The organism is Candidatus Pelagibacter sp. (genome assembly GCF_052049575.1).
Classification (GTDB): domain Bacteria; phylum Pseudomonadota; class Alphaproteobacteria; order Pelagibacterales; family Pelagibacteraceae; genus Pelagibacter.
On sequence record NZ_JBNGZQ010000002.1, the window covers coordinates 397,538 to 455,208 of the forward strand.

At 31.6% G+C, this 57,671-nt stretch carries 58 protein-coding genes (2 of these 58 running past the window's edge); 20 read left to right on the forward strand and 38 right to left on the reverse strand.

Going from position 1 to position 57,671, the window contains the following annotated elements; genetic code table 11:
* From ACTT9C_RS05705 to ACTT9C_RS05730, 6 genes are all read right to left on the reverse strand, one after another.
* On the reverse strand, positions 1–567 hold the 5' portion of the coding sequence (locus ACTT9C_RS05705; protein ID WP_440923532.1) for an ABC transporter permease. It extends 1,587 nt beyond the left edge of the window; 567 of the gene's 2,154 nt are visible here — the first part of the coding sequence; it begins with the start codon at positions 565–567; its stop codon lies beyond the left edge, outside the window.
* Positions 568–570: 3 nt separating this feature from the next.
* Complete coding sequence (locus tag ACTT9C_RS05710) at positions 571–1,599, reverse strand: quaternary amine ABC transporter ATP-binding protein (protein ID WP_440923533.1); 1,029 nt, start codon at positions 1,597–1,599, stop codon at positions 571–573.
* Positions 1,600–1,662: 63 nt separating this feature from the next.
* Complete coding sequence (locus ACTT9C_RS05715) at positions 1,663–2,214, reverse strand: hypothetical protein (RefSeq protein WP_440923534.1); 552 nt, start codon at positions 2,212–2,214, stop codon at positions 1,663–1,665.
* Positions 2,215–2,592 carry an MORN repeat-containing protein gene (locus ACTT9C_RS05720; RefSeq protein WP_440923535.1) on the reverse strand — a complete coding sequence of 126 codons (378 nt, stop codon included), beginning with the start codon at positions 2,590–2,592 and terminating at the stop codon, positions 2,215–2,217.
* A gap of 34 nt (positions 2,593–2,626) precedes the next feature.
* Positions 2,627–3,088, reverse strand: coding sequence for a hypothetical protein (locus tag ACTT9C_RS05725; RefSeq protein ID WP_440923536.1), 462 nt, complete (start codon positions 3,086–3,088; stop codon positions 2,627–2,629).
* Between the two features lie 70 nt (positions 3,089–3,158).
* Complete coding sequence (locus ACTT9C_RS05730; RefSeq protein WP_440923537.1) at positions 3,159–4,103, reverse strand: ABC transporter substrate-binding protein; 945 nt, start codon at positions 4,101–4,103, stop codon at positions 3,159–3,161.
* 100 nt (positions 4,104–4,203) lie between these two features.
* Here ACTT9C_RS05730 and ACTT9C_RS05735 point away from each other — a divergent pair, with 100 nt between their 5' ends.
* The 14 genes from ACTT9C_RS05735 (at position 4,204) to ACTT9C_RS05800 (ending at position 19,363) form a co-directional block, all read left to right on the forward strand.
* Positions 4,204–6,543, forward strand: coding sequence for a DUF1989 domain-containing protein (locus tag ACTT9C_RS05735; protein WP_440923538.1), 2,340 nt, complete (start codon positions 4,204–4,206; stop codon positions 6,541–6,543).
* Positions 6,543–6,893, forward strand: a complete 351-nt coding sequence (locus tag ACTT9C_RS05740; RefSeq protein ID WP_440923539.1) for a hypothetical protein — start codon at positions 6,543–6,545, stop codon at positions 6,891–6,893. The genes ACTT9C_RS05735 and ACTT9C_RS05740 overlap by 1 nt, the downstream gene beginning before the upstream one ends.
* Positions 6,894–6,973: 80 nt before the next feature.
* On the forward strand, positions 6,974–8,299 hold the full coding sequence (locus ACTT9C_RS05745; protein WP_440923540.1) for an NAD(P)/FAD-dependent oxidoreductase: 1,326 nt from the start codon (positions 6,974–6,976) through the stop codon (positions 8,297–8,299).
* 70 nt (positions 8,300–8,369) lie between these two features.
* Positions 8,370–9,839 (forward strand): glutamine synthetase family protein, encoded by a 1,470-nt coding sequence (locus tag ACTT9C_RS05750; RefSeq protein ID WP_440923541.1) that lies wholly within the window; start codon positions 8,370–8,372, stop codon positions 9,837–9,839.
* Between the two features lie 24 nt (positions 9,840–9,863).
* Entirely contained in the window at positions 9,864–10,808 is a 945-nt protein-coding gene (locus tag ACTT9C_RS05755) for a glutamine amidotransferase (RefSeq protein ID WP_440923542.1), read from the forward strand.
* Positions 10,796–11,650: a GXGXG motif-containing protein gene (locus ACTT9C_RS05760; protein ID WP_440923543.1), complete on the forward strand. Its 855-nt coding sequence runs from the start codon at positions 10,796–10,798 to the stop codon at positions 11,648–11,650. The genes ACTT9C_RS05755 and ACTT9C_RS05760 overlap by 13 nt, the downstream gene beginning before the upstream one ends.
* The gene (locus tag ACTT9C_RS05765) at positions 11,650–13,068 is read left to right on the forward strand and encodes an FMN-binding glutamate synthase family protein (RefSeq protein ID WP_440923544.1); all 1,419 of its coding nucleotides are present in this window, start codon (positions 11,650–11,652) and stop codon (positions 13,066–13,068) included. The genes ACTT9C_RS05760 and ACTT9C_RS05765 overlap by 1 nt, the downstream gene beginning before the upstream one ends.
* An 8-nt stretch (positions 13,069–13,076) precedes the next feature.
* Complete coding sequence (locus ACTT9C_RS05770) at positions 13,077–13,478, forward strand: hypothetical protein (RefSeq protein ID WP_440923545.1); 402 nt, start codon at positions 13,077–13,079, stop codon at positions 13,476–13,478.
* A 124-nt stretch (positions 13,479–13,602) separates the two neighbouring features.
* Positions 13,603–15,003 (forward strand): ammonium transporter, encoded by a 1,401-nt coding sequence (locus ACTT9C_RS05775; protein WP_440923546.1) that lies wholly within the window; start codon positions 13,603–13,605, stop codon positions 15,001–15,003.
* Positions 15,004–15,014: 11 nt separating this feature from the next.
* Positions 15,015–15,245 carry a hypothetical protein gene (locus tag ACTT9C_RS05780; RefSeq protein ID WP_440923547.1) on the forward strand — a complete coding sequence of 77 codons (231 nt, stop codon included), beginning with the start codon at positions 15,015–15,017 and terminating at the stop codon, positions 15,243–15,245.
* Between the two features lie 52 nt (positions 15,246–15,297).
* On the forward strand, positions 15,298–15,456 hold the full coding sequence (locus ACTT9C_RS05785; RefSeq protein ID WP_440923548.1) for a hypothetical protein: 159 nt from the start codon (positions 15,298–15,300) through the stop codon (positions 15,454–15,456).
* Positions 15,457–15,473: 17 nt separating this feature from the next.
* Positions 15,474–16,799 (forward strand): type III glutamate--ammonia ligase, encoded by a 1,326-nt coding sequence (gene glnT, locus ACTT9C_RS05790; protein ID WP_440923549.1) that lies wholly within the window; start codon positions 15,474–15,476, stop codon positions 16,797–16,799.
* A 1-nt stretch (position 16,800) separates the two neighbouring features.
* Complete coding sequence (locus ACTT9C_RS05795; protein WP_440923550.1) at positions 16,801–17,934, forward strand: diaminopropionate ammonia-lyase; 1,134 nt, start codon at positions 16,801–16,803, stop codon at positions 17,932–17,934.
* A gap of 7 nt (positions 17,935–17,941) precedes the next feature.
* Complete coding sequence (locus ACTT9C_RS05800) at positions 17,942–19,363, forward strand: cryptochrome/photolyase family protein (RefSeq protein ID WP_440923551.1); 1,422 nt, start codon at positions 17,942–17,944, stop codon at positions 19,361–19,363.
* Here ACTT9C_RS05800 and ACTT9C_RS05805 read toward each other — a convergent pair.
* The 8 genes from ACTT9C_RS05805 to ACTT9C_RS05840 are packed head-to-tail and all read right to left on the reverse strand — an operon-like array spanning position 19,360 to position 26,816.
* On the reverse strand, positions 19,360–19,782 hold the full coding sequence (locus tag ACTT9C_RS05805; protein WP_440923552.1) for a secondary thiamine-phosphate synthase enzyme YjbQ: 423 nt from the start codon (positions 19,780–19,782) through the stop codon (positions 19,360–19,362). The genes ACTT9C_RS05800 and ACTT9C_RS05805 overlap by 4 nt on opposite strands.
* A complete protein-coding gene (gene zapE / locus ACTT9C_RS05810) occupies positions 19,779–20,837 on the reverse strand; it encodes a cell division protein ZapE (protein ID WP_440923553.1) in 1,059 nt (352 codons plus the stop codon). Before zapE ends, ACTT9C_RS05805 begins: the two co-directional genes overlap by 4 nt.
* Positions 20,837–21,268, reverse strand: coding sequence for a hypothetical protein (locus tag ACTT9C_RS05815; protein WP_440923554.1), 432 nt, complete (start codon positions 21,266–21,268; stop codon positions 20,837–20,839). The genes zapE and ACTT9C_RS05815 overlap by 1 nt, the downstream gene beginning before the upstream one ends.
* On the reverse strand, positions 21,268–22,569 hold the full coding sequence (locus ACTT9C_RS05820; protein ID WP_440923555.1) for a PQQ-binding-like beta-propeller repeat protein: 1,302 nt from the start codon (positions 22,567–22,569) through the stop codon (positions 21,268–21,270). Before ACTT9C_RS05820 ends, ACTT9C_RS05815 begins: the two co-directional genes overlap by 1 nt.
* The gene (locus tag ACTT9C_RS05825; protein ID WP_440923556.1) at positions 22,562–23,206 is read right to left on the reverse strand and encodes a hypothetical protein; all 645 of its coding nucleotides are present in this window, start codon (positions 23,204–23,206) and stop codon (positions 22,562–22,564) included. Before ACTT9C_RS05825 ends, ACTT9C_RS05820 begins: the two co-directional genes overlap by 8 nt.
* A 2-nt stretch (positions 23,207–23,208) precedes the next feature.
* Entirely contained in the window at positions 23,209–25,878 is a 2,670-nt protein-coding gene (gene acnA, locus ACTT9C_RS05830; RefSeq protein ID WP_440923557.1) for an aconitate hydratase AcnA, read from the reverse strand.
* Between the two features lie 3 nt (positions 25,879–25,881).
* Positions 25,882–26,472: a LysE family translocator gene (locus ACTT9C_RS05835; RefSeq protein WP_440923558.1), complete on the reverse strand. Its 591-nt coding sequence runs from the start codon at positions 26,470–26,472 to the stop codon at positions 25,882–25,884.
* Between the two features lie 2 nt (positions 26,473–26,474).
* The gene (locus ACTT9C_RS05840; protein ID WP_440923559.1) at positions 26,475–26,816 is read right to left on the reverse strand and encodes a tRNA-binding protein; all 342 of its coding nucleotides are present in this window, start codon (positions 26,814–26,816) and stop codon (positions 26,475–26,477) included.
* 29 nt (positions 26,817–26,845) lie between these two features.
* On the opposite strand from ACTT9C_RS05840, the gene argE reads away from it, so the two are divergent.
* The gene (gene argE / locus ACTT9C_RS05845; protein WP_440923560.1) at positions 26,846–28,036 is read left to right on the forward strand and encodes an acetylornithine deacetylase; all 1,191 of its coding nucleotides are present in this window, start codon (positions 26,846–26,848) and stop codon (positions 28,034–28,036) included.
* On the opposite strand, the gene ACTT9C_RS05850 is transcribed toward argE, so the two are convergent.
* Complete coding sequence (locus tag ACTT9C_RS05850) at positions 28,033–29,466, reverse strand: aldehyde dehydrogenase family protein (RefSeq protein WP_440923561.1); 1,434 nt, start codon at positions 29,464–29,466, stop codon at positions 28,033–28,035. The two genes, argE and ACTT9C_RS05850, sit on opposite strands and share 4 nt — an antisense overlap.
* Before the next feature lie 20 nt (positions 29,467–29,486).
* Complete coding sequence (speB, locus tag ACTT9C_RS05855; protein WP_440923562.1) at positions 29,487–30,446, reverse strand: agmatinase; 960 nt, start codon at positions 30,444–30,446, stop codon at positions 29,487–29,489.
* 54 nt (positions 30,447–30,500) lie between these two features.
* Between speB and ACTT9C_RS05860 the strand changes: the two genes are divergently transcribed.
* Both ACTT9C_RS05860 and ACTT9C_RS05865 read left to right on the forward strand, forming a co-directional pair.
* The gene (locus tag ACTT9C_RS05860) at positions 30,501–31,223 is read left to right on the forward strand and encodes a putative zinc-binding metallopeptidase (RefSeq protein WP_440923563.1); all 723 of its coding nucleotides are present in this window, start codon (positions 30,501–30,503) and stop codon (positions 31,221–31,223) included.
* Positions 31,220–31,864 carry a peptidylprolyl isomerase gene (locus tag ACTT9C_RS05865; RefSeq protein WP_440923564.1) on the forward strand — a complete coding sequence of 215 codons (645 nt, stop codon included), beginning with the start codon at positions 31,220–31,222 and terminating at the stop codon, positions 31,862–31,864. The genes ACTT9C_RS05860 and ACTT9C_RS05865 overlap by 4 nt, the downstream gene beginning before the upstream one ends.
* Here the strand turns inward: ACTT9C_RS05865 and ACTT9C_RS05870 are convergent.
* The 15 genes from ACTT9C_RS05870 to ACTT9C_RS05940 form a co-directional block, all read right to left on the reverse strand.
* Complete coding sequence (locus ACTT9C_RS05870; protein ID WP_440923565.1) at positions 31,857–34,079, reverse strand: 3-hydroxyacyl-CoA dehydrogenase NAD-binding domain-containing protein; 2,223 nt, start codon at positions 34,077–34,079, stop codon at positions 31,857–31,859. The genes ACTT9C_RS05865 and ACTT9C_RS05870 overlap by 8 nt on opposite strands.
* A gap of 12 nt (positions 34,080–34,091) precedes the next feature.
* Positions 34,092–34,946 carry an ABC transporter permease gene (locus ACTT9C_RS05875; protein ID WP_075535863.1) on the reverse strand — a complete coding sequence of 285 codons (855 nt, stop codon included), beginning with the start codon at positions 34,944–34,946 and terminating at the stop codon, positions 34,092–34,094.
* Between the two features lie 5 nt (positions 34,947–34,951).
* Positions 34,952–36,205 (reverse strand): ABC transporter permease subunit, encoded by a 1,254-nt coding sequence (locus tag ACTT9C_RS05880; RefSeq protein ID WP_440923566.1) that lies wholly within the window; start codon positions 36,203–36,205, stop codon positions 34,952–34,954.
* Between the two features lie 70 nt (positions 36,206–36,275).
* Positions 36,276–37,403 (reverse strand): extracellular solute-binding protein, encoded by a 1,128-nt coding sequence (locus ACTT9C_RS05885; RefSeq protein ID WP_440923567.1) that lies wholly within the window; start codon positions 37,401–37,403, stop codon positions 36,276–36,278.
* Between the two features lie 98 nt (positions 37,404–37,501).
* On the reverse strand, positions 37,502–38,587 hold the full coding sequence (locus ACTT9C_RS05890) for an ABC transporter ATP-binding protein (protein ID WP_085147349.1): 1,086 nt from the start codon (positions 38,585–38,587) through the stop codon (positions 37,502–37,504).
* Positions 38,588–38,638: 51 nt separating this feature from the next.
* Positions 38,639–39,808, reverse strand: a complete 1,170-nt coding sequence (locus ACTT9C_RS05895) for a M24 family metallopeptidase (protein WP_440923568.1) — start codon at positions 39,806–39,808, stop codon at positions 38,639–38,641.
* Positions 39,809–39,811: 3 nt separating this feature from the next.
* A complete protein-coding gene (locus ACTT9C_RS05900; protein WP_440923569.1) occupies positions 39,812–40,555 on the reverse strand; it encodes a maleate cis-trans isomerase family protein in 744 nt (247 codons plus the stop codon).
* Positions 40,552–41,331, reverse strand: a complete 780-nt coding sequence (gene panB / locus ACTT9C_RS05905; protein ID WP_440923570.1) for a 3-methyl-2-oxobutanoate hydroxymethyltransferase — start codon at positions 41,329–41,331, stop codon at positions 40,552–40,554. Before panB ends, ACTT9C_RS05900 begins: the two co-directional genes overlap by 4 nt.
* Positions 41,332–42,894 (reverse strand): glutamine-hydrolyzing GMP synthase, encoded by a 1,563-nt coding sequence (gene guaA / locus ACTT9C_RS05910; protein ID WP_440923571.1) that lies wholly within the window; start codon positions 42,892–42,894, stop codon positions 41,332–41,334.
* Positions 42,884–43,321 carry a tetratricopeptide repeat protein gene (locus tag ACTT9C_RS05915; protein ID WP_440923572.1) on the reverse strand — a complete coding sequence of 146 codons (438 nt, stop codon included), beginning with the start codon at positions 43,319–43,321 and terminating at the stop codon, positions 42,884–42,886. Before ACTT9C_RS05915 ends, guaA begins: the two co-directional genes overlap by 11 nt.
* Positions 43,321–44,397, reverse strand: coding sequence for an IMP dehydrogenase (guaB, locus tag ACTT9C_RS05920; protein ID WP_440923672.1), 1,077 nt, complete (start codon positions 44,395–44,397; stop codon positions 43,321–43,323). Before guaB ends, ACTT9C_RS05915 begins: the two co-directional genes overlap by 1 nt.
* A gap of 37 nt (positions 44,398–44,434) precedes the next feature.
* Positions 44,435–45,046 (reverse strand): RlmE family RNA methyltransferase, encoded by a 612-nt coding sequence (locus ACTT9C_RS05925; RefSeq protein ID WP_440923573.1) that lies wholly within the window; start codon positions 45,044–45,046, stop codon positions 44,435–44,437.
* Positions 45,047–45,958, reverse strand: a complete 912-nt coding sequence (locus ACTT9C_RS05930) for a glycosyltransferase (RefSeq protein WP_440923574.1) — start codon at positions 45,956–45,958, stop codon at positions 45,047–45,049. It lies immediately after the preceding gene.
* On the reverse strand, positions 45,958–46,761 hold the full coding sequence (pssA, locus tag ACTT9C_RS05935) for a CDP-diacylglycerol--serine O-phosphatidyltransferase (protein ID WP_440923575.1): 804 nt from the start codon (positions 46,759–46,761) through the stop codon (positions 45,958–45,960). The genes ACTT9C_RS05930 and pssA overlap by 1 nt, the downstream gene beginning before the upstream one ends.
* Before the next feature lies 1 nt (position 46,762).
* Positions 46,763–47,410, reverse strand: coding sequence for a phosphatidylserine decarboxylase (locus ACTT9C_RS05940; RefSeq protein WP_440923576.1), 648 nt, complete (start codon positions 47,408–47,410; stop codon positions 46,763–46,765).
* A 73-nt stretch (positions 47,411–47,483) separates the two neighbouring features.
* On the opposite strand from ACTT9C_RS05940, the gene ACTT9C_RS05945 reads away from it, so the two are divergent.
* On the forward strand, positions 47,484–48,698 hold the full coding sequence (locus ACTT9C_RS05945; RefSeq protein ID WP_440923577.1) for an NADP-dependent isocitrate dehydrogenase: 1,215 nt from the start codon (positions 47,484–47,486) through the stop codon (positions 48,696–48,698).
* Here the strand turns inward: ACTT9C_RS05945 and alaS are convergent.
* The 7 genes from alaS to ACTT9C_RS05980 all read right to left on the reverse strand — a co-directional run bounded on the left by alaS (position 48,690) and on the right by ACTT9C_RS05980 (position 56,082).
* Positions 48,690–51,356, reverse strand: a complete 2,667-nt coding sequence (alaS, locus tag ACTT9C_RS05950; protein WP_440923578.1) for an alanine--tRNA ligase — start codon at positions 51,354–51,356, stop codon at positions 48,690–48,692. The genes ACTT9C_RS05945 and alaS overlap by 9 nt on opposite strands.
* Before the next feature lie 99 nt (positions 51,357–51,455).
* Positions 51,456–52,604, reverse strand: coding sequence for a recombinase RecA (recA, locus tag ACTT9C_RS05955; RefSeq protein WP_440923579.1), 1,149 nt, complete (start codon positions 52,602–52,604; stop codon positions 51,456–51,458).
* A gap of 107 nt (positions 52,605–52,711) precedes the next feature.
* A complete protein-coding gene (locus ACTT9C_RS05960; RefSeq protein ID WP_440923580.1) occupies positions 52,712–54,007 on the reverse strand; it encodes a TolC family protein in 1,296 nt (431 codons plus the stop codon).
* The gene (locus tag ACTT9C_RS05965) at positions 54,004–54,927 is read right to left on the reverse strand and encodes a uridine kinase (RefSeq protein ID WP_440923581.1); all 924 of its coding nucleotides are present in this window, start codon (positions 54,925–54,927) and stop codon (positions 54,004–54,006) included. Before ACTT9C_RS05965 ends, ACTT9C_RS05960 begins: the two co-directional genes overlap by 4 nt.
* Positions 54,928–54,932: 5 nt before the next feature.
* Positions 54,933–55,295, reverse strand: coding sequence for a GFA family protein (locus ACTT9C_RS05970; RefSeq protein ID WP_440923582.1), 363 nt, complete (start codon positions 55,293–55,295; stop codon positions 54,933–54,935).
* Positions 55,296–55,301: 6 nt separating this feature from the next.
* A complete protein-coding gene (locus tag ACTT9C_RS05975; protein WP_440923583.1) occupies positions 55,302–55,532 on the reverse strand; it encodes a hypothetical protein in 231 nt (76 codons plus the stop codon).
* A 1-nt stretch (position 55,533) separates the two neighbouring features.
* Positions 55,534–56,082, reverse strand: coding sequence for an SOUL family heme-binding protein (locus ACTT9C_RS05980; protein ID WP_440923584.1), 549 nt, complete (start codon positions 56,080–56,082; stop codon positions 55,534–55,536).
* 163 nt (positions 56,083–56,245) lie between these two features.
* On the opposite strand from ACTT9C_RS05980, the gene ACTT9C_RS05985 reads away from it, so the two are divergent.
* Both ACTT9C_RS05985 and ACTT9C_RS05990 read left to right on the forward strand, forming a co-directional pair.
* Positions 56,246–56,641, forward strand: coding sequence for a LexA family protein (locus ACTT9C_RS05985; RefSeq protein WP_085147312.1), 396 nt, complete (start codon positions 56,246–56,248; stop codon positions 56,639–56,641).
* On the forward strand, positions 56,619–57,671 hold the 5' portion of the coding sequence (locus ACTT9C_RS05990; protein WP_440923585.1) for a Y-family DNA polymerase. Its footprint extends 228 nt past the window's final position; the window shows 1,053 of its 1,281 coding nt (coding positions 1–1,053); its start codon is at positions 56,619–56,621; the stop codon falls past the right edge of the window. The genes ACTT9C_RS05985 and ACTT9C_RS05990 overlap by 23 nt, the downstream gene beginning before the upstream one ends.

Consider the following 57,671-nt stretch of genomic DNA (forward strand, 5'->3'; position numbering starts at 1 on the left):
AATCATAGTTAAACCTGCAAACAAAGCTAGACCTTTACCGCTTAATTTATAAGAAAGTAATGCTGCACCTGCTGCAACGATAGTCCAAGGTAATCCTGGTAATTCAGCCCATGGGTTTTTATCTATCCAATCCCAACTGGTGAAGGCAACAATAGTTTCGAGACCTCCCAATAAAATCTCTCTTATTAATTCTATTAAAAAAGTCATAAAAGCAGTCAAATTTCTACTAATTTGTAAAACTATAGGCCGACTTTTAAATTCTTGAGTATCTTCATTCCAAACTTCAATTGGCATCCATTCGTTCATTAAGAAAAATAACGAGTCATTAATCCAGATGGGTAACCATCCAAGCAATGGAGGCAATCTCCAAAAGACATCAAAAGCGTAATATCTTACCTCTTTACCTAAAAATACATAACTACTTTGATTAGGATCTTTAACAAATTCTGCTTGACCCCTAATAAACTTATATGTTTCAGGAACATCAATCGCAAAGCATAAAGCAAAGAATACGATTAATAAAAATAACCACTGAAAAGTTTTCGGATATTTTTTTAAAAATTCCATAATTTAATTATTATTTTTTCTTCCCCCAAAAACTGTATTGATTATTTTTGTTGGATTGATAGAGCCTATAATTTCATTATTGTTATCAACTACGGCGACTATTTTTTCTTGTGTAAGAATTTTTTCTGCAACATTCTCTATGATTTCATTTTGAGAGACTTTTAAATCACCTAAATTATCTTTTGATGTGTCCATAACATCCTTAATCAATAAAACTTTTTCTCTCGGTACTTCTTCAGTAAATTTTCTGACATATTCAGTAGCTGGATTTAAAACAATATTAGCTGGTGTATCTAACTGCTCAATTATTCCATCTTTCATAATTGCAATTCTGTCAGCAAGTTTTAAAGCCTCGTCAAAATCGTGTGTAATAAACATAATTGTTTTTTGTAATTTATCTTGAAGTCTTAAAAACTCATCTTGCATCTCTTTTCTAATTAATGGATCCAAAGCTGAAAAAGGCTCATCTAAAAACCAAATATCTGGCTCAACTGCTAAAGATCTTGCTATACCTACTCTTTGTTGTTGTCCTCCTGAAAGTTCTCTAGGAAAATAATTTTCTCTACCTTCAAGTCCAACTAATTTAACCATATCCATTGCTTTATTTATGCTGTCCTCAGTTTTGATCCCTTTAATCTGAAGGGGAAAAGCAATGTTCTCAACAACAGTTTTATGTGGAAGTAAAGCAAAGCTTTGAAAAACCATTCCCATTTTATTTCTTCTAAGATCAATTAAATCTTTATTATTTAATTGTAATAAGTCCTGGCCCTCTATAAAAATTTTACCACCTGTTGCATCAGTCAATCTTGAGATACATCTTAACAAAGTTGATTTACCTGAGCCAGATAAACCCATAACAACTAACATCTCTCCCTTTGCAACTTCAAAAGAAGCGTTGTTCACACCAACTATACAACCATTTTCTTGAAAAACTTTAGCATCAACATTTCCATTTGAGTCTTGAAGCATCTTCTGAGCATTTGCTCCAAAAATTTTATATACGTTTTCACATTTGATTACTGGCTCAGACATAAATTTCAATTAAGTTATATGAAATTAGGATAAAATTAAATCCATAATATTGTTACTTCCCCCTTAAAAATTTTTAATATAATAAACCCTTGTATCTATTCCGGTACTTAGAAAACTTAATGCTTCACCACTGACAGTAATTGACTCATCAACTCCAACATTATTGCCACTCACTGTAAAGCCTGCAAAACACTTATTTTTCTCCTCATCCCACTTAACGAATGTTTCATCTATTTTATTACCATTAATTGTGTAAATTTCATGCGCTCTAAAATTTAAGAAGTTTGCCCCCATAATCGCACGTTGTGGAATTAATTTTGTAGCTTTACAAACTTGCTCATAAACTTCGTCTGTTAATCTGAAGTGATCTGTGCCATCAAAAGTTACCAGTATTCCTGAGGGTAATTTTGAAATTAATTCACTTAATTTTTTTTCTTGAGCAATCCTCTCCTCCTCTAATTTCATTTTTCTAACAAGTTCATCGCCTCCACCAAACATTATGTTAAGAACAAAAAATGAAAATGATATTATTAGAATTATTAGCACCAAGCCACCAAACTGTTTTGTAGTCTCGGGTAAATATTTTATTTTATTTAAAAAATTTTCTTTTGACATTTATTCTTGTAGCTTTCCATTTTTCCATATCCCTGTTTTTTGAGTGCCATCAGACCAAGTAAAAGTTCCCTTGCCATTCATGAAACCTTTTGCCCATTCACCTTCATAAGTTGAACCATCAGGAAAAGTTAAAACACCAACGCCACTCCATTCGCTATTTTTAAACTCGCCTTTGTAGATATATCCGTTAGGCCAAGTTTCAATTCCTTGTCCGTTTTTCTTAGTACCTACCCACTCACCTTCATAGGTAGTTTTATCTGTGTAAACCCATTTACCAAAACCGTTTTCACAATTTCCTTCTTTGCATCCTGTGCTTCGCGCTATTGCAATCGTACTGATAAATAAACTTAAAATTATTGTTAAAAGATATTTTTTCATAATAATATTTTACACAAAACTATTTAAAAAAAAATTATACTTTTTTGTCATCTTCATTGCATGAGTAAATAGAAATATATTTTTCAGAGTTTTCACTTTTCATATTTTTCGTTATTTCATGAATTAATTCACCTGTTTTCCTTGTAATAATACCTGACTCAGAATAATTTTTTTCTTGATCAATTGATTTAAATAAAACCACATCTTTATTGACTACTTTGACATTAAGTTTTGATGAAACTGAGAGAAATGATGATAATCCTATGATTAAAAGTGTTTCTGGTTTTTTTGATAAAATTTTAAAACTATCTAAACCCTTTTCATTTAAATCTTTAGCTAAAAAAGTTTGATAATTAAATTCTGAATTTTTAATTATTTTTTTCTCTAAATCACAAACAAACTCTAGATCAATATTTTCATTTATACTTACATCTTTTGCTAAGGTTTGATTAAAAAACAATAAACTTATTAGTATAGTAAATAAATATTTGATCATTTTAATTTGTTAAAAAAAAATCTCCCCCAACATAGTTGGGAGAGATTTAAAGATTTGATTGCTATTTACCTTATTTAGTAAAAGCTTTCCAAACTTTCTCGTTATCTTTCAGCCATTTTTTAGCTGCATCTTCGTGAGTCATTTTATCAATGTCCACTAAAGCTGCCATTGCTCCAATTTGACTTGTTGAGAAAGAAAGTTTTTTAAACATCTTAGCTGCATCTGGATGAGTTTTTGGAAAATCAGCGTTAACTGCTTTTTTCAAATAACCATCTGGCGAACCACATTTTCCATCTCCACCATCTTCAGGTCTGCAACCTGCAGTGTACGGAGGAAAGTCGATAAATGTAAAACCAGCACCATCAGTAAAGTTTGGTGTCCAGTTAAAGATAATTGTTCCTCTTCCTTCTTTTTCAGCTGCTGCTAACTCTGCCCAAAGTGCGTCCGCACTTCCAGCAAATTTAACCCACCAAAGATCTCCTAGACCTAAAGCGTCAACCCTTTGAGGGATTAAGTCACCGTGCCAAGTTTGTGGACCTTCTAACATTCTTCCTTTTCCATTCGGAGAGTCAGGTGTTGTAAAGTTTTTAGCACAGTCTGGATTTTTCAAAGCAGTCCAGTCTGGTAGTCCTGGGCATAAACCTTTTTCAGCAACCCAATTAGGATATCCCATATCCTCTAGAGTTCTAGCTTCATGATCACCCCAGTCAAGTAAACCACCTTTATCTAAAGCTGTTGTAAATGATTTACCAAAAGCAGATTCCCATACCTCGTGAGAGATAGTTACGTCACCAATTCTAATTGACTCGTATACTGCTTGTGAGTCAGCATTTACGTATTTAACGTTATTACCCATGCTTTCCATTATTCCACCAATAACGTAAGCCATTACAATTTGACTTGACCAGTTATGAGTTGGGATAACGATGGGTTTTTTGCTATCTGCATTTGATAAACCAGCAAAACTTACTGCTGAGATTATAACTGCAGAAATTAAAGATATTATTTTTCGCATTTATTCCCCTTTCTTAATATTAAGTGCATTCAGTATGTGCCTAAGTAAAATGATAGTCAACTACAAGATTTATATATATTATGTAGAGAGATTTATAAAAATGTCGCAAACTACTTTAGATATTAAAGAGCCTGGTCTGAATGTTTTACCACCTGGAGTTGAAAGACATGTCGTTAACGCTGGTGGTCTTACAGGTTTGCAAATATTTCCTGATGATGAAATAGAAATCATTAATGAGGAAGGAAATCAAATTTGTGAAATTATTTGTTTTGATAAAGATGGAAAATCTGAGCTTGGAATTTTAAATCAAAAAGAAAATTGTAAAAAAAGTTTTATTAAAGAGTTGCTTAAAGGTAAAGATGAAAGCTCTTTAATAACGAACCTACAATTAAAAAAAAGAAATTTAGATATTAATAAATCAAAATCATCAATTTTATTTGATGAACAAACTCCAAGTGGTGAAAAAATTAAGATAAAATCTAAAGATAAATGTTACGTTATTTTTGCAGCACCACAAAACAATATGCTGGTGTCTGAGCAAAATCCTTCAAGCGATTTAACGTTATTCATTAAAAGATATAAAATAGTTAATGACAAAGAATTATCAATAATTCCTGATCCTATTTATGAGCCAAATTATGAGGAAAATATTGAGAAACAAACTGCAATTTCATTCGAAGTTAAAGAAGGAGATTTCATTCAAGTAATAAGTCCGGCAGGCAGACAGTGTTCTGACTTTGTGGCGTTCGATACAAAAAAACTTGATAAGAAAGTTGAAAAAGGTCTTGATTGGCAAACAACGAGGACTTTTATGGGAAATACTTTTCCAGGTCCTGGTTTATTTTCAAAATTTTATGACACCGATCATGAACCATTAGTTGAAGTCATAAGAGATACTGTTGGAAAACATGATACATTTAATCTTGCTTGTACTTCAAAATATTACGAAGACGCTGGCTATTTTGGTCATCCTAATTGCTCAGAAAACTTAAATAATGCAATGGCAAAATATGGTGTTCAAAAACAAAAAGGATGGCAGGCTATCAATTTATTTTTTAATACTTCAGCAACAGGTTTAAATTCGGTAATTTCAGATGAGTCATATGCAAGACCTGGGGATTATGTAATGTTCAGAGCTTTAAAAGATTTAACAATTGGGACAACAGCTTGTCCTAGTGATATCGATGCATGTAATTCATGGAATCCAACAGATATTTTTGTTAGAACATATGACAAAAAAAAAGAATTTTCAAAATCTTTTGCATTTAGAATGAAAACAGACTCTGAAAAAAAACTCACTAGAAACTCTGGCTTTCACGAAAAAACCTCTAAGCTTACTAGAAATTTTATTGATGCTAGAGGTTTTTGGCTACCTAATGATTATACCAAACATGGAGTTGTTGAGGAGTACAATGCTTGTAGAGAAAAAGCAGTCTTAATTGATTTATCTGCTTTAAGAAAATTTGAAATTATAGGTCCTGATGCTGAGGAATTGATGAATTATACATTAACTAGAAATATTAAAAAGCTTGCTGTTGGTCAAGTTATCTACTCTGCGATGTGTTATGAAAACGGAATGATGTTTGATGATGGTACATTATTGAGATTAAGTGAAACTGGTTTTAGATGGATTTGTGGAGACGAATATGGTGGTGAGTGGCTTAAAGAAATAGCTAAAAAGAGAAACTTTAAGGTCAATGTAAAAAATTCAACAGATCAAATTAGTAACGTATCAATACAAGGTCCAAAAAGTAGAGAAATATTAAAAAAAATAATTTTTGCTCCACCAACACAACCGTCTATAGATGAACTGGAATGGTTCAGATTTACTATTTGCAGAATTGAAAACCTTCAAGGTATTCCATTGATTGTTTCAAGAACAGGATATACTGGCGAACTTGGTTATGAAGTATGGTGTCATCCGAGTAATGCCTCTGACGTTTGGGATAAACTTATGGAAGCTGGAAAAAATGAAGGCTTAATTCCTGCTGGATTTGCAGCTTTAGACAAGCTTAGAATTGAAGCTGGTTTAATTTTATTTGGTAATGAATTTGATGGTCAACAAGACCCTTTTGAGGCTGGAATAGGTTTTGCCGTTCCATTAAAAACTAAAGGGGAAGATTTTATTGGTAAAGAGGTTTTGAAAGAAAGAAAAGCAAATCCTCAAAAAAAACTTGTGGGTTTAGAGCTTATTGGAAAAGAAGCAGCTGGACATGGTGATTGCGTACACGTTGGAAGATCTCAAGTAGGTGTAATAACTAGTGGTTGTTTATCCACAACTTTAAATAAAAATATAGCTTTATGTAGAATCGATACTCAGTACTCAAGTGAAGGAACTGAAGTTGAGGTTGGTAAAATTGATGGTCATCAAAAAAGAATTGCTGCAAAAGTAGTTGGGTTTCCGCATTTCGATCCGAAGAAAACAAGAGTCAGATCCTAATGCCAAAATCAGCGAAGGATTTATTAGAATTTTGGGAAGATCAGATGAAACTTTCTCATACTTCTAGTAATTACTTTTTTAGAAAATCGCCTTCACATTATCATATGATGCTTTTAGTAATGCATGCATATAAATATGAAGAAAATCTTACTGTTGAGGAACTTAAGACTAAACTATTTAAAACTTCACGTCCAAAGTCAGCTTTGATGATAAATGAGGCTTGTGAAAAAGGTTTTTTCTTTTTAGAAAAAACCTCAAATGATCAAAGAAAAAAGCACATTAAACCAAGTGAAAGTTTTATTAACGAGTTTAATAATTATATAGAAACACTAAAACATCTGAGTTTTTAGTATTTATACAAGTTTTACTTATATTTTTTATATATATAAAAAACTATATATTTAAGTCGCACGAAAAATAAAGTTTGTATATGTCATTACCGACAAAAGCAAAAGTAGTAATAATCGGTGGGGGTATCCACGGTTTAAGCACTGCTTGGAAATTATCTGAAACTTATAAAAATCCTGGTGACATTGTAGTCCTTGAAAAAAAAGACACTGCTGCTGGAGCAAGTGGAATTGCATGTGGAGTAGTTAGAAATAATTATTTTCAACCAGCAATGAGAGAATTGATGGCCCACTCAGTCTCTGTTTGGGAAAGTGATCCAAAAGCATTTAAATATAATCCAGTTGGTTATTTACAAATATCACCTGAGGTTATGCATGAAGACGTAGCAAGTATTTATGAGCAACAAAAAGCAATCGGGTATGAGTCAGATTTTATAGAAGGTGAAAAGGATTGCATGAAATATATGAAGGGAATGTTTGATGACTGGCAAGCTAAAGGCATAACTTCAATTCTTCATGAAAAAAAGGGTGGATACGCATTTAATAAAGACTCTATTAAAGCTTTAGAAAATAAATCTACGTCTAATGGTGTTCAAGTGATGAAAGGTGTAAAAGTTACAGGATTTAAAAGAGGAAGTAACAGTAAGGCGGTTACAGGAGTTGAAACAGATAAAGGAACAATTGATTGTGAGCAAGTAGTAATTGGAGCAGGACCGTGGGCTAGAGATTTTTGGAATATGCTTGAACTTCCTAAAACAGCAAACATCAAAGGTAAAGATGGTAAAATGCATGTAACTGACATGTGGACTTACTGGATGCTCCAAGAAGGGGTTATTGGTGTTGAACCAGATTACTTAAAAACAAATGATGGAAAACAGCCACCTGTGGTTCACGTAGACTCAACAGCACCACTATATTCTGACAAAACAAAAAAATTAATTACAGATAAAATTTGGGGGATTTATTATAAACCTGATATTGAGGGTTTAGGAGTTCAAGGTGGAACATCTCCTTACATTGTTAAAAAACATTTTGACCAGGTCAATGTAGATCCTTATGGAATTGAGTCTCCAGAGTATCAAACTACTGATGCATTTAGTGATATGTGGTGCTCTGCTTTAGCTCATTGCCAAAAAAGATTTGTGGGAAAATCTGATTTATATAGAAAAGGCCCATCAGGTGGTCTTGGATGCATGACTCCGGACTCATTTCCAATCTTTGATAGATTTTTTGAAAACGTATACATGATTGCTGATGCTAACCACGGATATAAAATGATTGGTGTGGGTGAACTTGTAGCCAAAGAAATTCTTGGTACTGAAAGTGATTTATTAAAACCGTTTAGATTCAACCGTTACGAGAAGGGCGAACTTCACCCTACTTCGAACAGTCCGTTTCCTTGGAGTTAAACTCTTAGCCTAGACACTAATAAATTTTTCAGTTACGCTTGAATAAATTTATAATTCATTGAGGGGAAAAATGACGGATCTAGAAAAGCACGTAAACCGACCTGGTAGAGATAAACAAGTTAAAAAAGTTAGAGAAAAAATAAACGAATTAGGAATTACTTATATATATTATCAATTTATTTCTGTCACAGGGAGAGTTGTAGGTAAAGGAATACCTGCGGATCATTGGGAAAGAACAGCAGAAAAAGGTTTTCAATTAGTGTACGGAGCTACAGCAAACTTATTTTTAGATCGTCATAATAATTATATAGGTTATGGACCTGAAGCAATGGAATTAGTTGGTATTCCTGATCCAGAAACTTTCTGTCAATTACCATGGGACAAAAGAGTAGGAAGAGTTTTTGTAACATGTTTTAGAAACAGAGAAGAGAGAAATAATCCTGGTGGACATTTAACTTCTGACTGCAGAGGAAATTTAAGAATTTTTATGGATGAATTCCAGAAAAAGCATGGTTTAGAATTAAGAGTCGGAACTGAGCCTGAAATGATGTGGCTGACAAAAAATGATGACGGTACTCCTACAGGAAAAGGGTTTTCAAAACCATTCTGTTACCACATAGATCAATTTGAATCATTGAGACCAGTATTCATGAAAGTTATTGAATACGCAAAAGCTATGGGTTTAGACATGATTCAAGGAGACCATGAGGATGCTCCGGGTCAATTAGAATTAAATTGGACTTATGACAACGTACTTCGAAATGCAGACAGACTATCAACTTATAGACAAATATGTGCTCAAGTTGCTAGAGAACATAATCTAATTGCATGTTTTATGACCAAACCATTTATGGGAGTTTCTGCAAGTGGTTGTCATACAAATATGTCTTTATGGAAAGGTGGAAAAATTAAAACAAACAAACTTGGACACAAATCTTTACCAGGAGTTGAAGAAGTTTTTGGTTATGTTGAAGGTGGAACTAATACATTTATGCCTGATACGAAAGATATGCAATTGCCAGGTAAAATTGGTTTACAATCAATAGCGGGTATTATGGAACACCTTCCTGCTTTAACGGCCTTAGGATCTTCAACAGTAAATTCTTATAGAAGATTATGGGATCAAGGTTTTTGGGCACCTGTTTATGCTGATTGGGGTTATCAAAATAGAACTTGTGGATTAAGAGTATCAGCTCCAGGAAGATTTGAATATAGATCTGTTGATTCAATGCATAATCCTTACTTATTAGGTGCTGCATTGTTAAAAGCTTGTGATCATGGAATAAGTAATAAAATGAAACCAGCTGATCCTGAATCTAGAAATATTTATGAAGCTCAAAAAGCTGGTAAGGATGTAAAAAAACTTCCTTTAAGTTTAGGAGAAGCTTTGGAAAGATTATCAGAAGATGAGGTAATTAAATCAGCTATGCCTGATGAAATGTATAAAGTTTTTCACTGGTATAAAAATGATGAATGGGAGAGATTTTTAGGAGCAACAACTCAATGGGATCTAGACACTTATCTAGATTGTTTGCCATAAAAAATACGGAAAGAGGAAAAGTATATGTGCGGAATTGCGGGATTAATTCATAGAGGAAAATCTTCAAAAGTTGGTCATGAGCTTCAAGGTATGTTGCAAGCTCTGAAACATAGAGGAGAGGACTCTACAGGTTATGCTTTATACGGAGATACTGATGGAAAAAATTTTATTATGCGTTTTAAAGTTGGAGAAAACGTTGGTGAAGGCAGTACATCGGTTGCTGAAGATGTTTCTGTTTATGATGAAAGAAAAAAAATTGTTGATAGTTATCTTAATGAAATGGGTGCAAAAATTATCAAAGAGGAAAGAATACTCCCCTACTCATTAAGATATGAAATAGAATATAATAAAAAAGATTTACTAGAATTTTCACAAAAGATTGAGAGTATTCCTGGAGTAGAAATACTTTCTATGGGTAAATCATTAGAGGTAATTAAAGATCTTGGAAATGCTAAGATGGTTTGCGATAGATATAATTTAGATAAACTTGTTGGCACTCACGCAATTGGACATGCGAGAATGGCAACCGAGTCTGGTGTAGATATCAAATCTGCTCACCCGTTTTGGGGTTATCCGTTTAGCGATGTATCAGTTGTTCATAATGGTCAGCTTACAAATTATTGGAATAATAGAAGAGCTCTAGAAAATAAAGGAATGAGATTTATGTCTGAGTGTGACTCAGAACTTATTGCTGTTTATTTAGCGGAAAAAATGAGAGATGGAGCATCTTTAGAAGAAGGCATGAAAGAGTCTCTAACTGGATTAGATGGTGTCTTTACTTATTTTGTAGCTACAAAAGATTCTTTAGGTATGGCGAAAGACACTATGGCTGCTAAACCTTTAGTTTTATATGAGTCTGATGATTTAGTAGCAATGGGTTCAGAGGAAATAGCAATTCGATCAATTTTACCACAAGAAATTGACACTTATGACCCATTCGATGGGGAGGTTAAAGTATGGCAAATATAAAAAGTGTTTCCAAAAAAACTAAAGCTCAAGCAATGGGAATGCACACTGAAGTTCTAACAGGACGAACACAACAAAAATTTTTCAATCCTGATGAAGCAGAAAATTTCTATTATTTTGGAACCCATGATGTTGATTTTAATAAAAGAACTGACCTTGATGTAAAAGATATGACTGCCGCAGAAGCAAATAAAGAAATAGATAATTTAATGGGACAAGGTTATGGAACAATTGTAATTAAAAACCCTCAAGGAAAACATAGTTTAGGTGTTGGTATTTTAAATAAATTAAATTTAATTTTTGAGGGAAGTTTAGGATATTTTGGAATGGGTTCATGTGATGGTCCAATAGTTCGAATCAATGGGAGAGTTGGATGGTCTTGTGCAGAAAATTTGATGGCAGGTAAAGTTGTAATTGAGAAAAATGCTGGATCTTGTTTTGGAGCTGCTATCAGAGGTGGCGATTTAATCTGTAAAGGTAGTGTTGGTGCAAGAACAGGTATTGATATGAAAGGTGGCACAATAATTATTGGTGGTGATGCGGGTGCATTTACTGGATTTATGATGCAAAGAGGGAGAATCATCATCCTAGGTGATGTCGGTATAAATTTGGGCGACTCGATGTATGATGGGACAATTTTCGTAGGTGGAGAAATTGGCTCTTATGGTAGTGATGCTGTAGATGCCGAGTTGACTAAAAGTGATCAAGATTGGTTAAAGAGAAAATTAAAGGTTGCTGAGATCGGTGAAAATTTTGATGTAAGTAAAATGAAAAAAATTGTAGCGGGTAAAAAACTTTGGAATTATGATAACTTAGAACCTACTGAGAAAAAAGGAGCGATTTAATGGCTAAGAAAAAAAAGAAAAAAAATGGTAAATTAAAAACTAATGGTAACGTAGGTGGAAAAGCTGACGTCCATTTAAGTTCTAACGGTGGCAGAAATAAAAGTTTATTAGGTCATAATGCTATTTTCACACCAGAAGTAATTGATGATATTCATATTAAATCTCAATTAGGAAGATACAGAATGCGTGGAATGGCATTGATGAAAAAAATTCCAACATTTGATGATTTAGTTTTCTTACCAGGAACTCTTACTAGGTTCGTAATTGAAGGTTATAGAGAAAAATGTGAAACTAAAACTGTTATTGGACCAAGATGTGAAAATCCAATTGAATTAGATATTCCAGTTTATATTACTGGTATGAGTTTTGGTGCTTTATCTTATGAGGCAAAAACTGCATTAGCAAGAGGTGCTACAATGGCAGGTAGTGCAACATGTTCTGGTGAAGGTGGAATGATACCTGATGAAAGAAGATATTCTGAAAAATGGTTTTATCAATGTATTCAATCAAGATATGGGTTTAACCCACATCACGCACAATTAGCTGATGGAATAGAAGTTTTTATCGGACAAGGACAAAAAGTTGGTATGGGTGGTCACTTAATGGGTCAAAAAGTAACCGACCAAGTTGCTGAAATGAGATCACTACCATCAGGTATTGACCAAAGATCTCCTGCAAGACATCCTGACTGGTTAGGTCCAGACGATCTAGCATTAAAAGTAGAGGAACTTAGACAACTAACAAAAAATAAAGTTCCAATTCAATTAAAATTAGGTGCATCAAAAGTTTATGACGATGTTCGTATGGCTGCAAAATGTGATCCTGACTCTATTTATTTAGATGGAATGGAGGGATCTACAGGAGCAGGTCCACACATTGCTGCTGCTAATACTGGTATACCTGGTATTGCGGCTATTAGAGAAGCAAGAAGAGCTTTGGACGATGTTGGAAAAACTGGAAAAGTTACTTTAATTTATGCTGGTGGCGTTAGAGATGGTGCTGACATGGCAAAAGCATTAGCTTTAGGTGCAGATGCAATAGCTATTGGTACAGGTTCTATGATTGCGCTTAACTGTAACAAAGATATTCCGGAAGCAAATTTTGAGAAAGAAATGGGTGTAAAAGCTGGTGAGTGTTACCACTGTCATACTGGAAGATGCCCTGTGGGAGTTGCTACACAAGATCCAAAATTAAGAGCGAGATTAAATCCTGACGATGCAGCTTTGAGAGTTTATAATTATTTACATTCAATGACACTTGAAGCCCAGTTATTAGCTAGAGCGTGTGGAAAAACAAATATACACTCTTTAGAACCTGAGGATTTAGCAGCGCTTACCTCTGAGGCTTCAGCTTTAGCAAAAGTTCCTTTAGCGGGTACTAATTACACTGTTGGGGTTGATAACTATCATAAAATTTAAAGGTATTAATGGCTAAAAAGAAAAAAACAAAATCAAAAGCAGTTTCTCTCCAACTGGGTAAAAAAAAAGAGACTGCTAGAGAAAAAATGATTGGTCAGTCAATCGGTTATCGATATGACGTAAATCTACTTCCAGATTACAAGAAAATGACACCATTTTTAAAAAAATATGTTGAGGCAATGGGTTGGGATGATCTTAATTGGTTGGAGGACGTTCACATGGGTTACGAAGAAGGAAGACCAGCTGTATTTTGTAGAAATGCAAATGGTTGGGTTACAATTCCATCATCCATTAAATTACCTGATAACCAACAAGACAGAGATATGATAGCAAGAGAACTTTTAGTAAAATTTCAAATGTCACCAAAACACCCTCTTGTTGATTTGAAAAAAGCTTATCTTAAATTTTAATTACACAATCTAAAGTTGATTATTTTTTAAAATCTATTGTCAATATTAGGTTTTATTAGATTGTTTCATTTGTAACAACTTTCATAATTTTATAGGATTTTAAAAACTAATATGGAGAGAGAATATGACTGATCAGTTAGGTGCTCTTACTACTATATTTACGGAATTTTACTACTGGGTAACGGTAGTATTGATGTTTTTAATTCACGTCGGATTCTGTATGTATGAAGTTGGAGCTTCTCGATACAAACACCATCAACATACTCTTATGAAAAACACGATGCTGATACCTCTGGTAACAGTAACTTGGTTTTTATTTGGTTGGTGGATTTACTGGGCTTTCCCAACAGGACCGGGATTAGCACCATCAATAATGAATGAGAGCACTGCTTTGATAACCGATGACTCGGCTTTCAGTGCTAAATTTTATGTAGCAACAAGTCAATTAATGGCTGTCAACTTAGGAGACCATATTTCTGGTGTCTTCTGGGCTGCATTCCTATTATTTTCTTGGACTGCTGCGTCTATCGTTTCAGGGGCAATTATTGAAAGGATTACAACTTTTGCATTTGGTATTTTAGCGATTGCAATTGGATCTGTGTTTTGGGTAATTGACGCTGCTTGGGGATGGCACTTCGATGGATGGATGTTAAAACTTTTAGGATACCATGATGCTTACGCGTCAGGAGTAATTCACGCAATTGCTGGTGGATTTGCTTTAGGAGTTCTAATGGTTTTAGGACCAAGAATTGGAAAATTCTCATCAAGTGGTGAACCGAGAAACATTGGACCAAGAAATCCTTGGTTAGTTACAATTGGATTATTTCTAATTTATACTGGTTTCTGGGGATTCTATGCTGCATGTAATATACCGATATTTGACCTTGGGCCTGAATACGGTATGGAGGGAATAAGTTATTGGACAGCAACAAACATATATGTGACCCCTACTACACTTAGTGGTATCACTTTTAACTTCTTGATGTCATTATCAGGAGGATTATTAGCCGGTTATTGGATTGCAAAAGGTGATCCTTTCTGGACTTACTCAAGTGGACTAGCGGGAATTATATGTGCTTCAGCTGGAAATGATTTATATCATCCAATTCAAGCAATGATCATAGGTATGATCGGTGTTGTAATATCATATAAACTACATTATTGGGTTGAGCGTAAGTTCAAAATCGATGATGCAGTAGGTGCTGTTGCGGTACATGGTTATGCTGGATTTATTGGTCTAGTAATATGTGGTTTTGTTCTAAACGGTTACCCGGCATCTGGTTACAGTGTTGGTGCTATGTGGGATGGAACAACATATGCTTCAATTAACCCATTAGGACAATTCTTAGGAGCATTAATAATGTTCGTAGTTCTTGGACTAATACCAGGCTATGTCATAGCTAAAGTACTGAATGGAATAGGGAAATTACGGATCCCACGTGAAGTAGAAATAGCTGGACTAGACTATGAAATAATGGAAACTGCTAAAACTGATGAGAAGGCAGTTGCATCCGCAACTAGGTAAAGGAGTAATATATGGCGACAGTTACAAATTGGATTGATCACCTAAACAAACCAGCTGAAGAAGTTGCTGGTGCTGTTTACCCTGGTGCTGGATCTAGTGAAGGTATACTTGTTATACTTGCTATAATTTTATGGGTTGGTTGGCATGTTTTAACTTCCAAATCTGAAAGTGATGAACTTGAAAGATTGGCAAGAAAAAGACATGGTCCAAATGATCATAAAAGCAATATTACCGATTGGTAATTAAAACAAAAATTTGGGCGCTGCAGAAATGTAGCGCCCTTTTTTTTATTCTATGTCAGAAGAAGATAAAAATAACGAGGAATTAAGACCAAGAAAGATGAGAGGTGTTGCTTTTCCAAAAGCAAAGTATGGAGCAATATTAGCTGTAATTATAATTATTGCTGTAAATTTAATTTTTTATAAAGAAACAATTTTATCTTTTTTGAAATAATTGTGTTAACTTAAGTTATGCCAAAAAATTTATTCAAAATTGCTAAAGAAAAAAAAATTAAATATTTTTTGATAAGCTTTGTTGATTTATTCGGGGTGCTTAGATCAAAACTAGTACCAGCACATGCAATAAAAGATATGCAAGAAACCGGCGCTGGATTTGCAGGGTTTGCTGCTTGGTTAGATATGACACCTGCAGACTCAGACATGTTTGGAATTCCAGATCCAGATAGTTTAATCCAATTACCTTGGAATAAAGAAGTTGGTTGGCTTGCATCAGATCTTTGGATGAATGGAAAACCTGTAGATGCCTCTCCAAGAATAATGTTGAAGAAACAAATTAAAAAACTCTCAAAACAAGGATTGACTATGAAATCTGGCGTGGAGTGTGAGTATTTTTTAATATCACCTAATGGAGACTCCATCGCTGACCCAAGAGATACTCAATCAAAACCTTGTTATGATCAATCAGCTTTAATGAGAAGGTATGATTTAATTAAAGAAATTTGTGACTGTATGATTGAAATGGGATGGGGTCCTTATCAAAATGATCACGAGGACGCTAATGGTCAATTTGAAATGAATTGGGATTACTCTGATTGTTTAAAGACAGCAGACAGACATACGTTTTTTAAGTACATGGTAAAAACTATTGCTGAAAAACATGGTCTAAGAGCTACGTTTATGCCCAAACCATTTGAGAATTTAACTGGAAATGGTTGTCATGCCCATGTTTCAGTTTGGGATGGAAAGAAAAATAAATTTTTGGACAATTCTAATAACTTAGGTCTTAGTAAAATGGCATATAATTTTTTAGGTGGAATAATGAAACATGCTTCATCTTTATCTGCTTTTTTTAATCCTACAATAAATAGTTATAGAAGAATTAATGCACCACCAACAAAGTCAGGTGCATCATGGTCACCAAGTAGTATTTCTTACACTGGTAATAACAGAACTCATATGATTAGAATTCCCGATCCAGGAAGATTTGAATTGAGATTAATGGATGGATCGGCCAACCCTTATTTACTTCAAGCAAGTGTTCTCGCAGCTGGAATAAATGGTATTAAAAACAAAATAGATCCTGGAAAACCTCTTAATTGTAATATGTATGAAGATTTTGCAAAATATCCAAATCTGCCAAAACTCCCTAATGAGTTAGATCAATCATTGAGCCAATTAAAACAAAATAAAGAAATGAATGATGCTTTTGGTGCTGATGTAATCAATAGCTATATAAAACTTAGAAGTACAGAAATAAAAGAATTTAACATTATAGAAAGATTTGACAAATCAAAACCTATAACCAAATGGGAAAGACAAAATACTCTAGATTGTTAAAGTGAAGAGTTTAAAAAATCTCAAAAGCTGGAAATATAAAAAATTATTAAAAAATAATCGCTATAATTTTAAAAGAAGTTATGTTTTAAAATATCTTCCTTCTGCATTAATCACTAATGCTTTAAAATCAATTTCCAGTTGGAAAAATTATAAAGCAACTCCTCTTTTATCACTTGATAAATTAAAGAAAAATTTGAAACTGAATAATATATTTTATAAGGATGAGTCTAAAAGATTTCATTTAAAGTCGTTTAAAGCATTGGGGGGAGCATACGCAGTAGAGAGAATATCTAAAGGAAAAAAAAATATTGTTATTTCATCAGCAACAGCTGGCAATCATGGTAGATCAGTTGCTTGGGGAGCAAAAAGATTAAATTTAAAGTGTAAAATTTTTGTAAGTCAATATGTAAGCCAAACAAGAGTTCGTGAAATTGAGAAATTTGGCGCTGAGGTGATAAGGGTTAAGGGAAATTATGAAAATTCTTTGGAGGAATGTAAAAGACTTTCAAAAAAGAATAATTGGCAAATTGTTCAGGATGTCTCTACCAAAAACTATAAATATGTTCCTCAACTTACAATGGCTGGATATTCTATTATGATAAAGGAAATATCTAAACAAACAAACCATTATATAACTCACATATTTGTTCAAGCTGGTGTTGGAGGATTAGCAGCAGGTGTAGTTGCTGGGGTCGCAAAATATTTTAAAAGAATTCCAAGAATAATTGTTGTTGAACCCGATAGAGCTGATTGTGTTCTTCAGAGTGTTAAAGCAAATAAAATGAAAAAAATAAGAATAAAAAAAGAAAGTATTATGGGTGGGATGTCATGTAATGAAATGTCACTTGTCCCATGGCAAATACTTAAAAAAACTTCTAACTATTGTGTATCTGTTACTGATAATAATGTTGCTAAAACGACCGCGATGTTAAAAGATAGAAAACTAAGTAGAGTTTCAATCATAGGGGGTGAATGTGCAACCCCTGGCGTTATTGCTCTTATAGGTTTAGCTAACAATTTTAAAGCACGAAAATCACTGAATTTAAACGAAGACTCAAACATTCTTGTCATTGGATGCGAAGGAAATGCAGATGTTAAACTTTACAAACAGCTGCTATCTAAAGGTAGAAAATAATATTTATATGACAAAAAACGCAATAGCTTGGATAAGGGAAGACTTTAGAATCGAACATAATCCTGCTCTCTCATATGCCACACAAAATCATGAAAATGTTATTGCTTTATTTATTTATAACAAAGCCGATTTTGATCACAAAAGAGAAGCACAAAAGTGGTGGTTGTTTAAATCTTTAGAAATATTTAAATCTGAATTATCTAAATACAAAATAAATCTACAAATATTAGCAGGAGATGAATTAGATATATTTTCTAAAATTAAAAAAAAAGATGATGTTTCAATATATTGGAATAAAATTTATGAACCTGATGTAATTGCAAAAGGAAAAAAAATTAGAGATGTTTTCTTAAAAAATGAGGTTGAATTTAAATATTTTAAAGGAAATATTTTAAATGAATTTCAAGAAGTTACTAAAAATGATGGAACGCCCTTTAAAGTATTCACCCCTTTCTGGAGAAATGCTGAGCAAAAATATTTAGGTTTACCACCAAGTAAAAATTATATTGTAAAGAAAAAAACGAAAGTAATATCTTTCTTCAAAAATTGTGTTGAGCCAAAAAGTATTTTACCAAAAAAAAATTGGTATAAGAAATTTGAGAATTATTGGAAAGTATCGGAAAATGATTCTAAAAAAGTTCTAAGCAATTTAATTAATGACAAGATTAAAGAGTACGGTTCGGCTAGAGATTTTCCTTCTATAGAGGGCACATCAAAGTTATCTCCTTATATAAAGCATGGACAAATACATGTAAGCACGATTTGGAAAAAATGTAACGAAATTAAATCTAAAGGTATTGGTTATAGAAAATATATCAACGAACTAGGTTGGCGTGAGTTCTCTCATAGTTTGATTAATTATTTTCCTGAGTTTTTAAAAGGAAATTACAGAAAAGAATTTGATAAATTTCCTTGGGTAAAAAACGAAAAATTTTTGAAAGCATGGAAATCGGGGATGACTGGTTATCCGATTGTTGATGCTGGAATGAGAGAGTTATATGAAACGGGTTGGATGCATAACAGAATAAGAATGGTAGTTGGTTCTTTTCTAGTAAAACATTTAAGAATTAATTGGACCGAAGGTGAAAAACATTTTAGAAATTGTTTACTTGATTTTAATAAAGCCAATAATGTAGCTCAGTGGCAATGGGTTGCAGGTTGTGGAGCAGATGCAGCTCCATACTTCAGAATTTTTAATCCTATTCTTCAAGGTGAAAAATTTGACAAAGAGGGAAAATATGTAAAAAAATGGATACCAGAATTAAGCAAAGTTCCTCAAAAATTTATTCACAAACCTTGGGAAATGGAGATGAAATATCAACAAGCAATAAATACTATTATAGGAAAAGATTATCCAAAACCGATAGTGATACATGAAGAAGCAAGAGCTTCTGCACTTAAAGCTTTTCAAAGTTTAAAAAAAAATTAAACTTCTCCTAAAAAATGATGAATGATGGTTCTTGTTTGTGGGTTTAATCTGTGCTCAAATAAATAAATACCCTGCCAAGTTCCAAGTAATAATTCTCCATTTTCAACACTAAGAGAAATTTGATTATTAGTTAAGCTGGATTTTATATGCGCAGGCATATCGTCTTCACCTTCAGTTGTATGAATATATAATTTGTTGTCCATTGGAGCTATTTTATTAAAATAGTTGATTAAGTCAGTTTGGACATCAGGGTCTGCATTTTCTTGAATTATTAAAGAGGCACTAGTGTGCTGAATACTTAAATTAAGTATACCATTTTTAAATTTATTTTTTTTGATCCAATTAATTGTTTCATCAGTGAATTCGTATAATTTTTGTCCATTGGTATTCATTTTAAAATTATTGAATTTTTGTATCATAAATTAAAGTTTGAGGATGTTAGTTCATAAAGACGGCTAATTGTACGATTAAATGGTTCTTTCAATGATTTAGATGACGTCATTTCATCTAGATTTTGTTCAGCGGTGACAGCAATTGGTATTTTCTTGTCATAAACTATATCAATTAAGGTTATGAAACGCTGTTGTTGATTAGAGTTTATGTCATCAAACTTTGGTATTTTATCAATAACCATAAATTTAGATACTTTAGCTATTTCAAGGTAATCCTCAGCTCCCAAGTTTTTGTCACATAACTCATCAAATGTTAATCTTACAACTCCTTCATAGAATTCTTTAATTTGAAATTCTCTCCCTTTAATATCAATACTCAGATTAGTTTTTTTTTTATCCTTTGAAATAATTCTAAAGAATTTATTCATTTTAAAATTACTTTCTTGGTTTAGTGGGAAGAAATATCTATCGTTTTGATTTTCTTTTGATTTTCTGTAATCATCTTCAATTATAAGCTCATGTTCGATAGTCTTTTTTTTCATGATCTCAATGAAAGGTTTGAACTGATCTCGTTGGAGACCATCCTTATATAAATCAGAAATTTTAATATTAGAGGTGACAATTATTTTTATATTCTCACTAAATATTTTATCAAATAATTTACCTAGTATCATAGCATCTACTATATTAGTAACTTGAAACTCATCAAAATAAATTAACAAAGCTTTTGATTTTAAGTCTTTAACAAATAAATTAATAATATTTTCGTCTCCCTTATTCTTATTTTCATGGACAAAATCATGAAAATTTAACATAAACTCATTAAAGTGAAGTCTTAGTTTTTTTTTAGAAATAAGATCATAAAAAAAATCTAATATCATTGTTTTTCCGACACCAACACCCCCTTGAAGATAAAAACCTTTTTTATAATTTTCTTTTTTAAAAATATTGAAAATAGAAAAATGAAAATTTTTATTATAAAAATCTTGTAGTAATTTAATTGTCGTAATTTGATTTTGATTAATTTCTAAATTTTTTGAATTACAAAACGATCTAAATTTTTCCTCTAGATTTTTGGACATCAATTTTTTTTTGATTTAAAATCAATACCATATTCTGATCTTGGACCTTTCCTTAAACCAAATGGACCGGAAATAAAAATTGTCATAGGTTTAGTTCCGGGCTCCAAATCAACTCTGTGATGTGCATTAGCGGATCTAAATCCAATATAGCCAGGTTTTCTCCAAAATTTTCCTTCTTTAGTTGTTTCCCAATAACCGCCTCTTATCACAATCGTAATATATGGGAAAAGATGATTGTGTACTCCTTCACCGTGATCATCAGCTAACATTTCATGAATAAGTATATTAAACGGAAACCATTTTGGTCTATGTCTGAAGATTAGATAATATCTATTCATCCAAGGTTTCGCTAAATCAAATCTTGGATGTGAGGGTCCTCTATCTAGAACAACTTTTTTTCTACCTAGCTTGTCTAATAATTTTAAAAACATTAATTAAGTTTTATAATTGCGTTGTCTTTAACTAAATACAAATTTTTATCCATTATAAATGGTCGTGATATTTTATCATTATCAACTTTTAAAGTTGAATTTGTTTTTCCTGATTTAATATCAATAACTAACAATCTTCCAATGTTTGTTGAAAGATAAATATTTTTTGTACCAACAATAAATCCTGTAGGAAAAATTTCATTTCTTTTTTTTGGATTAAAATTTTGGAATACATCGGTAACTTTAATAATATTTCCAGTGATTTTATCGATTAATATCAAATAACCCTCTAAAGAAACTGATATTAAAAAATTTTCAATTAAAGTAGGTTTAATGTTTGAATTTACAGTGGTCTCCCAATTAAAACTTCCAGATTTAATATCAATAGAAAAAAATTGATTTTTATTGTTTGAAAAAAATAAGTTATTTTCATCTGCAATTATATCTGATGTTTCGAGGGAAAAAGCTGACTCAAGAATTGCGTTACTTTGAGTAGGTAACTGCCAGAGTAATCTGCCATTATTTGAGTCAACTGCACTTATATCACCGAGAGAATTATTAAAGTAAATTACTCCTTCAATAATAACCATTGATAATTTTTTTTGAGATCTAATTAATGATGTCTCTGTTTGAAAATTCCATAACTCTTTTCCATTTTTTAGAGAAAAGCATCTTAGAGTGTTTGTAAAATCAATTACAAAAAACCGATCTTTGTATATCTTTATTTGTGAGTTGAATGGTGCTGAATTTTTTTTAGACCAAATTATATCCCCAGTATCTAAATTTAATTTATAAAATTTTGTTAGATTATCAGCAACTATTAAAAATTGATTATTATTTGCAAATTGTAAAATTGGGTCTAATTTTTTTTCTGATTTTGTATAATAATTTTTTTTCCAAACTAATCTAGAATTTTTATCAAATTGTAAAATTGTACCTTTATCATCAAAAAAAATTATATTCTCTCTGTGAAAAGATATGACTGGTTCAAATTGATAAAAATTTTCAATTTTTGAAAACTTATATTTAGATAATTTTTTAAGTGAACCATCAAAGTTTACCCTGCCATCATTATTTGTAAGTTTTTTTGATAATTTAGACTTTTTTGGATTTGTGCTAAAATTTAAATTTATATTAGTATTTAATTCTTGACTTAAGGCTTCTGGATTATCAAAAATTTTTTCAAACTTTTTTTCTTCTATTTCTTTAATTATTTCTTTAGTCCAAAATTTAGAATTTTTATTAAATGAACAACTAAAACAAAAAATTATTATTAAAAATAAATTAAAAATTTTAATCACTTAAATCTCTATTGAGTCTTTTTTGAGACTCCAGTTTAATTTCATTATTTGCGTTTTCTAAATTTATGATTTGATTAAAGAACTCTTTTGATTTTTGCATCTCGTTTTTAGAATAAAAATATTCTGCCATTAAATATAGTGCATGAGATTTCCAAACACTTTCTGATTTTATTACTGGATTTAAAATACTCAATAAATCATTTTCGTTACTGTCATTTGCATTATAAAGCGCTTTTTTATAAATATTTAAATTTTTTATCTCTTTATCCAATGTGGTTTCTTCAATAATAACATCAAATAATTCGTTGATTTTGTTTTTTTCGCTAATTAATTTATTATCTATTATGAAATATAAAGATAATGGTGAATATGTTGAATTTTTTTCATTAATTATTTGTATTAAATCTTTAGCTGTTTGTTCCTTATTATTTTCGGAATAATTTATAGTTATTGTATTAAAAGAGTCTGAAATCTTAATTTTTTTTCTATCCTGATATTCGCCAAAAACAAAATAACATATTAAAAGTATAACGATAAAACATAAGCCCGAAATTATTTTTTTTTTGTTATGAATAAAAAAATTTTTTATTTTTTCATTTCTTGTGTTTGCATTTATTATTGATATATCCTCGTCCATATCTAAATCATATTTCTTAAAACATATTGGAGTATTCCACCATTTTTATAGTATTCCAATTCATTTTTGGTATCAATTCTGCATAGCGTATCTATTATTTTTACATCACCTGATGCATATTTAATCTCAACTTTTACTTTATCAGATGGATTAATTCCCTTTTCAATATCTACCACACTAATTAATTCAGAACCTAAAAAATTCAGATTTTTTCTATTCATATTTTCTGTAAATTGTAATGGCAATATTCCCATCCCAATTAAATTTGATCTGTGTATTCTCTCAAAACTCTCTGCAATTACAACCTTAACTCCAAGTAATTTAGTGCCTTTTGCAGCCCAATCACGAGAGGAGCCTGTACCATATTCTTTACCACCAATTACAACTAAATCGGTTCCTCTTTTTTTGTACTCTACTACCGCATCATAAACCGACATAACTTTTTCCTCAGGATATAATTTTGTGAAACCTCCCTCAGTTCCAGGAGCCATTTCATTTTTAATTCTTATATTTGCAAATGTGCCTCTCATCATAACTTCGTGATTTCCACGTCTTGAGCCATATGAATTATAGTCCTTTGGAAGAATTTGATAATTCATAAAATACTCTCCCGTTGGGCTATCTTTTTGAATATTGCCAGCAGGAGAAATATGATCTGTAGTAACCATATCTCCCAATATCAATAGTGGCCTAGCATTTTTAATCTCTTTAAAACCTTCTGGGTCGTCGCTAAGATTTTCAAAAAAAGGGGGTTTTTTTACGTAAGTAGAATTTTCATCCCAATTATAAATACTACTCTTCTCTGTTTTGATTTCCTGCCATTGTTTTGGTCCCTCGGAAACATTTGAATATCTTTTAACAAACATATCTGCATTAAGAGAAATCTTCAATGTGTCCTCTATTTCTTTATTTGAAGGCCAGATATCTTTTAAAAAAATATCTTTACCATTTTTGCCTTCTCCAAATGAGTCATTGATTAAATCAAATTCCATATGACCAGCAAGAGCATAAGCTATAACAAGCGGTGGAGATGCTAGATAATTTGCTTTAATGTGAGGTGAAATTCTTCCTTCAAAGTTTCTATTACCTGATAAAACAGAGACTGCATATAAATTTTCTTTTTGAATGGCATCAACAATATTTTCTGCTAACGGACCTGAATTCCCGATACAAGTTGTACATCCATAACCAACCAAATTGAATCCTAATTGGTCTAAATACGTATTTAGACCTGCCTTTTCTAAATAATCAGTTACAACTTTAGACCCAGGAGCTAAAGATGTTTTAACCCATGGTTTAACATTCAATCCTAATTCAACAGCTTTTTTTGCAAGTAGTCCAGCTCCAATAAGAACGTTTGGATTAGAAGTGTTAGTACATGATGTAATTGCTGCAATAAGTATTGAACCATCTTTTATTTCATAATCCGTATCTTTTACCTTAGAAATTTTATAACCATTTTTATCTGTAGCTTCTTTAAAAACTTTTTTAAAATTACTTGATGCGTCAGTTAAAAGAACTTTGTCTTGTGGTCTTTTAGGGCCTGAAATTGTTGGAACTACAGTAGACATATCTAAAGAAATTTTATCAGTAAATTCAATTTCATCACTTGCCCACAAACCTTGTTCCTTCGCATACTTTTCAACAATCGCGACTGTTTCTTTATCTCTTCCAGAAAATTCTAAATATTTTAAAGTTTCTTCATCTATTGGAAAGAATCCGCATGTAGCTCCATACTCAGGTGCCATATTAGCAATCGTTGCTCTGTCTGCTAAAGTTAAATTTTTTAATCCATCACCGTAGAATTCAACAAATTTCCCAACTACTCCTTTATCTCTAAGCATTTTAACAACCGTTAAAACTAAGTCTGTTGCAGTTGTGCCCTCTGGCATTTTTTTTGTTACTTCAAATCCAATGACTTCAGGAATTAACATTGAAATAGGTTGTCCCAACATGCCCGCCTCAGCTTCAATTCCGCCAACACCCCATCCTAAAACTGATAAACCATTAACCATGGTTGTATGACTGTCTGTTCCAACAAGAGTATCAGGGAATAAATATTTTTCTCCTTTGTATTCTTCTGACCAAACTACTTTTGATAAATACTCTAAATTAACCTGGTGACAGATACCAGTTCCTGGAGGAACAATTCTAAAATTGTTAAAAGCGCTTTGACCCCATTTTAAAAAGGAATATCTTTCGCCATTTCTTTTAAATTCGATATCTACATTCTTTTCAAATGAGTCTTTTTGGGCTGATTGATCAACTTGAACAGAGTGATCAATAACTAAATCGACTGCAGATAGTGGGTTGATTGTATTTGGATCTTTATTTTTTTCTTTTACAGCTTCTCTCATAGCAGCTAAATCGGCTACTGCTGGTATCCCTGTATAATCTTGGAGTAAAACTCTGGCTGGTCTGTAAGCTATTTCAGTTTTTGATTTTTTTGTATCAAGCCAGTTTTTTACTGCTTCTATTTGTTTTTTATTAACTGATATTTCGTCCTCATACCTAAGTAAATTTTCTAATAAAACTTTTAATGACTTTGGTAATTTTGAAACACCTTCTAAACCGTTTAATTCAGCTTTTTTTAATGAATAATATTTATAATTTTTACCGTTAACCTCTAGGTCAGATAATGATTTGTAAGAATTTTTATTTCCTGGTTTCATATCTTATATATAAAATGTAATTATGCTCAAAAGAAGAAGCACTGACATAACATAATTAAAGTATTTAATAAATTTCTCATTTGTCGCAAATTTTCTAAGATATTTACCAACAAATGTCCAAAAGGTAATGCTTGATAAAGATACTATAAAGGCAAATAAAACAACTTGAGTCGCATAATTAAGATAATTTTCTCCATATTCAACATATGTTGAAACAATAATAATTCCAATCAAAACACCTTTTGGGTTCAAAAATTGAAAAATAAAAGTATCTAAAAAAGAAATTGGATTTTCGTTTTTACTCTCGTTAGAGGATTTTGAGAAACTAATTTTATAAGCTAGGTATATTAAAAATAAACTTCCCAGATATTTCAAAATAGTTTGAATAATTGGAAATAATTTAAAAACATTAACTAAACCAATAGTCAAAGCAAATACCACTGAAGTAAACCCAAATGTAACTCCAAAAATGTGAGGGATTGTTTTTCTTATTCCAAAATTAAAACCAGAATAAGATGCGACCACGTTATTTGGCCCTGGTGTATAAGCAGCTACAATCCAAAATAGTGCCATAGATAAAAATTCAGGATGCATACTTATGCTATAGGTAAACCATTCTCTGCTTTTTGTGAGGGATGTACTAATGTTACCTTTCCTTGAGAGTCTATCGAGCCTAAAAGTAAAAATTGAGATTTTACACCTGCAATATTTTTTTCTGGAAAATTACAAATACCAATCACTTGTTTACCAACTAAATTTTCTTCATTGTAAAAATGAGTAATTTGAGCAGAAGATGTTTTAACACCTATTTCTTTTCCAAAATCGACTTCAACAACTAAAGATGGTTTTCTAGCTTTTTCATTTTTTTTGACTGAAAGTACTGTCCCAAGTCTAATGTCTATTTTCTCAAATATGTCGTAAGTAATTTGTTCTTTCATAAATGAGATATTTATATTAATTATTACTAATGAGTACAGAAGTAAATTTAGATAAATTATACGAAAATTCTATTAAGATTTTATCTGATTTAATTGGATTTAAAACTATTTCTGGAGAGGATAACAATGATTTAATTAATTATTGTGAGAAATATCTAAATGATTTAGGTGCAACTTCATTTAAAACATATGATGATGAAAAAAAAAGAGTAAATCTTTTTGCAACAATAAAAGCAAAAAAATCAAATGGGGTTAAACCAATAATCTTATCTGGTCATACTGATACAGTCCCTGTTTCAAAGAGTTGGAGTACAGACCCTTTCAAAGCAACAATTAAAGAAGATAAACTTTATGGAAGAGGTTCCTGTGATATGAAGGGATTTATTGCATGTACTTTGGCGTTTGCTCCAGTTTTTTCTAAAGTTGATTTAAATAGAGATATTCATTTTTCTTTTACATTTGATGAGGAAACAGCATGCTTGGGTGCTCCAATATTAATTAAAGAACTTAAAAAAAGAAATATTCAAGATGGAATTTGTATTGTGGGTGAACCTACAAAAATGAAAATCATAGATGCGCATAAAGGTTGTTATGAATATACAACTTATTTTGAGGGATTAGCTGGACATAGCTCGATGCCCCACAAAGGTGTTAGTGCCGTTGAATTCGCATCAAAATACGCAAATAAGTTAATCGAGCTTAGGGAAGAATTAAAAAAAAGAGCTCCAAAGGACTCGATTTTTGATCCTCCTTTTTCAACATTACAAGTTGGAGGAATATTTGGAGGTATAGCTCACAATGTAATAGCTGACAAATGTCGGGTTGAATGGGAGACAAGACCAGTCATCAAAGAAGATGGTGTCTTTCTAAATCAAAAAATAGATGAATATGCAAATGAAGTTTTATTACCAGAGATGAGAAAAGTTTTTCCTAATTCAAAGATAACTAAGGAAATAATAGGTGAAGTCACAGGTTTTGATCGTATAGATAATTCAGAAGCATGTGAATTAGTCTCAAGTTTGACCGGTGATAATTCTAGAGAAGTTGTATCCTTTGGAACTGAAGCTGGATTGTTTCAAGAAATTGGTATCAGCACAGTTGTTTGCGGTCCAGGCTCTATTGAACAAGCTCACAAAGTTGATGAGTTCATTGAACTTAATGAACTTAAAAAATGTTTAAAATTTCTTGAAGGAATTAAGAAAAAATCTACTCTTAATTAACTCCATCCACCTACAGATTTAACCTCTAGAAACTCTTCTAGACCATGTTCACCAGCTTCTCTACCAATCCCCGAATGTTTAAATCCACCAAAAGGCGCATCAACAGCAATACCAGCACCATTAACATCAACCATTCCCGATCTAAGTTTTCTAGCAACTCTCTTTACTTTTTCTTTATCTTTGGTTTGAATGTAGTTTGTTAATCCGTAGGGAGTATCGTTTGCAATTTCAATAGCTTCTTCCTCTGTTTCAAAAGGCATTACAGATAAAACTGGACCAAATATTTCTGTTCTTGCTATTTCCATTTTGTTATTAACATCAGCAAATACAGTAGGCTTTACAAAATAACCTTTTTCTAATCCATTTGGTTTGCCTGGGCCTCCAGCTACTAATTTAGCTCCTTCATCAATACCCTTCTTAATTAAAGTTTGTATCTTGTTGTATTGAGTTTCAGAAATCACTGGGCCTATATGCTCTCCCTCTTTTTTTGGATCACCAACCTCAAAGTTTTCTGTATACTTCTTTAATCTTTCCACAGCATCATTATACATTGATTTTTCAACTAGCATTCTTGTGGGTGCATTACATGACTGGCCTGAGTTTCTAAAACATCTCAAAGCACCTCTCTCTATTGCATCTGGATCAGCATCTTTAAATATTATATTTGCACCTTTGCCTCCAAGTTCTAAACTTACTCTTTTAAAATCTTTCGCAGCATTTTGGGAAATTAATGCACCTGCTCTAGTTGATCCAGTAAATGAAATCATATTAACATCAGGATGACTTGTTAATGCATCGCCAGTTGTTGCTCCATCACCATTAACTAAATTAAACACGCCTGCTGGAATTTTAGTCTCATCAATAAGCTCAGCTAATATCATTGATGATAACGGAGCTAGTTCAGATGGTTTTAAAACCATAGTGCAGCCAGATGCTATTGCAGGCATTACTTTTAAACAAACCTGATTCATTGGCCAATTCCACGGTGTGATTAATGCACATACGCCTTTTGGTTCATAAATAAGTCTTTGGTTAGGCGCATGTTCTCCTAATGGTTTTTCAAATTCAAAATTTTTTAAATATCTTATAAATGATTTTAAATGTGCAGCACCTGTGCCAGCTTGAAGTTTTGTTGCAAAATCTTTTGGTGCTCCCATCTCTATTGTAATCGCATTTGCGATGTCAGCCCATCTTTTCTTATAATTTTCGTAAAGTTTTTCTAATAATTTTATTCTCTCCTCTTTTGCTGAAAACGCCCACGAACTGTAAGCTTTTTTGGCAGCATTCACGGCATCGTTTACATCATCTTTGTTGCCTAGTGTTATAACTGCACAATTTTCTTCTGTTGCAGGATCAATTACTTTGATTTCTTCTTTGCTTTTTGGTGTTACCCATTTGCCATTAATATAAAAATTTTTTTTATTTTCCATTGGAGACTCCTATCCTTTCTTTACTTTTTTGCAAATAGATTTGTTAACTCATAAACTATAGTAGCAGCTGCAAGTGATGTCACCTCAGCATGATCATAAGCAGGTGATACCTCGACAACATCTGCAGAGATTAAATTCATACCAGACAAGCCTCTAATAACATTAACCATTTCTCTAGTGGTCATGCCGGCTATTTCTGGTGTACCAGTGCCAGGTGCAAAAGCAGGATCTAAAACGTCAATATCAATTGATAAATATAATGGATTATCTCCTACTCTTTTTTTTATTCTTTCAGCAATTTTATCAGTACCCTCAGTTTGAAACTCATCACAATGAATTATCTTAAATCCAAAACTTTCATCGTTTTTAAGATCTTCTCTGCTATACAATGGACCTCTAATACCAACATGCATTGAGGCATCATCCATGAATAAATTTTCTTCACGTGCTCTTCTAAAAGGTGTTCCATGAGTATAAGGCGCACCAAAATAAGTATCCCAAGTATCAAGATGAGCATCAAAATGAACTAAAGCAACAGGACCATTATTAATTTTATTTACTGCTTTTAATAAAGGAAACGCAATTGTATGATCTCCACCTAAACTAATTATACCGCCAGTTTTTTTAAGAAGATCCAAGGCTCCTTCCTCAATTTGCTTAATTGCTTCATCTATATTAAATGGATTACAAGTAATATCACCTGCATCAGCAACTTGTTGAACTTTAAAGGGCTCAACATCATAATTTGGATGATAATTTGTTCTTAAATGTCTTGAAGCTTGTCTAATACTTTGAGGACCAAATCTTGCCCCAGGTCTGTAACTTGTACCTGCATCAAATGGTATCCCCACAATTGCAACATCACAGTACTCAACATCTCTTAATTCTGGTAGTCTAGCGAAAGTTGATGGGCCAGCAAATCTTGGAACCTTGGTACCACTTACTGGTTGAATAGGTTCTTTGCTTCTTTTTTTTTTCATCACAAAAACTCTATCACATTCTAACAAATTGGAATATCTTCAATAATACTAATTATGAAATTATTAAAGCTCATTTTATTGTATTTATTTTTAATTACTCCAACCCAAGCAGATACAATTTACGAATTAATTAAAATTCCAAACCTGGAGATTTATAATCTTAAAACTGAAAACAAATTAAGATACTTGAATGCTAAACAAGCATTTACAATAGGTATTGATAATAATATCAATTGTTTTAAATCATCAAAGCAAGACCTAGATAAGAAATATAAGATTATTGAAAAAAATCTTAATAGATATTCTCAAAACTTTTTAAAAAAAATAAATTTAAAATACATTGTTATGTGTGAAGACTTATCGATCTCAGGTATCAATACTGCTGGGATACCTGATAATGTAATGAAAACTTTAATTGTAGATATAAAATTTAACGATAAATATTTTGAAAGAGTGTTACATCACGAAGTGTTCCACATAATTAATGATAGTTTCAAAGATATATTTAACCAAAAAATTTGGTCTAGTTTTAATCCTAAAGAGTTCAATTATGCAGAATGTTCTACGTGTACTAAAAAAATAGGATTAGAAACATATTCTAAAACAGCTGGATTTATTACTGAATACTCACAATCTACCGCATCTGAGGATATGGCTGAGGTATTTTCTCATTTAATGTATGGAAATTTACCTGCAACGGTTGATCCTATTCTTCAAAAAAAGATTGAATTCATCAAAAAAGGACTCCTAAAAATAGATGAAAATTTTATTTTATGATTGAAAAGATAAAAGCTTCAAAATCTGAAAAAATAATATTTATATTTGTTGTAATTTTAGGTTTATTTTCAATTACCTCTTTTGTTTTGTTAAAAGATAAATGTTTATTTGTTAAGAGTTATGACCCAAATAAAATTAATTTTGAAAGTCCAAATAACATAGCAATTCTAAACGTTGAGTGTGGAAATGTAATTATAGAATTATATCCAGAAATATCTCCAAATGGAGTAGAGAGATTTAAAACATTGATTAAATCTAATGCCTATGATGATGTAGCATTTCATAGGGTCATTAAAGATAAACTTGTACAAGCTGGTGATGTAGAATTTGGAAAAAAAGGAAACATTGATTATGGAAAAATTGGAACTGGAAAATCTGGTTTAGGTACAATCAAATCTGAAGTTGATAAGGATTTTAACTACACCAAAGGAAGTGTGGGATTAGCTCGATCTTTAAAATATGATACTGAGGACAGCCAATTTTTTATAATTCTTCAGGATGAACCTTTGTATGAAGGAGAATACACACCCATAGGAAAAGTAATATTTGGCTTAGAAGCTTTAGAAAAAATTAAACACTTAGATAAATCTGAATATGTTTTAAGGCCTGACTTTATAAATACTCTTAGATTATTTAATTAACTAAAGGTTTACCAGTAGCAAGAGTATGTTTAATTCTATCTTGAGTTTTTTTAGTTTCGATTAATCTCATAAAAGCATCAAGTTCTAATTTAAACAAATCATCTTCTGTAAGAGTTTTATCTTTAGTAGTTTCACCACCACTTAATACATGAGCTAATTCTTTTGCTACAGTCAAACCATGATCCAATATAACTTTATCATTGTAAAGTTTTTCTAAAATTTTGTTCATATCATCAATAACTGCTTTACCGGGTAAATTAAATTTAAGCTCATTTGGTGCTTTAAAGTCCTTGTTTTCATTTAAGATTTTTTTCGATACCTCAAGCAAACTATTTCTATTCATAATTCTTTTATTTTCAGGTAATAAGTATTTCAAAGGCTCTGCCTCAACTGGAGACGTAGCTGTTCTACCATAGCCAATTATATCAAATACTTTTAAAGGTGCATATTTTGGATCCTTCTTAGCCTCTTCAGTATTTAACCATCTAGCTAGCATTTCCTTACATCCACCTCCAGCTGGAATTAATCCAACAATAGTTTCTACTAATCCGATTACAATATTTGTATGCGAGGCTACGAAATTACTTTGTACTAAAACTTCAAAACCTCCACCCAAAGTTAAACCTGATGGAGCAGATATTACCGGGTATTTAGAATACTTTAGATGTTTGCAAGTTTCTTGAAAATATTTAATAAATTTTTCTATCGATTTAAAATCATTTTTATTTGCAAATTCCATTGTATAAGTCAGGTTAACACCAGCAGAAAATTGCATACTTTCATTAATTATTATTAAAGGCTTATCAGTTGCTTTCTTAAGAGCATCCATTGAGTCATAATCGAGCGCATTAGCTTTAGTCGTAAACTCAACAATATTAAAATCATTAAATCTATAAATTGAAGCTGAACTGTTACCATCAACACTTGAGGCAGTTTTTTTAATCTTACCTAAAGTTTCAATCGATGTATATTTTTGCCTTTCACCATAAAAATTTTCATCTTTAGAATTAGATAGGTTTTCTAAAAAATTATTACCTTTATATTCATCAACTTTATCAAAGAAATTTTTAACACCAATTTCTTCTAACATCTCAAAAGGTCCTTTCGCCCAATTAAATCCAAGTCTCATAGCTTCGTCTATGTCATTAAATTCTTTGGTAATCCCCGGAACTAGTGAAGAAGCATACTTTATTATCTTGGATAGTACAGACCAAGCATAGTCTCCGTACTTATCTTTTCTGTTAATTAGAGCCTTTAAATCTACTTTATCAGACTTAATATCTATTTTTTGACTTGTTGAATAATCTCCAGTTTCAAGATTAATTGCTTCCATAATTTTTCCACTTTCAGTCTTCTTCATTCTGTAGAAGCCGCCTTTGCCTTTTCTCCCCGTATATCCGGTTTCAATCAATTTTTTTACTAAAGGAATTTCTTTAGCAACCTCGTGGAACTCATCAGATTTTGGAAGTTCTTTGATAAAACTTTTTAAAACATCTGCCATTAAATCTATTCCAATCAAATCATATAATCCAAAAACTCCTGTTTTAGGTATACCCATAGGTCTTCCAAAGATTGCATCTGCTTCCTCAACAGAAAGTTTCATCTTGAATGCTTCAGTCATTGCAATTTGCATTGCATACACACCTACTCTATTTCCTAGGAAACCAGGGGTATCATTACAAACGATTGCTCCTTTACCTAACTCAACTTCACAAAATTCTTTTAATTGATTGATTTTATTTAGATCATTGTCTTCATTCTTAACTATTTCTAAAAGACCCATGTATCGTACAGGATTAAAAAAATGAGTGATGCAAAAATCTTTTTTTTGATCTTTATTTAAATTTTGAGATAAAACTTTGATTGGGATTGAAGAAGTATTTGAGGAAACTATTGCTCCATCTTTCCTGCTTTCAAAAATTTTATCATAAATTTGATGTTTAATATCAATTCTCTCAACTACTGCCTCGACAATCCAATCAGCATTTTTAACCACATCAAAATCATCAGATATATTTCCAACTTTAATATTATCAATTTTGGTTTTATCAATTAATAAAGGTGGTCTTGATTTGTGAATTCGTTCTCTAGCATTTTGACTTATTTCAGTTTTTAAATCTAAAAGTGTGACAGGGATATTAGCATTACACAAGTGAGCGGCTATACCGCTACCCATTGTACCTGATCCAATAACTACTACATTCTTAATTTTCATTTGATTATTTTACTATCGATTAATCCCTCTAAGCCTCTCTGATCGTCTTCTTAAAAGCTCAGCGGTTACTAGTATTAATGTTGATAGTATAATTAAACAAGTCGCAACTGCTAGAATTGTTGGACTTAATTGTTCTCTTAAACCTGTCCACATTTGTATCGGAATCGTTGTATTTTCTAATCCTGCTAAAAATAAAACAACAACAACTTCATCAAATGAAGTCACAAAAGCAAATAATCCACCTGAAATAACTCCTGGTAATATTAGTGGCAACGTAATTTTCATAAAAGTATTTACTGGATCACTACCCAAACTTGCAGCAGCTCTAGTTACACTGTGATCAAAACCTGAAAGTGTAGCGGTAACTGTGATAACAACAAATGGTGTTCCTAAAATTATATGGGCAAGAACAATACCTGTATGAGTTGCTGCTAAACCAGCCTTTGCCATAAAGAAAAATATTGCAACACCTGAAATAATTAAAGGTACGATCATAGGAGAAATTAAAACAGCCATTATCAAACCTTTGTAAGGCATGTGCCTACTACTCAAACCTAAGGCAGCAACTGTTCCTAGTATTACTGAACCTATTGTTGCAAAAATTGCGATAATAAAACTATTCTTAGCAGCTAATCCCCAAGGATTTTTAGTCCCGTAAATCATATCTTTATACCATCTCAAAGAAAAAGCATCTGGATCAAGCCTTTTCATCCCATCAGAGAAACTTAAAAATTCCTCTGCATTAAAAGACAATGGAAAGATTACAAATAAAGGGGCAATTAGAAAAAAGAAAACAGCGGCACAAATTGTTAGATAAATATAATGCCAAATTCTATAATGTGGTTCAGTATATTTTGGTAATGCCATCCTAATTATCCTAGTTTAATGTTATCAATTCCAACTATTTTGTTATAAAGCCAATAAATCACCAATACTCCACTCAGCAGCATTAGTCCCATTGCAGATGCAAAACTCCAGTCAAGGGTACTTTTCATATGAAAGGCGATCTGGTTACTGATTAAAGTCCCAGATGCACCACCAACTAAGGCTGGTGTAATATAATAACCTATCGCTAAAATGAACACTAATAAGCAACCTGCTCCTATTCCAGGGATCGTCAGTGGGAAATAAACTTTCCAAAATGCTACAAACGGTGTACCGCCTAACGATTTTCCAGCTCTCATTAAGCTTGGTGAGATAGTTTTCATTACACTGTATAGCGGAAGCACCATAAATGGCAGCAGAATTTGTGTCATCGCAACATAACTTCCTGTCTTGTTGTACATCATCTCAGGCCTATTATCGTCAGCTACTAGTCCTATTCCAACAAAGAAATCATTTACGATACCTTGTTGTTGTAACAAAATCATCCAGCTGGCAGTTCTTACAAGTAATGAAGTCCAGAACGGCAACAGTACGCAGATCATTAATAAATTACTATATTTCATTGGCAGAGTAGCTAACAAATGAGCTATTGGATAAGCCATCAAAAAACAAAAGACCGTCACAAAGAATGCAATCTCCAGAGTTCTTAACCATAATACTCTGTGAATTCTCCTATCTTCTTCAACGCTTACTATTTTCCCTTCCTCATTTACATACATATCCATTCCTTTTAAATATTTTTGACCTGTAAATTCAGGGGCTCTTCTTTGGATTGCTCTCCAGTACTCAACATCAGCCCATCTTTTGTGTACTGCCATTATTTGTTCTTTATAGTTTCCCTCTTCAAATTTTTTAGATGCTCTTCTTAATTTTTTAATAATACTTTTAAATCCATTTTTAGTGTAATTTAATTGAGTAGATAGTTTACCTTCTCGTTTATCTTCAACTAGTTTTATAAAGTCCTCATGAAATGCTGCAAAAACTTCCTCATCTGGCAACTCTTGACCATCCCAGTTTTCCATTGCTTTAAATGTTTTGGGTAACATTTGTGTTACCATTTTATCATCAACACTTCTGAACAACATGTCACCTATTGGAAAAACATAAGTGATAATTAAAAAAAATAATAAAGGAGCAACGAGCAAGAAAGCTTTGATCTTATTCTTTTTTTCCGCTTTTTTTAGACTAACCTCTAAGGGTATTCCGTCTGTAGTTAAGATTTGTTTTGTTTCTGAGCTCATAAATAAAAAGGGCGGTTATAAATAACCGCCCTTAAATTATAATATATAATTTAGTTCTTTAAAACTTAAATTATAGACCAGCTTTCATAGCTTCCCATTTTTCACCAAGCTCTGTTCCGTTATCAGCCCAGAAAATTGGATCTACTAGGAAGTAGTTTTTAGTGTTAGCCGGTGCAGTTGGCATTTGTGGTACCATGTTAGTCTTACCATCTTTATACCAAGGCTCACCTTTTTCCATAATACCAATTGAAGATTTTCTCCAAGGAGCATATGCAATGTATTTAGCACTTCCTGCTAACATTTCAGAACTAGTCATCATAGCTAAAGCTTTTTTAGCCATACCATTAGCATCGTTTGGTCCACCTTTAACTTGTACGAAATACTCGTAATCAAGACCTTGGCCATCCCAAACTTGTTTGATTGGTGCACCTTCTCCAATTTCAGCATTGAAGAATCTACCATTCCAACCAGTAGCCATTACTACTTCACCTGATACTAACAGTTCTGGTGGTTGAGCACCTGCAGACCAAAATACACATCCACCTTTTGGATCTGTACATAATTTTTTGATCTTATTCATTGCTCTTTCAACACCTTTTTCTGTTTCTAAAGCTTTGTAGATTTTTGCTCCGCCTTTACCTGGCTTGATACCATCTGCAGCCAAAGCGATCTCTAAATTAGTTAAAGCGCTTTTGTAGATAGCTCTTTTTCCAGGGAATTTCTTTGTGTTAAAGAAATCTTTGATAGTCTTTGGAGTACCTTTAACGTTTTCAGTGTTATAAGCGTAGTTCCAAGAATATAAAATATTTCCTACAGCACATTTACTTGGCATTGCAGTAAAGAAATCTTTACTTGCTGGAGTTCCATCTGGAGCTGGTGGGAAGTCTTTGTCAAAATCAAATTCAACAAATAATCCTTCATCACATCCAGTGATAGTATCCATTGCGAACACGTCCATTATATCCCACGTGATCTTTCCAGCTTCTTTTTGTGCTTTGATTTCTGATAAACCACCTGAATAATCAACCCAAGCAATGTTAATGCCTAGTTTTTTAGCAGTAGGATCACCATAACCTAACTTTTGAGACTCAGTATAAGCCCCACCCCAAGACACTGCAGTTACTGTTGTTGCAAATGCTGAAGTAGTTAGTGAAAGTACAAAAGAAATAGCTAGTAATATTTTACTTAGTTTTTTCATTTTTCCTCCGTTTAAACGTTTAAAAAACTAATTAAAACAACTTCAGGGAAGAGAGTCAACAACCCTTTTTATCTACTTATTCAATAATTGTGGAATGTCTATTTTGGGTCAAGTGCCCGAGCGTCATCACTGTTCCATCCAATATTAATCTCGTTGCCAAGTTTGATATCTAAGTTAGATGAACTATTTGGAACCTTTAAAATAAACTCAGGGTTGCCTAAAAGATTTATTCTTACTCTTGTATGGTCCCCATGATAAATAACTTCTTCTATTTTTCCTTTATGAAGATTATCCATTTTTGTACTTGGATTAATCAAAGCTCTTTCTGGTCTTAAAGAAACAGTAGTTCGCTCTCCTTTACCTTTGACTGAGATTGGATTAGCTAGTATTTCTGCATTTGCTAATTTTACTTTACACTTTCCTCCAGAAATATCTGAAACTTCACCACCAAAAGTATTATTCTCTCCGATAAACTCAGCGACAAATGAATTTACAGGTTTCTCATATAATTCATCAGGACTTGAAAGTTGTTGAACTTTACCATCATTAAATACTGCAATACGATTGGACATCGTCAAAGCTTCACTTTGATCATGTGTAACGTAAACAACTGTCACACCAATGCTTTCATGAATATGTTTAATCTCATATTGCATACTTTCTCTTAAATTTTTATCCAGAGCACCCAAAGGTTCATCCATTAAAACTAATTGTGGATCAAACACCAATGATCTTGCAACGGCTACCCTTTGTTGTTGTCCACCTGACAATTGACCTGGCATCCTTGCAGCAAACCCTTGTAGGGATACCATTGATAACGCTTTATCAATTTTTTTATCGGCTTCATCTTTAGGAATTTTCCTCACTCTTAACGGGAAAGCTAAGTTTTCATAGACGGTCATGTGTGGGAATAATGCATAATTTTGAAATACCATTCCAATACCTCTTTTATGAGGAGGTATACTCGATATTGCTTTACCATCTAAATAAATTTCACCGTTAGTTGGTGTTTCAAAACCTGCTAACATCATCAAGCAAGTTGTTTTACCAGAACCAGAGGGTCCCAACATTGTTATGAATTCTCCTTCAGCAATATCTAATTGAAGGTCTTTAACAACTAAGACTTTACCATCGTAGCTTTTATCGACTTTATCAAATTTAACGAAATCTTTTTTTGATGCCATAATTTAAGGAACTTTAAAACATTTGTGAGAATAAATATCAACCTTTAATAATTAGCTTTTAACGTGAAGTTCTCTTGAGAAATTACAAAATAATTCTGAACCTTTATCAGTTACTCTAATTGCTTCTGACGCTTCCACTCCCCAATTTCCAAATTGCATTACTGCAATCATATGAAAGGTAACGTTGGGCTGTAATAATGTTTTGTCACCTTTTGAAATATTTAAAGTATGTTCGCCCCAGTCAGGAGGATAGCCTATCCCGATTGAATAGCCAGTTCTTGAAGTTTTCTCAATTTTATATTTATCTAATATCTTCCAAAAAGCTTGTGCAACATCATCAGCCGTATTTCCTGCTTTAACTTTATCTATACCTGCTTGAAGTGCCTCGTTAGTTTTTTTCATTGTATCAATTTTTTTTTGGTCGGGTTTTCCAAGTAAAACTGTTCTGGCCATTGGACAATGATACTTTTTATTTACGCCAGATAATTCAATGATTGTGGCCTCTCCTTCAACAAACTTATCCTCAGACCAAGTTAAATGGGATGCAGAGGTTCCTTTTCCAGTTGGAAGCATTGGCACTATTGAGGCATAATCCCCTCCAAATTCTGAGGTTCCTTTGACTAAAGTTGACCATATTTCTGAAACAGCATCACATTGCCTTACACCTGGATTAATAGCCTCAAATGCTTTTTTCATACCAAGTTGAGTGATCTGCGCAGCTGCTTTCATATATTTTATTTCAGCATCTGACTTAACAAGCCTAACCCAATTTACTAATCGTTTGCAATCTATCAATTTTGCATTGGGTAATCCTTGTTTTATTTTTTCATAACAATAAGCGGTGAAATAATGACTATCCATTTCAACGCCTATAGATAATTTATCCCATTTTTTTTTCTTTATTAAATCTACTAAAGCATCGTAAGGATGTAGCGGCCAAGTGTGAATATATTTTTCATGATACTTAACAATATTTTCATCTTTCAAATAAGTTTTTATATAAGCGCCACCAGCATCTTGATCTCTAACAAAACAAATCGGTTCATCAGCATTTGCATGAACAATCACACATTGTGCATAATAAAAAGACCATGCATCATAGCCAGTAAGATAATTCATATTTGAAGGATCTTGTGAAATCAAAATTTCAATACCTTTATCTTGCATTGAATTTTGAACTTTTTTTAATCTAGATTTGTATTCTTCAATTGAAAAATTCATCAACTAACTATTAAATAACACACCATAACCATCAACCTTATTTTGATTATCAATTTGTTTAAGCGTGTCCCAAATTAGGGTTTGATTACTTGATAATATTACCTTACCTAGTTTTTTTTCGATGTCATTTATAATTGATAATACTGGGAGTGCTGTGCAAGATACAAACAACGCATCACTATTTGATAAGTCTTGTTTAACTAACACATCAAATAAATGTTGAGGATCAACTTTACCTATATCTAAATCAGAAGCTATATCAAAGTAAGACAGTTCAGAAATTTCTATTTTTTCATTCTTAAAATAATTAATGACCGATTGATTAATCTCGTCGGTATATGGAGTAAATATTGAAACCTTATTTATCTTAAGTGTTTTAAGAGCATTTATAGCAGAAGTAATAGGTGTTGTTACTTTTGTATTAGGTTTTGCTAAATTTACTTTTTCATAGATTGATTGATAACCTGCAGCAATAGTTCCTGATGTACATCCATAAGCAACACAATCTAATTTTTGATCTGGTAAAATATTTTTGGTCACTTCGGGAATATCATCTGCCATCTTCTTCAAGGTTTCATTAGTAAGAGGATTGTAACAATTTATTCTATTTGAATACAAATCTATATCTTTCCCATAAATTATATCATTAAAATCTTTTTCAATTCTAAAATCACTAGCTAAAGTTATTAGACCTATTCTTGGATTATTTTTTTTAATAAATTTTGGCTCTATCTTATTCAGTTTCATTTTGAAAAAGAATGTTTAGCTTTAGGAAATTGTTTTTTTAATACTTCAGATTTAAATTTTTTCACACCATTTTCGATCAACTTTGTTATATCAACAAATTTTTTAACAAATTTTAATTTACTTTGACTCAATCCTGTTAAGTCATCAATTACTAAAACTTGACCATCACAATTGACTGAAGAACCAATTCCTATTGTTGGAATCTTTATATGGTTGGAAATTTTCTTTGATAATTTTGTTTCTACACATTCTAATACAATCGAAAAAACTCCAGCATTTTCTAAAAGTTTAGTGTCTTTAAGTAATCTCTCACTTTCCTTTAGTTTTTTCCCTTTGAAGGTAAATTTTTTATCTGTCTGAGGTAATATTCCAACATGTCCCATAACTGGTATTTTATTTTTAATCAATCTTTTAACGATAGGAATTATCTTTTTTCCCCCTTCTAACTTAACAGCATCACATTTGGTTTCTTTCATAACTAATCTTGAATTCTTCAAAGCTTCGCTTGGATTTCGATATGTATTATAAGGCATATCAACAACCATTAATGATTTCTTAATACCAAGTCTGACACTTTTAGAATGATTAATCATGGTCTCTAAAGTCACTTGCTTAGTGGACTTAAAGTTATACAAAACTGATCCTAATGAGTCCCCAACCAATACTAAATCGCAATGTTTATCAAGGATTGTGGCAACATTTTTTGAGTATGCCGTAAGACAAATAATTTTTGATTTATTCTTTTTATTAAGAATTTTTTTAATCTTTTTATTCATTTACTCTAATTCGATTGTACTCGGTGGTTTCGAAGTTATATCGTAAACTACTCTATTAATCCCTCTAATACTATTGACTATTTTATTTGAAATTTCTTGTATAAATGATTTTTTAAATTCATAAAAATCTGCTGTCATACCATCTTCAGATGTTATTGCTCTGAGCAAACACAAATACTCATAAGTTCTATTATCACCCATTACTCCGACTGTTTTAACTGGAAGTAAAGCTGCATAAGCTTGCCAAATTTTATGATATAGGTCTTGATCTCTCAAAGCTTGAATAAAATAATGATCAGCCTCTTTTAAAATATTTATTTTTTCTTTAGTTATTATTCCTGGCATTCGTATTGCCAGTCCAGGTCCTGGAAAAGGATGACGAGAAATAATTTCTCTGCTTAAATTGAGTTCTAATCCAAGTTTCCTAACTTCGTCCTTGAATAAAAATTTTAATGGCTCTACTAGTTTAAGTTTCATTTTTTTGGGTAGACCTCCAACATTATGGTGAGATTTAATTTTCGATGTTTGACTACCTGTAACTGATTTACTTTCTATTAAGTCAGGATAAAGAGTTCCTTGAGCCAAAAATTTTACATTTTTAATTTTTTTGGCATAACGCTCAAATATTTTTATAAATAAGTTTCCAATTATCTTTCTTTTCTTTTCAGGATCTGAAATATTTGATAATTTTCTTAAAAACTCTTTCTCAGCATTCACGTATGTAAGATTAATCTTTAATTTTTTTTTAAATGTTGCAACAACTTGTTTTTCCTCATTCTTTCTTAAGAGCCCAGTGTTAACAAAAATACAGTGTAAATTTTTACCAATGGCTTTATTTAATAATTGTGCAACTACACTGCTATCTACTCCACCGGATAAAGCACAAATGACTTTATTATTTCCTATCATTTGTCTTGCATCTTTTATCAATTTTATTTTTTGATCTTTAGAAGACCAATTTTTTCTCATTTTACATATTAAAAATATAAAATTACTTATTAGTTTTTTTCCGTTTTCTGTGTGGGTCACCTCTGGATGAAATTGGACTCCATAATAATTTTTAAATTTATTTTCAACTACTGCAAATTTAGAATTCTGGCTTGAGGCAATTACCTTAAAATTTTTGGGTAATTTTGAAACTTGATCAGCGTGACTCATCCAAACTTTAATTGACTTTTTTTTCTTAAATAAATTTTTAATTAAAAGACTATTATTTTTTTTTGTAATATTAGCTAAACCAAACTCTCTATGTTTAGATTGTTTTACTTTTCCACCATTTAATTTAGATATTATTTGATGCCCAAAACAAATACCTAAAACTGGAACACCTTTTTGAATTATCTTTTTATCGAAGGAGTATTTATTAATTTGATAAACATTTAAAGGACCACCAGATAGAATAATGCCTTTAATCGTGTGATTGATATTTTTACTTTTAATTTTTTTGTGACTTACTATCTCAGAAAAAATTCCTAATTCTCTAACTCGTCTTGCTATTAACTGTGTAAATTGTGAACCAAAATCAACAATTAAAATCTTATTCAAATTTTGATCAAGACTCATTTTTGGGTTCTAAGTTTGCTAAAGAATCTAAGATACTTTTATTTTCATCACATAAATTTTTGCAAACTTTGACAAAGTCTTCTGAAAGACTTTTTACTTTAGAGTAGTTTGATTTTTCTAATGCTATTTTCATCAACATTAACATTGCCTCTTCATTATTTGGTTCAATCAATAAAGTCGCCTCTAAATTTTTTTCCTCTTTCTTTTGATTTTTTTCCTGATTGTAAATTTTAGCTAAATATAAATATGAATTAGAGTGTTTTGGATTAAATACAATACTTCTCTCAAACATAAATCGAGCGTCTTCAAATTTTTTTTTATTATAAAATTCTAAACCTTTATTAAAAAAATTTTCACTACCTAAAGAAAAATTAAAAACATTAATTAAGAGATAAAAAAGAACAGTTATTTTAAAGATTTTTCTCATTAGTATTTATTATCACTTTTGACTATATCAACATTATGGACCATACTTTCGTAAAAACCAGCTTTTGTTATTTTAACAAATTGTGGTTTATCTCTTAGATATTTAATTTGTCTTGATCCTAAATATCCCATAGATGATCTTAATCCACCAATTAATTTAAAAATTATATTATCAACTTTGCCTTTATATTTTGCAAATCCTTCTACTCCTTCTGGCACATATTTAGACGAGTCCTTTTGCTTTGATTGAAAGTATCGATCTGCAGATCCTTTGTTCATAGCACCAATTGAACCCATGCCTCTAAAATTTTTAAACAATTTACCATTTCTCCTAATTAATTTTCCTGGCGCTTCATCTGTCCCTGCAAATAATGAACCAATCATAACCGCATCTGCTCCAGCAGCGAATGCTTTTGCCAAATCACCTGAATATTTTATCCCACCATCAGAAATAATTTTTACATTCTTATTTTTTATTCCATTTCTAACTTCTAGTATTGCACTAAGTTGTGGGACACCAATACCTGCAACTAATCTTGTAGTGCATATTGATCCAGGTCCAATCCCAACTTTAATAACATCAACACCAAGCTTTAACAAAAATTTTGCTGCAACAGGTGTAGCAATATTTCCAGCGCAAAGAGCAGTTTTTTTATCTTTTGTTTTTTTGATAAACTTAATTATTTCTGAGACCTTTTTTGTATGTCCATGAGCAGTATCAACAACAATCATATCAATTTTTTCTTTAAGTATTGCCTCTGCTCTTTTAAATTCGCTTGGTCCAGCCCCAACAGCTGCGCCTACTAAAAGTTTTTGTTTTTTTACTTTTTTAATTTCAAGAATTTGTTTTTTTATATCTAAATTTCTATGAATAATTCCTATCCCACCTGCTTTCGCTATCGCGATAGCCATTTTGCTTTCAGTAACAGTATCCATAGCTGAGGATAATAGAGGAATTTTTAATTTTAAATAATTTGTAAGTTTAATGCTAGTATCAACATCTGAGGGTAAGATCTCAGAATACTTAGGCATCAGAGTTACATCATCAAAGGTGAGTGCTTCTTTTATAGAAACCATGATCATTTATATACGATTCCTTTAAAATTTAAAGAAACTATCTAAGATTTTTACAAATTATAAAACTTTCTTTAGAATCTTTTCTACTAGATTTTGGTTTAAAAACCTTTACTTCCTTAAAAAGTTTTTTTCCCAGTGCGACAATTTCATTAAAGGTACTACCCATAAATATTTTTGAAATAAAAAAACCCTTTTCTGAAATCACATCCTTTGAAAAAACCATCGCCTCTTTACACAATTCACCAGTTTGAATTGAATCGATATTTTTTATCCCGGTAGTGTTTACGGCCATATCAGACATGACTACATCTGGTTTTTTTTTAAGATATTCTTTAATTTGGTTTTGAGTATCAACTAAAGTAAAGTCACCCTGAATTTGTAAAGTATTTTCTATATTTTCCATCTCTTTTAGATCTATAGAGATTATCTTTCCGCTCTTAACTACTTTTGCAACATACTGTGACCAGCTGCCGGGAGCAGCTCCAATGTCTACGACTGACATTCCACCTTTAAATATTTTAAATTTTTCATCTATCTCTTTTAGTTTATATGCAGACCTAGCTCGATAACCGTCAACTTTTGATTGACGCACATAAGTATCCCGTCTTTGTTTATTAATCCAATTTTTTGAAATCTTATTTTTTTTCAATTAAGTATTATATCTTAAACTTTTTAGTATCTTTTTTTTATCTAAAGTATCTAATTCAATTTTAATAGTTTTATCCACTCGCATATCTTTACCGTCTTTCCAAATACCTGCTGCAAGATGCATTATGCCAATTTTATAATTAGGTAAGTATGGTTCAACAAATGTACTTTGTTTCTGATCATATTTTGGAAGTAAATTACTTGTGATCCAATTACAATTTAAAGGAAGAAACTCTGTTTCTAAATTATCAATATAAACGGACATGTTAATTGCTAAACCTTCAGATCCAAAAATATTACCTGCTTTTAGAGTTTTCTCTAAATTATTTTGCCAAGTACTCCATCCTTTAGAGTCTTTTTCTAAGGAAAAAACTCCAATATTAATATGTGGGGCAAAAGCTAATTTCCTAGCATCTGCATAACTAATTTTTGACTTTACAGCGTGTTTAAAATTTTGAGATTTGATTAACGCCAGCTTTCCAAAAAGCCAGTTTACTTTTGATGTAATCTTATATCCTGGGCCAATTGTTTGAGTAATTCCAAGCTTTCCATCATCACAAGCCTTAAAATATAATTCTACGCAACTCCAATCATTCACCCATGCATCACAATCAATCCACAGATATTTTTCATAGTTAGGAAAGTATTTAGGTAAAAAGGCTCTTGAGACCTGACTTTTCAACCACTCTTTACCTTTAACCTTATAACCAGGCACTTCAATATCCCATTCGGCATTTTTAATTTCATCAACTTTTTTAGATAAACTATCTCTCTGATCTTGTTTTAATCCCGCATCCAAAATGCAAATAGCAACATCTTCACTCTGTTTAAATCTTTTAATTGAATCTACTAGTTCATCTAGTAAAGGAAAATAATTAGCATCGGCTAAAGAAACGATTACATTTTTTTTCATTAAAGTACGTCTTCAAGGTCATCTTCGTCTTGAATTTTGTCATTTTCGTGTTGTTTCTTAATTTTTTGAAAATGGAAAAAGCTTATTGGTAATAAAAGTACATAAATTGCAGTGCTTATCGCAATTACATTAAAAGTATAAATCAATAAAAGACCAAAAAATAAAACTATTCCAAATAAAAGAAATATTGTTGTCTTTCTTGGGATCACTATCTTTTTAAAAGAATAACTAGGGAATTTACTAATTAGTAAAAAAGAAGTCGCAATAAAAAAAATCGGTACCATTAAATCATAATTTAATTGAACAAAGTTAAAACCGCTTAAACTAATAATCAAAGGTGTTAAAACTAAAATTCCTCCAGCTGGTGACGGAACTCCCTCAAAAAAATTATCTCTCCATGAAGGTTCTTGATTTGAATTGATATTAAACCTCGCTAAACGTAATGCAACGCAAATTACATATACTAAACAAAGCAACCAACCAAATCTTCCTAGAGTATTGAGCTTCCAGAAATACATTATAAACGCTGGCGCTACTCCAAAACTTATCATATCTGTAAGCGAGTCTAATTCTTTTCCAACTTTAGAAGTACCTCTGATTAATCTTGCTATTCTTCCATCAAGACCATCTATTAAAGCAGCAAAAAGAATTGCTATAATTGCAAGTTCAAACCTTCCATCAAGAGCAAATCGTATCGAAGTTAAACCAATACAAACCCCTATTAATGTAAGCATATTTGGCAAGATCATTCTTGCTCTTTTTTTATCTGCTACAATCTTCAAATTATTTTTTGGTTGTTCCATTTTATTTTTTAGCTAAGAGTGTTTCGCCCGAAATAGCTTTTTGACCTACTTTTACTAAAGGTTGATAATTCTCATAATAAACATCTGCTCTGCTGCCAAATCTTATCATTCCAATTCTATCACCTTGTTTTAACTCTTGATCTTTATTAGATTCACAAACTATTCTTCTCGCTACCAGACCTGCTATTTGAACTACAATAATATCGTTATTATCTGTGTCCTTAATTTTAAAATAATTTCTCTCATTATCTTCACTTGCTTTATCAAGAGAAGCATTAACAAATGTTCCAGGCTTATATAAAATTTCCTCAATTTTTCCAGCGCATGGAGTTCTATTAACATGGCAATCAAATACGTTCATAAAAACACTGATTTTATTAAATTTTTTATTTTCTAAACCTAGCTCTTTTGGACCATCAACTTCTTCAACTTTTATGATTTCTCCATCAGCAGGACTAACCAGATAATTATTGTCATCAATGATTACTCTATCAGGATCTCTAAAAAAATAATAAACCCAGATTGTTAATACCAAACCAATTAAACCTAAAAAATTACTGAAACTATAAAATACGATTGTAATAATTCCAGAGATAACTAGGAACTTGTATCCCTCAGCGTGAATTTTTGGAAATATCTTACTAAACATGTTCTTCTATTTGATAATTTTTCATTAATATGTATATAAAATTACGAAATTCAATTATTAAGATATAAATAAAGTGAGCAAAATTACTGTAAAAAACCCCATTGTAGAGTTAGATGGTGATGAAATGACCAGAATAATCTGGGAATTTATTAAAAAAAAATTAATCCTTCCTTATCTTGATATCGGTATTGAATATTACGATTTAGGCATGAAAAGTAGAGATGATACTGATGACCAGATCACAATAGACTCTGCTAATGCAATTAAGAAAATTGGCGTAGGTATTAAGTGTGCAACCATTACTCCTGATGAAGCACGAGTTGAGGAATTTAATTTGAAAAAAATGTGGAGATCACCAAATGGAACAATAAGAAATATTATTGGTGGAACTGTTTTTAGAGAGCCCATAATTTGTTCTAACATTCCAAAATTAGTGCCTTCATGGTCAGATCCAGTGGTCATTGGCAGACATGCCTTTGGCGATCAATACAGAGCAACTGATTTTAAAGTTCCAGGTAAAGGAAAGATGGAAGTTAAGTGGACATCAGAAGACGGTAAAGATGAAATTAAATACGAAGTATTTAATTTTACTGGACCAGGAGTAGCCCTTTCTATGTATAACTTAGATAAATCCATCGAAGACTTTGCTAGATCTTGCTTTAGCTACGGTCTTATAAAAAAGTGGCCAGTCTATCTTTCAACAAAAAATACAATCCTTAAGAAGTACGATGGACGTTTTAAAGATATATTTGAAGATGTGTTTAATAAAGAATTTAAAGCAAAATTTGATAAGGAAAAAATTACTTATGAACATAGACTAATTGACGACATGGTTGCATGTGCAATGAAATGGAGTGGAAAATATATTTGGGCTTGTAAAAACTACGATGGTGATGTTCAGTCTGATACAATGGCACAGGGTTACGGCTCTTTAGGTTTAATGACAAGTACACTCTTAACTCCTGATGGAAAAATTATGGAGGCTGAGGCAGCTCATGGAACAGTTACAAGACATTATAGAATGCATCAGCAAGGAAAAGAAACTTCAACTAATCCTATCGCCTCAATTTTTGCCTGGACGAGAGGTTTAGCTCACCGAGGTAAATTAGACGGAAATGATGATCTTATAAAATTTGCTACTACCATTGAGCAAGTTTGTATTGATTGTGTCGAAAGCGGTTCTATGACCAAAGATTTAGCGATATTAGTTGGGCCATCAAGTAAGTACTTAACTACAAATCAATTTCTAGATGAAATTGATAATAATTTAAAAAAAAAATTAAATTAAAGACTTAATTTTTTCAAAAGCTTCATCAATTTTGCTCTTATCTTGACCTCCTGCTTGAGCAAAATCTTTTCTACCACCGCCGCCTTTTCCACCAACTGTCTCTGATCCTAATTTTGCAAATTTTACTGCATCATATTTATCAACTAATTTTTCAGTAATTCCAACAGCCAAGCCAACTTTACCTTCACTGCTTGCAAATACAATCACAATGCCATCACCTAATTCTTTTTTACCATTATCAACTAATTTTCTTAAATCTTTAGGAGGTAAATCTTGCACTTTTTGAAATCTAACTTTTATATTATTTATCTTATCATCTTTAATAATGTTTTTAGTTTTATCTTGAAGAACTGAACTGACATTTAGTTGTTCAAGTTGTCGTGAAAGATTTTTTATAATTTCTTTTAAATCTTTATTATCAACATTTGGTTTGCCTCCAAGTTTAATAATTTGCGATGACAAATCTTTAATGGTTTCTTCATCTTTTTGAGTAGATAAAGTTGATAATTTTTCTTTATTCTTAATAAAATCCTCAAGTTGTTTATCTCTTAACGCTTCAACTCTTCTAACACCCGCAGCGATAGACGATTGGCTTACAGTTTTAAATTTTCCAATATCACCGGTATTTTTAACATGTGTACCTCCACATAATTCTGTTGAAAAGTATGCTTCTTTTTCCTTTCCCATAGATACAACACGGACTTCTTCTCCATATTTTTCACCAAAAAAAGCTAGTGCTCCTTTTTCAATTGCAGCTTTTGGTGTCATAATTCTTGTGGTTACTTCAGAACTATTTGAAACATATTCATTAACTAATTTATCGATATTTTCTAACTCTTCATCAGTAATTGGTTTCATATGACTAAAGTCAAATCTTAATCTATCTGGAGCAACTAATGATCCTTTTTGCATAACATGTTTACCTAGAGTTCTTCTTAATGACTCGTGAAGTAAGTGTGTAGCAGAATGATAAGCTTTTAGATTATCTCTTCTCTCTACATCTATTTTCATTTCAACTACATCATTGATTTTCATTTCTCCAGTTTTCAAAGATCCGTAATGAACAAATAAGTCTCCAAGTTTTTTTTGTGTATCTTCTACTTCAAAAACAGAATTACCAGAAACAATTGTACCTTTGTCTCCAAGTTGTCCTCCTGACTCTCCGTAAAACGGGGTTTGATTGGTAATGATCATTCCTTCTTCACCAGAAGATAAAGATTTTGTTTCTTTGTTATCTTTAATTAGGTTTAACACAACACCCTCAGACTGATTAGACTCGTAACCTAAAAATTCTGTTGGACCAGTTTTATCTTTTATTGAAAACCAAATTGCTTCCTCAGAACTATCCCCAGAACCTTTCCAATTCTTTTTTGCAAGTTCTTTGCTTTTTTTCATTAATTCATCAAATTTCTGATGATCAACTTTTAAAGATTTATTCTTTAAAATGTCTTCAGTAAGATCTAATGGAAAACCATAGGTGTCATATAATTTGAAAGCGACATCACCAGGTAAAACTTTGTCTATTTTTGCAATTTCATCATTTAAAATTTTGATACCTCTATCAAGTAAAACTAAAAATTTCTCCTCCTCCATCCTTAAAGTTTCCTTGATCAAAGATTGAGATCTTTCAAGCTCTGGATAATTTCCTGACATTTCATTTTTTAACGAGTCAAAAATTTTGTAAAAGATTGGCTCTTTAGATCCTAACAAATGAGAATGCCTCATTCCTCTTCTCATAATTCTTCTTAAAACATATCCACGACCTTCATTTGAAGGTAAAACTCCTTCAGCCAAAAGAAATGAGCTTGCTCTTAAGTGATCAGCAATTACTCTAAAACTTGATATATTTTTATCTTCTTGTTTAACTTTTGTTACTTCAGATATTGAACTTATTAATTTTTTAAAATGATCAGTTTGATAATTATCATGTGTGCCTTGTAAAAGAGCTGCAATTCTCTCTAATCCCATTCCTGTATCAACAGATGGTTTTGGCAAATCTATTCTTTTTTCCTTTGAGACTTGCTCATACTGCATAAAAACTAAGTTCCAAATTTCAATAAAACGATCTCCATCTTGATCTTTGGTTCCTGGCAATCCTCCTTTTAAATGATCACCATGATCATAAAATATTTCTGAGCAAGGACCACAGGGACCAGTTTCACCCATTGACCAGAAATTGTCTGATGTTGCAATTCTAATTATTCTGTCATCACTAAAACCCGCTATTTTTTTCCAAAAATTAAAAGCCTCATCATCTTCATTAAAAACAGTTACATAAAGCCTATTTTTATCTAACCCAAAATCTTTGGTGATTAAATTCCATGCAAGTTCAATTCCTCTTTCTTTAAAATAATCTCCAAAAGAAAAGTTTCCCAACATTTCAAAGAAAGTATGATGTCTTGGTGTATAACCGACATTTTCTAAATCATTATGTTTACCACCCGCTCTAACACATTTTTGTGAAGTTGTGGCTCTTTGATAATCTCTTTTTTCTAGACCAGTAAATACATTTTTAAACTGAACCATTCCTGAATTGGCAAACATTAGGGTTGGATCATTATTTGGAACTAAATTGCTAGACTCAACGATCTTATGATCGTTTTTTTCGAAGTATTTAAGAAACGTGCTTCTTATTTCATTTAATGATTTGTCCGCCATATTTTTAAAATACAGCTTTTTTGTTCTATGTCTAGATAACGATAAGGGGGAAAGGCGCTTATAATAAGCGCCTTTATAATTTAAAGATGACCTTTAATTCTAGTTCTTCTTTGTAGGAGCAGTTTCTTTTGCAGCCTCTTCTTTTTCAGCTACTTTCTTCTCCTTTTCAATTTTTTCAGGACTTAATGGATTTCCTTCAATTTTCTTTGAAATCACACCAGCTTTTTCTCTAATTGCCATTTCTATTTCTGCAGCAACTTTAGGGTTTTGTGCAAGATAAGTTTTTGCATTTTCTCTACCTTGTCCAATTTTCTCACCTTTATAAGCATACCAAGCTCCTGATTTTTCAATGATATCAGCTTTAGCACCTAGGTCGACTAACTCACCCATTTTGCTAATACCTCTTCCATACATCAAATCAAACTCGACAACTTTAAATGGTGGCGCAACTTTATTTTTAACCACTTTAACTCTTGTAGTATTTCCAATAATTTCATCTTTGTCTTTGATGGCACCAATTCTTCTAATATCCATTCTAACAGATGAGTAGAACTTAAGTGCGTTACCACCTGATGTTGTTTCTGGACTTCCAAACATAACTCCAATTTTCATTCTGATTTGGTTAATGAAAATCATCATTGTGTTTGTGTTTGAAATTGAACCAGTTAATTTTCTTAAAGCCTGACTCATTAATCTTGACTGAAGACCAACATGATGATCTCCCATTTCTCCTTCAATTTCAGCTTTTGGAGTCAAAGCTGCAACTGAGTCAATTACGATAACTGAAATAGAGCCTGATTTAACTAGCGTATCTGCTATTTCTAAAGCCTGTTCACCAGCATCTGGTTGTGAAATTAAAAGCTCCTCAGTATTTACACCTAATTTTTTTGCATAGACTGGATCTAAAGCATGCTCTGCATCAACGAATGCACAAATTCCGCCTGCTTTTTGTGCTTCAGCAACAACTTGTAATGCTAATGTAGTTTTTCCAGAAGACTCTGGTCCATAAACTTCAATAATTCTTCCTTTAGGTAAACCGCCTATTCCTAAAGCTAAATCTAAACTCAAAGAACCTGTAGATATCGACTCGATATCCATTGCTCTTTTTTCACCAAGCTTCATCACAGAACCTTTTCCAAAATTATCTGTGATTTGGCTGATTGCTGCGTCTAAAGCTTTATTTTTCTCTTTATTATCCAATTCTTGATCTTTAGTAGATTTAACTACTTTTAAGTTATTTTTAGTCATTTTTTGCCTCTTTTTTTAATATTTTTGTCACTCGAATCATGCTTATAAATGTACACATTTTGTTCTCATTGGCAAGATTTATTTATTTAAGCCTAAAAAAGCTAATTTTATCTCAATTTAAGATATTCGCTATTGAGCAATCCGATAGATTTTAAAAGATTAAACTGCGAAAGAATGTAGTTTCTCTCTGAATCTGCCAACGAAATCTGAGCATTTAATAATAAAGAGTTAGACTGAATAACTTCTAAAGTGGTTCTATCTGATCCACTATTATATTCAGCTACAATTCCTTCATTTGCGATTTCTGCAGCATTCACTTGAGCTCTAACTGAATCAAGTAAACTTTTGTTTGATTGATAATTTGACCAGGCACTAGCAACATCCGTTTGATTTTTTTTGATCATATTATTTAAAAGAAGATTTTTTTGTGTCTCCAGACTTTTGTTTTTATTCAAATTTGCATAATTCTTTCCACCTGAAAAAAAAGGCCATGTGACAGTTGCTTTTAATGTATCTTGTTCTTTTTCGTCATAAGTAGAACTCAGATCATCTGTTTTTGATCTATCAAAAGATAAGGTTGCTGTTGGGGCTAAATCAGATCGTGCGCTAGTGGTATCTTTTTTTGATTGTTCATATTCAAGTTGAGCTATAATTAAATCTGGATTACCTTTTTTGGATATCTCAATTGCAGATTTTAGTTCATTAGGCAAATTAACTATTAAGATAGATGATTTATCTAACGACTCTGCATCATTAACTGAACCAATAACATTTTCATAATTTAGCTTACTAGTTAAAAAATCATTTTCAGCTTGAATTAATTTTGCTTGTGCACCAGCTAAAGAAGACTCTGATTGAGCAACATCAGATAGGGATATGTTTCCTCGCTCTAGTCTAATTCTATCTGTTTCGACCTGTCGATCTAATAGGTTTACATTGGATCTATTAATCTTAAGTTTTTCATTTGATGATATTAACCCTGTATAAGCTTCAATTGATTTATATAGAATTTCTTGTTCTTTTTTTAAAAGCTTTGCTTTAGCTAATTCAATACCAATTTTACTTTTACTTAATTCAGCACCTCTTCCAAAATCAATAAGAGTTTGAGTAATTGTTAATGATTGAACGGTTGGGTCTACGTCTGAAATTGTTGCATCTGTTCCACTCTGATTGGTTAATTTATTCGTATCTTCTGAGCTTTTACTTCCACTTAAGGTTACTGACGGTAAATATGAACTTATTGAAATTTTCAGTTCTTGCTCAGAAATATTTAAACTTTCCCTTTCAGCATTTAACTCATTATTGTCATTATAAGCCTTTTTTAGCGCTGCAGAGAAAGTTTCTGCATAAGCATTATTTAGCAAAAATATAAGACTTACTATTATAAATAAAATCCTAATCATTTCTTTTTATATACAGCAGATTTAATTTGATGGTTACTATTTAAATTGAATATAACCGATGCGTATTTAGGCATATTTCTAAACATATTCTGAGTAATTCTTTGATAAGTTTGCATAAAATTTAATACATCTTCTCTACTCATTATTTTTGATTTCACTTTGCTTTTAACCCAAAGTTTTCTCTCTTGTTTTAATCTCCATTTTTGTAACAAACTAAAATTTTTTGCTTTTAAAAAAACTAAACAATTTAATTGAGAATATAAGTTTTTATATTTTGATTTTAATTGATGGTTTACATATTTTCTCCAAACTTGTTTTTGATCTTTTATTTTTTCCATAGAATTAATTGTTTTCTTTAGGGTATTATTTTTTTCTGATTTTGCACCAACACACCATCCTTCAAAAATAATTACATCCGGTCTCTTTTTTAAATCGTACCATTTCTTTTTGTTAAACCTATCATCGATAGCTTTGTTAAATGTCGGCAATTTCAATCTTTTGAATTTCTTACTTTTTGAATTTTTAAAGAAATTTAACATCATGTTTACATCGTGTGTTCCAGGAACTCCTCTTGTTAAAAGCATAGGATGAACTCTTTTTGATAAATTTATTCGTTCTTTTCTTGTTTTATAAAAGTCATCTATTGAGATCCTAAAAACGTTCAATCTAAAGTACTTAATTAAAATAATTCTGATTAAAGAGCTAATTGTAGTTTTTCCTGTGCCTTGACCACCTGCTAAACCTACAAAATACGGTCTTTTCTTTTCAGCTTTTTTGCTAATCCAGAAACATAACGGAATCAAGAAAGACTTAATCATTCTTTCTTTGTTTTTAAATTTATCAGCTTTAGTTTCTTGAGATTTAATAAACTTAAAACAATCTTTTTTTACTCTTCTAAAACATAAATTTAATTGTTGCATGAAAATTATTTTTTATCTAATGGATGATTTTGACCATCGTTTACTGGGACTTCTTTCATATCAAAAGTATTTATTTCATCAATACAACCAACATTAAATCCTGTCATAGCTGGATTTATTCTTGGGTTATGATGAGTATAAATCCCACAGTCAGAACAAAAGTAATGTTTAGCAACTTTGGAATGAAATTGATAAAGTTTTAATTTATCTCCACCTTTAACAATTTTAAAATCTTCATTTTTTACCATCGACATAATTGCTCCTTTTCTTTTACAAATCGAACAATTACATTTTATTACTTTAGCTAAATCTCCATCTAAGTTAATTTCCGCTTCTACAGCTCCACAATGACAAATAAGTTTTTTCATAATTAATTAAGGTTTTATACAAATAGTTTCATCATTTCCTATCTCACAAGTAACTAAATTTTTTCCTTTCATTAAGTGATATAGTAAAGACTTTGATGTTGCACCAGTATCTATTATTCTATACCCATTTTTTATTAACGAATTCACAGTTGTTTCTTCAGGAAGTGTTTCAAGTTCTGCATTTACATTTGAGCTAAGAAATAAAAATAACGGAATTATAATTAAAACTTTTTTCATTTTATAGATCTATTCTATACATTACTTCATTTCTTTTTAACATTGGTAAAGTAAATGGTGAATTATAAGATGCTCTTATTGGCGGACTTAAAATTGTGATATTGTCTTGTTTCAGTAACTTTTCAAGTATGTCTTTGTTCTTTAAAAAGTTTTTATCTGAAGATCTGCCTGAATATTCAATTACAGCATAATATCCACCCTCTATAGTTAAAATTTTAATATCTGAATTAGAAGGTTTAGGTGCATTATCTTTATTAAATTTTAAAGGTAGGTAAAATTGCATAGTCATATTTCCATTTTTGATCTCTTGAGTAACAGGGACTGTCATCTTAATTTCCTGATTTTTTTCATTGTTGCCTGAAATATAATTAAATAGTTTTCTAAAACCATTACCCTCTATAGAATTTGTTTCAATAACTAACCGATCAGAATATTTTCTAATTTCATATTCCTTATTTTCTTTTACTACTTCGTAATTTGCTTCTTCGTATGCCATAGCTTGAGAACTTAAAGTTAATATTGAAATTAAAATTACTAAAATTCTTTTCATTTGGTTTTTAATTAAACTATCTCTGGTTGAAGTTATCCACAAGCATACAAAATATGGTTTTGATGTTCACGTTTTGATTCACTTTTGATTCAATTACGGACTCAAAATACAACCTCTTGCGTGCATTGTATAAATGAGCTATAAATTAGAACAAAACAAGAACATGAAACTAACTATTCCCTATTATCTACATAAAGCTGGTGCTGGTTTCCCATCACCTGCCACTGATTATATCGAAGAAGATATCGATCTGAACATGCATTTAATCAAAAATGTTCCAGCTACTTTTATTATCAGAGTTCAAGGTAAATCCATGGTCGATGTTGGGATTAATGATGGAGACTTATTGGTTGTCGATAAAAGTTTAAAACCAAAAAATTTTTCAACGGTTATTGCAAATGTTCATGATGAGCTTGTAGTTAAAACTTTAGTTCAAGAAAGAGATAAAAAATTTCTATCGTCAGGTTCTAAAGATTTTTCTAATAGAATTTTAATTAATGAAGAAGAAGATGTTTTTATTTGGGGGGTTGTGACTTATGTCATCCATTCTACGTACTAAAAAAATAGGCTTAGTTGATTGTAATTCTTTCTATGTTTCATGTGAAAGATTATTTAATCCAAAAATAAGAAAAAAACCTGTGGTTGTTTTATCCAATAATGATGGTTGTATCATTTCTAGATCCAATGAAGCAAAAGCGCTGGGGATCAAGATGGGTGAGCCTTACTTTAAAGCAAAAGATATTATTGTAAAAAATAAAGTTGAAGTTTTTTCATCAAATTACTCTTTATATGGAGATTTATCTAGAAGGGTAATGAGAACTCTGAAAAGATTTAATACTGAAATAGAGGTATATTCAATTGATGAAGCATTTATAGATTTATCTAATTTTCCAGATACTGAAGTTGAAAAAGTTGGAAGAGAAATTAGAGAAACAGTTTTACAATGGACTGGGATTCCAACTAGCATTGGTATCGCTAAAACCAAAACTTTAAGTAAAGTTGCAAATCACATTGCAAAGAAAAAACAATCAGGAGTAACAAGCTTAATTGGTATTGAGAATTTGGATCCTATTTTAGAGAAAGTTGAAATTAATGATGTTTGGGGCGTTGGTAGACAACTTACGAAGTTTTACCAAAAGAATGGAATTTACAATGCAAAACAACTTAAAAATAAATCTAATACTTGGATCAAAAAATGTTCCAACGTTTTAAGTTCTAGAACTGCAATGGAACTTAGAGGAGTGCCATGTATTGGTTTAGAGACAACACAAACAAAAAGAAAGAGCTGTGTCGTTTCAAGATCATTTGGAAAGAGAATAGAAAAGTTTCAAGAATTAAAGGAAGCGGTTGCAAACTATTGTTTAAATGCATCTGAAAAAATTAGATCAGAGTCTTTAGTTGCAAAAGCAATTACAGTTTTTGTCAGAACTAGTCCTTTTCAAAGAGACTATGGCTATTATTCAAATGCAAAGACAATTGATTTTCCCATTGCAACAAACAATAGTATTGAAACTGTTAAAACTGCAGTTTCAATTTTAGAAAGCATTTTCAAAAATGGATATCGATATCAGAAAGCAGGTGTCATGCTT

Excerpts from the sequence above, each read along its gene's own strand:
- ACTT9C_RS05750 (WP_440923541.1), top strand. The coding sequence starts at position 8,370 with ATGACGGATCTAGAAAAGCACGTAAACCGACCTGGTAGAGATAAACAA.
- ACTT9C_RS05775 (WP_440923546.1), top strand. The coding sequence starts at position 13,603 with ATGACTGATCAGTTAGGTGCTCTTACTACTATATTTACGGAATTTTAC.
- recA (WP_440923579.1), bottom strand. The coding sequence starts at position 52,604 with ATGACTAAAAATAACTTAAAAGTAGTTAAATCTACTAAAGATCAAGAA.
- ACTT9C_RS05740 (WP_440923539.1), top strand. The coding sequence starts at position 6,543 with ATGCCAAAATCAGCGAAGGATTTATTAGAATTTTGGGAAGATCAGATG.
- glnT (WP_440923549.1), top strand. The coding sequence starts at position 15,474 with ATGCCAAAAAATTTATTCAAAATTGCTAAAGAAAAAAAAATTAAATAT.
- ACTT9C_RS05765 (WP_440923544.1), top strand. The coding sequence starts at position 11,650 with ATGGCTAAGAAAAAAAAGAAAAAAAATGGTAAATTAAAAACTAATGGT.
- ACTT9C_RS05870 (WP_440923565.1), bottom strand. The coding sequence starts at position 34,079 with ATGAAAATTAAGAATGTAGTAGTTATTGGATCAGGTACAATGGGTAGC.
- ACTT9C_RS05975 (WP_440923583.1), bottom strand. The coding sequence starts at position 55,532 with ATGAAAAAAGTTTTAATTATAATTCCGTTATTTTTATTTCTTAGCTCA.
- ACTT9C_RS05970 (WP_440923582.1), bottom strand. The coding sequence starts at position 55,295 with ATGAAAAAACTTATTTGTCATTGTGGAGCTGTAGAAGCGGAAATTAAC.
- speB (WP_440923562.1), bottom strand. The coding sequence starts at position 30,446 with ATGAAAAAAAAAAGAAGCAAAGAACCTATTCAACCAGTAAGTGGTACC.
- ACTT9C_RS05730 (WP_440923537.1), bottom strand. The coding sequence starts at position 4,103 with ATGCGAAAAATAATATCTTTAATTTCTGCAGTTATAATCTCAGCAGTA.
- ACTT9C_RS05840 (WP_440923559.1), bottom strand. The coding sequence starts at position 26,816 with ATGAAAGAACAAATTACTTACGACATATTTGAGAAAATAGACATTAGA.
- acnA (WP_440923557.1), bottom strand. The coding sequence starts at position 25,878 with ATGAAACCAGGAAATAAAAATTCTTACAAATCATTATCTGACCTAGAG.
- ACTT9C_RS05735 (WP_440923538.1), top strand. The coding sequence starts at position 4,204 with ATGTCGCAAACTACTTTAGATATTAAAGAGCCTGGTCTGAATGTTTTA.
- ACTT9C_RS05770 (WP_440923545.1), top strand. The coding sequence starts at position 13,077 with ATGGCTAAAAAGAAAAAAACAAAATCAAAAGCAGTTTCTCTCCAACTG.
- ACTT9C_RS05985 (WP_085147312.1), top strand. The coding sequence starts at position 56,246 with ATGAAACTAACTATTCCCTATTATCTACATAAAGCTGGTGCTGGTTTC.
- ACTT9C_RS05960 (WP_440923580.1), bottom strand. The coding sequence starts at position 54,007 with ATGATTAGGATTTTATTTATAATAGTAAGTCTTATATTTTTGCTAAAT.
- guaA (WP_440923571.1), bottom strand. The coding sequence starts at position 42,894 with ATGAGTCTTGATCAAAATTTGAATAAGATTTTAATTGTTGATTTTGGT.
- ACTT9C_RS05720 (WP_440923535.1), bottom strand. The coding sequence starts at position 2,592 with ATGAAAAAATATCTTTTAACAATAATTTTAAGTTTATTTATCAGTACG.
- ACTT9C_RS05980 (WP_440923584.1), bottom strand. The coding sequence starts at position 56,082 with ATGAAAAGAATTTTAGTAATTTTAATTTCAATATTAACTTTAAGTTCT.
- ACTT9C_RS05885 (WP_440923567.1), bottom strand. The coding sequence starts at position 37,403 with ATGAAAAAACTAAGTAAAATATTACTAGCTATTTCTTTTGTACTTTCA.
- ACTT9C_RS05850 (WP_440923561.1), bottom strand. The coding sequence starts at position 29,466 with ATGGAAAATAAAAAAAATTTTTATATTAATGGCAAATGGGTAACACCA.
- ACTT9C_RS05965 (WP_440923581.1), bottom strand. The coding sequence starts at position 54,927 with ATGCAACAATTAAATTTATGTTTTAGAAGAGTAAAAAAAGATTGTTTT.
- ACTT9C_RS05880 (WP_440923566.1), bottom strand. The coding sequence starts at position 36,205 with ATGAGCTCAGAAACAAAACAAATCTTAACTACAGACGGAATACCCTTA.
- ACTT9C_RS05915 (WP_440923572.1), bottom strand. The coding sequence starts at position 43,321 with ATGAGAAAAATCTTTAAAATAACTGTTCTTTTTTATCTCTTAATTAAT.
- pssA (WP_440923575.1), bottom strand. The coding sequence starts at position 46,761 with ATGGAACAACCAAAAAATAATTTGAAGATTGTAGCAGATAAAAAAAGA.
- guaB (WP_440923672.1), bottom strand. The coding sequence starts at position 44,397 with ATGGTTTCTATAAAAGAAGCACTCACCTTTGATGATGTAACTCTGATG.
- ACTT9C_RS05865 (WP_440923564.1), top strand. The coding sequence starts at position 31,220 with ATGATTGAAAAGATAAAAGCTTCAAAATCTGAAAAAATAATATTTATA.
- ACTT9C_RS05745 (WP_440923540.1), top strand. The coding sequence starts at position 6,974 with ATGTCATTACCGACAAAAGCAAAAGTAGTAATAATCGGTGGGGGTATC.
- ACTT9C_RS05710 (WP_440923533.1), bottom strand. The coding sequence starts at position 1,599 with ATGTCTGAGCCAGTAATCAAATGTGAAAACGTATATAAAATTTTTGGA.
- ACTT9C_RS05800 (WP_440923551.1), top strand. The coding sequence starts at position 17,942 with ATGACAAAAAACGCAATAGCTTGGATAAGGGAAGACTTTAGAATCGAA.
- ACTT9C_RS05835 (WP_440923558.1), bottom strand. The coding sequence starts at position 26,472 with ATGCATCCTGAATTTTTATCTATGGCACTATTTTGGATTGTAGCTGCT.
- ACTT9C_RS05890 (WP_085147349.1), bottom strand. The coding sequence starts at position 38,587 with ATGGCATCAAAAAAAGATTTCGTTAAATTTGATAAAGTCGATAAAAGC.
- zapE (WP_440923553.1), bottom strand. The coding sequence starts at position 20,837 with ATGTCCAAAAATCTAGAGGAAAAATTTAGATCGTTTTGTAATTCAAAA.
- ACTT9C_RS05825 (WP_440923556.1), bottom strand. The coding sequence starts at position 23,206 with ATGGACGAGGATATATCAATAATAAATGCAAACACAAGAAATGAAAAA.
- ACTT9C_RS05805 (WP_440923552.1), bottom strand. The coding sequence starts at position 19,782 with ATGATACAAAAATTCAATAATTTTAAAATGAATACCAATGGACAAAAA.
- ACTT9C_RS05715 (WP_440923534.1), bottom strand. The coding sequence starts at position 2,214 with ATGTCAAAAGAAAATTTTTTAAATAAAATAAAATATTTACCCGAGACT.
- ACTT9C_RS05780 (WP_440923547.1), top strand. The coding sequence starts at position 15,015 with ATGGCGACAGTTACAAATTGGATTGATCACCTAAACAAACCAGCTGAA.
- ACTT9C_RS05755 (WP_440923542.1), top strand. The coding sequence starts at position 9,864 with ATGTGCGGAATTGCGGGATTAATTCATAGAGGAAAATCTTCAAAAGTT.
- alaS (WP_440923578.1), bottom strand. The coding sequence starts at position 51,356 with ATGGCGGACAAATCATTAAATGAAATAAGAAGCACGTTTCTTAAATAC.
- ACTT9C_RS05940 (WP_440923576.1), bottom strand. The coding sequence starts at position 47,410 with ATGTTTAGTAAGATATTTCCAAAAATTCACGCTGAGGGATACAAGTTC.
- argE (WP_440923560.1), top strand. The coding sequence starts at position 26,846 with ATGAGTACAGAAGTAAATTTAGATAAATTATACGAAAATTCTATTAAG.
- ACTT9C_RS05725 (WP_440923536.1), bottom strand. The coding sequence starts at position 3,088 with ATGATCAAATATTTATTTACTATACTAATAAGTTTATTGTTTTTTAAT.
- ACTT9C_RS05895 (WP_440923568.1), bottom strand. The coding sequence starts at position 39,808 with ATGAATTTTTCAATTGAAGAATACAAATCTAGATTAAAAAAAGTTCAA.
- ACTT9C_RS05860 (WP_440923563.1), top strand. The coding sequence starts at position 30,501 with ATGAAATTATTAAAGCTCATTTTATTGTATTTATTTTTAATTACTCCA.
- ACTT9C_RS05815 (WP_440923554.1), bottom strand. The coding sequence starts at position 21,268 with ATGTTTTTAAAATTATTAGACAAGCTAGGTAGAAAAAAAGTTGTTCTA.
- ACTT9C_RS05760 (WP_440923543.1), top strand. The coding sequence starts at position 10,796 with ATGGCAAATATAAAAAGTGTTTCCAAAAAAACTAAAGCTCAAGCAATG.
- panB (WP_440923570.1), bottom strand. The coding sequence starts at position 41,331 with ATGAATAAAAAGATTAAAAAAATTCTTAATAAAAAGAATAAATCAAAA.
- ACTT9C_RS05930 (WP_440923574.1), bottom strand. The coding sequence starts at position 45,958 with ATGAAAAAAAATGTAATCGTTTCTTTAGCCGATGCTAATTATTTTCCT.
- ACTT9C_RS05900 (WP_440923569.1), bottom strand. The coding sequence starts at position 40,555 with ATGAAACTGAATAAGATAGAGCCAAAATTTATTAAAAAAAATAATCCA.
- ACTT9C_RS05785 (WP_440923548.1), top strand. The coding sequence starts at position 15,298 with ATGTCAGAAGAAGATAAAAATAACGAGGAATTAAGACCAAGAAAGATG.
- ACTT9C_RS05875 (WP_075535863.1), bottom strand. The coding sequence starts at position 34,946 with ATGGCATTACCAAAATATACTGAACCACATTATAGAATTTGGCATTAT.